At 63.8% G+C, this 56818-nt stretch carries 55 protein-coding genes (1 of these 55 cut by a window edge); 25 read left to right on the forward strand and 30 right to left on the reverse strand.

The window, feature by feature from the left end:
* Window positions 1–197: 197 nt before the first annotated feature.
* From B0E48_RS06825 to B0E48_RS06845, 5 genes are all read right to left on the reverse strand, one after another.
* Window positions 198–1130 carry an RES domain-containing protein gene (locus tag B0E48_RS06825; protein WP_077517253.1) on the reverse strand — a complete coding sequence of 311 codons (933 nt, stop codon included), beginning with the start codon at window positions 1128–1130 and terminating at the stop codon, window positions 198–200.
* Window positions 1123–2817, reverse strand: coding sequence for a urocanate hydratase (gene hutU / locus B0E48_RS06830; protein WP_077517254.1), 1695 nt, complete (start codon window positions 2815–2817; stop codon window positions 1123–1125). The genes B0E48_RS06825 and hutU overlap by 8 nt, the downstream gene beginning before the upstream one ends.
* A 102-nt stretch (window positions 2818–2919) precedes the next feature.
* The gene (locus tag B0E48_RS06835; protein ID WP_139350190.1) at window positions 2920–4584 is read right to left on the reverse strand and encodes a DUF4034 domain-containing protein; all 1665 of its coding nucleotides are present in this window, start codon (window positions 4582–4584) and stop codon (window positions 2920–2922) included.
* A gap of 57 nt (window positions 4585–4641) precedes the next feature.
* The gene (locus B0E48_RS06840) at window positions 4642–6264 is read right to left on the reverse strand and encodes a DUF4034 domain-containing protein (RefSeq protein ID WP_077517255.1); all 1623 of its coding nucleotides are present in this window, start codon (window positions 6262–6264) and stop codon (window positions 4642–4644) included.
* A gap of 82 nt (window positions 6265–6346) precedes the next feature.
* Entirely contained in the window at window positions 6347–7561 is a 1215-nt protein-coding gene (locus B0E48_RS06845) for a GAF domain-containing sensor histidine kinase (RefSeq protein WP_217317863.1), read from the reverse strand.
* Window positions 7562–7708: 147 nt separating this feature from the next.
* Between B0E48_RS06845 and B0E48_RS06850 the strand changes: the two genes are divergently transcribed.
* The 6 genes from B0E48_RS06850 (at window position 7709) to B0E48_RS06875 (ending at window position 14922) form a co-directional block, all read left to right on the forward strand.
* Window positions 7709–9961, forward strand: coding sequence for a S41 family peptidase (locus B0E48_RS06850; RefSeq protein WP_168170305.1), 2253 nt, complete (start codon window positions 7709–7711; stop codon window positions 9959–9961).
* 80 nt (window positions 9962–10041) lie between these two features.
* Window positions 10042–10581: a nuclear transport factor 2 family protein gene (locus B0E48_RS06855; RefSeq protein WP_077517258.1), complete on the forward strand. Its 540-nt coding sequence runs from the start codon at window positions 10042–10044 to the stop codon at window positions 10579–10581.
* Between the two features lie 67 nt (window positions 10582–10648).
* Window positions 10649–12145 carry a DNA-3-methyladenine glycosylase 2 gene (locus tag B0E48_RS06860; RefSeq protein ID WP_077517259.1) on the forward strand — a complete coding sequence of 499 codons (1497 nt, stop codon included), beginning with the start codon at window positions 10649–10651 and terminating at the stop codon, window positions 12143–12145.
* Window positions 12142–12666, forward strand: coding sequence for a methylated-DNA--[protein]-cysteine S-methyltransferase (locus B0E48_RS06865; protein ID WP_077517260.1), 525 nt, complete (start codon window positions 12142–12144; stop codon window positions 12664–12666). The genes B0E48_RS06860 and B0E48_RS06865 overlap by 4 nt, the downstream gene beginning before the upstream one ends.
* Before the next feature lie 269 nt (window positions 12667–12935).
* Complete coding sequence (locus tag B0E48_RS06870) at window positions 12936–13517, forward strand: TetR/AcrR family transcriptional regulator (protein WP_077517261.1); 582 nt, start codon at window positions 12936–12938, stop codon at window positions 13515–13517.
* Window positions 13501–14922 (forward strand): nitrilase-related carbon-nitrogen hydrolase, encoded by a 1422-nt coding sequence (locus B0E48_RS06875; RefSeq protein WP_077517262.1) that lies wholly within the window; start codon window positions 13501–13503, stop codon window positions 14920–14922. Before B0E48_RS06870 ends, B0E48_RS06875 begins: the two co-directional genes overlap by 17 nt.
* Before the next feature lie 24 nt (window positions 14923–14946).
* Here the strand turns inward: B0E48_RS06875 and B0E48_RS06880 are convergent, their stop codons facing one another.
* Window positions 14947–15306: a hypothetical protein gene (locus tag B0E48_RS06880; protein WP_254423887.1), complete on the reverse strand. Its 360-nt coding sequence runs from the start codon at window positions 15304–15306 to the stop codon at window positions 14947–14949.
* 82 nt (window positions 15307–15388) lie between these two features.
* On the opposite strand from B0E48_RS06880, the gene B0E48_RS06885 reads away from it, so the two are divergent.
* On the forward strand, window positions 15389–16672 hold the full coding sequence (locus tag B0E48_RS06885; protein WP_077517264.1) for an ectonucleotide pyrophosphatase/phosphodiesterase: 1284 nt from the start codon (window positions 15389–15391) through the stop codon (window positions 16670–16672).
* A 19-nt stretch (window positions 16673–16691) separates the two neighbouring features.
* Here B0E48_RS06885 and B0E48_RS06890 read toward each other — a convergent pair whose 3' ends face one another.
* From B0E48_RS06890 to B0E48_RS06900, 3 genes are all read right to left on the reverse strand, one after another.
* Window positions 16692–17942, reverse strand: a complete 1251-nt coding sequence (locus B0E48_RS06890; protein ID WP_077517265.1) for an MFS transporter — start codon at window positions 17940–17942, stop codon at window positions 16692–16694.
* Between the two features lie 42 nt (window positions 17943–17984).
* Window positions 17985–18434, reverse strand: a complete 450-nt coding sequence (locus B0E48_RS06895) for a hypothetical protein (RefSeq protein WP_077517266.1) — start codon at window positions 18432–18434, stop codon at window positions 17985–17987.
* Window positions 18435–18728: 294 nt separating this feature from the next.
* A complete protein-coding gene (locus B0E48_RS06900; protein ID WP_077517657.1) occupies window positions 18729–19715 on the reverse strand; it encodes a multidrug resistance efflux transporter family protein in 987 nt (328 codons plus the stop codon).
* Window positions 19716–19877: 162 nt separating this feature from the next.
* Between B0E48_RS06900 and B0E48_RS06905 the strand changes: the two genes are divergently transcribed.
* Window positions 19878–20633: a nuclear transport factor 2 family protein gene (locus tag B0E48_RS06905; RefSeq protein WP_168170306.1), complete on the forward strand. Its 756-nt coding sequence runs from the start codon at window positions 19878–19880 to the stop codon at window positions 20631–20633.
* 9 nt (window positions 20634–20642) lie between these two features.
* On the opposite strand, the gene B0E48_RS06910 is transcribed toward B0E48_RS06905, so the two are convergent.
* Window positions 20643–22013, reverse strand: a complete 1371-nt coding sequence (locus B0E48_RS06910; protein WP_077517270.1) for a HAMP domain-containing sensor histidine kinase — start codon at window positions 22011–22013, stop codon at window positions 20643–20645.
* Window positions 22010–22696, reverse strand: a complete 687-nt coding sequence (locus tag B0E48_RS06915; RefSeq protein ID WP_077517272.1) for a response regulator — start codon at window positions 22694–22696, stop codon at window positions 22010–22012. Before B0E48_RS06915 ends, B0E48_RS06910 begins: the two co-directional genes overlap by 4 nt.
* A gap of 152 nt (window positions 22697–22848) precedes the next feature.
* Here B0E48_RS06915 and B0E48_RS06920 point away from each other — a divergent pair, with 152 nt between their 5' ends.
* Window positions 22849–23343 (forward strand): Spy/CpxP family protein refolding chaperone, encoded by a 495-nt coding sequence (locus B0E48_RS06920; RefSeq protein WP_077517274.1) that lies wholly within the window; start codon window positions 22849–22851, stop codon window positions 23341–23343.
* 109 nt (window positions 23344–23452) lie between these two features.
* Here the strand turns inward: B0E48_RS06920 and B0E48_RS17740 are convergent, their stop codons facing one another.
* The 3 genes from B0E48_RS17740 to B0E48_RS06930 form a co-directional block, all read right to left on the reverse strand.
* The gene (locus B0E48_RS17740) at window positions 23453–23623 is read right to left on the reverse strand and encodes a hypothetical protein (RefSeq protein ID WP_168170307.1); all 171 of its coding nucleotides are present in this window, start codon (window positions 23621–23623) and stop codon (window positions 23453–23455) included.
* Between the two features lie 119 nt (window positions 23624–23742).
* The gene (locus B0E48_RS06925; protein ID WP_077517276.1) at window positions 23743–24147 is read right to left on the reverse strand and encodes a DoxX family protein; all 405 of its coding nucleotides are present in this window, start codon (window positions 24145–24147) and stop codon (window positions 23743–23745) included.
* 120 nt (window positions 24148–24267) lie between these two features.
* Window positions 24268–25638, reverse strand: a complete 1371-nt coding sequence (locus B0E48_RS06930; RefSeq protein ID WP_077517278.1) for a formimidoylglutamate deiminase — start codon at window positions 25636–25638, stop codon at window positions 24268–24270.
* A 91-nt stretch (window positions 25639–25729) separates the two neighbouring features.
* Here B0E48_RS06930 and B0E48_RS06935 point away from each other — a divergent pair, with 91 nt between their 5' ends.
* The 3 genes from B0E48_RS06935 to hutI all read left to right on the forward strand — a co-directional run bounded on the left by B0E48_RS06935 (window position 25730) and on the right by hutI (window position 30148).
* On the forward strand, window positions 25730–27289 hold the full coding sequence (locus B0E48_RS06935) for a bifunctional GNAT family N-acetyltransferase/carbon-nitrogen hydrolase family protein (protein ID WP_077517280.1): 1560 nt from the start codon (window positions 25730–25732) through the stop codon (window positions 27287–27289).
* 125 nt (window positions 27290–27414) lie between these two features.
* Window positions 27415–28893 (forward strand): chloride channel protein, encoded by a 1479-nt coding sequence (locus B0E48_RS06940; protein ID WP_077517282.1) that lies wholly within the window; start codon window positions 27415–27417, stop codon window positions 28891–28893.
* A gap of 25 nt (window positions 28894–28918) precedes the next feature.
* Complete coding sequence (hutI, locus tag B0E48_RS06945) at window positions 28919–30148, forward strand: imidazolonepropionase (protein WP_077517284.1); 1230 nt, start codon at window positions 28919–28921, stop codon at window positions 30146–30148.
* Here hutI and lpxK read toward each other — a convergent pair.
* The 14 genes from lpxK to B0E48_RS18175 form a co-directional block, all read right to left on the reverse strand.
* Window positions 30134–31117 (reverse strand): tetraacyldisaccharide 4'-kinase, encoded by a 984-nt coding sequence (lpxK, locus tag B0E48_RS06950; protein WP_077517286.1) that lies wholly within the window; start codon window positions 31115–31117, stop codon window positions 30134–30136. The two genes, hutI and lpxK, sit on opposite strands and share 15 nt — an antisense overlap.
* 9 nt (window positions 31118–31126) lie before the next feature.
* Complete coding sequence (gene msbA, locus B0E48_RS06955) at window positions 31127–32911, reverse strand: lipid A export permease/ATP-binding protein MsbA (RefSeq protein WP_077517288.1); 1785 nt, start codon at window positions 32909–32911, stop codon at window positions 31127–31129.
* Complete coding sequence (locus B0E48_RS06960) at window positions 32908–33339, reverse strand: biopolymer transporter ExbD (RefSeq protein ID WP_077517290.1); 432 nt, start codon at window positions 33337–33339, stop codon at window positions 32908–32910. The genes msbA and B0E48_RS06960 overlap by 4 nt, the downstream gene beginning before the upstream one ends.
* A gap of 10 nt (window positions 33340–33349) precedes the next feature.
* The gene (locus tag B0E48_RS06965) at window positions 33350–34006 is read right to left on the reverse strand and encodes a MotA/TolQ/ExbB proton channel family protein (protein WP_077517658.1); all 657 of its coding nucleotides are present in this window, start codon (window positions 34004–34006) and stop codon (window positions 33350–33352) included.
* A gap of 132 nt (window positions 34007–34138) precedes the next feature.
* The gene (locus B0E48_RS06970; protein ID WP_077517292.1) at window positions 34139–36448 is read right to left on the reverse strand and encodes a DNA internalization-related competence protein ComEC/Rec2; all 2310 of its coding nucleotides are present in this window, start codon (window positions 36446–36448) and stop codon (window positions 34139–34141) included.
* A gap of 118 nt (window positions 36449–36566) precedes the next feature.
* Window positions 36567–37280, reverse strand: coding sequence for a lipoprotein-releasing ABC transporter ATP-binding protein LolD (lolD, locus tag B0E48_RS06975; protein WP_254423888.1), 714 nt, complete (start codon window positions 37278–37280; stop codon window positions 36567–36569).
* A gap of 7 nt (window positions 37281–37287) precedes the next feature.
* Window positions 37288–38529, reverse strand: coding sequence for a lipoprotein-releasing ABC transporter permease subunit (locus B0E48_RS06980; protein ID WP_077517296.1), 1242 nt, complete (start codon window positions 38527–38529; stop codon window positions 37288–37290).
* 106 nt (window positions 38530–38635) lie between these two features.
* Window positions 38636–39073: a protein YgfX gene (locus tag B0E48_RS06985; protein ID WP_077517298.1), complete on the reverse strand. Its 438-nt coding sequence runs from the start codon at window positions 39071–39073 to the stop codon at window positions 38636–38638.
* Window positions 39045–39293, reverse strand: coding sequence for a succinate dehydrogenase assembly factor 2 (locus B0E48_RS06990; protein ID WP_077517300.1), 249 nt, complete (start codon window positions 39291–39293; stop codon window positions 39045–39047). The genes B0E48_RS06985 and B0E48_RS06990 overlap by 29 nt, the downstream gene beginning before the upstream one ends.
* Before the next feature lie 103 nt (window positions 39294–39396).
* A complete protein-coding gene (locus tag B0E48_RS06995; RefSeq protein WP_077517302.1) occupies window positions 39397–40179 on the reverse strand; it encodes a succinate dehydrogenase iron-sulfur subunit in 783 nt (260 codons plus the stop codon).
* A 22-nt stretch (window positions 40180–40201) separates the two neighbouring features.
* Complete coding sequence (sdhA, locus tag B0E48_RS07000; protein ID WP_077517304.1) at window positions 40202–41989, reverse strand: succinate dehydrogenase flavoprotein subunit; 1788 nt, start codon at window positions 41987–41989, stop codon at window positions 40202–40204.
* Between the two features lie 19 nt (window positions 41990–42008).
* Window positions 42009–42392 carry a succinate dehydrogenase, hydrophobic membrane anchor protein gene (sdhD, locus tag B0E48_RS07005; RefSeq protein WP_139350205.1) on the reverse strand — a complete coding sequence of 128 codons (384 nt, stop codon included), beginning with the start codon at window positions 42390–42392 and terminating at the stop codon, window positions 42009–42011.
* A gap of 17 nt (window positions 42393–42409) precedes the next feature.
* Window positions 42410–42805 carry a succinate dehydrogenase, cytochrome b556 subunit gene (sdhC, locus tag B0E48_RS07010; RefSeq protein ID WP_077440511.1) on the reverse strand — a complete coding sequence of 132 codons (396 nt, stop codon included), beginning with the start codon at window positions 42803–42805 and terminating at the stop codon, window positions 42410–42412.
* Between the two features lie 89 nt (window positions 42806–42894).
* On the reverse strand, window positions 42895–43062 hold the full coding sequence (locus tag B0E48_RS18175) for a DUF1674 domain-containing protein (RefSeq protein WP_077517308.1): 168 nt from the start codon (window positions 43060–43062) through the stop codon (window positions 42895–42897).
* Window positions 43063–43168: 106 nt separating this feature from the next.
* Between B0E48_RS18175 and B0E48_RS07020 the strand changes: the two genes are divergently transcribed.
* Both B0E48_RS07020 and B0E48_RS07025 read left to right on the forward strand, forming a co-directional pair.
* The gene (locus tag B0E48_RS07020) at window positions 43169–43972 is read left to right on the forward strand and encodes a folate-binding protein YgfZ (RefSeq protein ID WP_077517310.1); all 804 of its coding nucleotides are present in this window, start codon (window positions 43169–43171) and stop codon (window positions 43970–43972) included.
* A gap of 491 nt (window positions 43973–44463) precedes the next feature.
* Complete coding sequence (locus B0E48_RS07025; protein ID WP_254423890.1) at window positions 44464–44898, forward strand: cell wall hydrolase; 435 nt, start codon at window positions 44464–44466, stop codon at window positions 44896–44898.
* 101 nt (window positions 44899–44999) lie between these two features.
* Here B0E48_RS07025 and B0E48_RS07030 read toward each other — a convergent pair whose 3' ends face one another.
* Together B0E48_RS07030 and B0E48_RS07035 are read right to left on the reverse strand one after the other, a co-directional pair.
* Complete coding sequence (locus B0E48_RS07030; RefSeq protein WP_077517659.1) at window positions 45000–45485, reverse strand: glycine zipper 2TM domain-containing protein; 486 nt, start codon at window positions 45483–45485, stop codon at window positions 45000–45002.
* 27 nt (window positions 45486–45512) lie between these two features.
* Window positions 45513–46136: a glycine zipper 2TM domain-containing protein gene (locus tag B0E48_RS07035; RefSeq protein ID WP_077517314.1), complete on the reverse strand. Its 624-nt coding sequence runs from the start codon at window positions 46134–46136 to the stop codon at window positions 45513–45515.
* 173 nt (window positions 46137–46309) lie between these two features.
* On the opposite strand from B0E48_RS07035, the gene B0E48_RS07040 reads away from it, so the two are divergent.
* From B0E48_RS07040 to ccmB, 11 genes are all read left to right on the forward strand, one after another.
* Entirely contained in the window at window positions 46310–47113 is an 804-nt protein-coding gene (locus tag B0E48_RS07040; protein ID WP_077517316.1) for a TatD family hydrolase, read from the forward strand.
* Window positions 47114–47176: 63 nt separating this feature from the next.
* Window positions 47177–47701, forward strand: a complete 525-nt coding sequence (locus tag B0E48_RS07045) for a MarR family transcriptional regulator (protein ID WP_077517318.1) — start codon at window positions 47177–47179, stop codon at window positions 47699–47701.
* Window positions 47698–49239 carry an efflux transporter outer membrane subunit gene (locus B0E48_RS07050; protein WP_343124595.1) on the forward strand — a complete coding sequence of 514 codons (1542 nt, stop codon included), beginning with the start codon at window positions 47698–47700 and terminating at the stop codon, window positions 49237–49239. Before B0E48_RS07045 ends, B0E48_RS07050 begins: the two co-directional genes overlap by 4 nt.
* Window positions 49226–50458 carry an HlyD family efflux transporter periplasmic adaptor subunit gene (locus B0E48_RS07055; RefSeq protein ID WP_077517319.1) on the forward strand — a complete coding sequence of 411 codons (1233 nt, stop codon included), beginning with the start codon at window positions 49226–49228 and terminating at the stop codon, window positions 50456–50458. Before B0E48_RS07050 ends, B0E48_RS07055 begins: the two co-directional genes overlap by 14 nt.
* Window positions 50459–50474: 16 nt before the next feature.
* On the forward strand, window positions 50475–52043 hold the full coding sequence (locus B0E48_RS07060; protein ID WP_077517320.1) for a DHA2 family efflux MFS transporter permease subunit: 1569 nt from the start codon (window positions 50475–50477) through the stop codon (window positions 52041–52043).
* Window positions 52044–52136: 93 nt separating this feature from the next.
* Window positions 52137–52637: a polyhydroxyalkanoate synthesis repressor PhaR gene (gene phaR / locus B0E48_RS07065; RefSeq protein ID WP_077517321.1), complete on the forward strand. Its 501-nt coding sequence runs from the start codon at window positions 52137–52139 to the stop codon at window positions 52635–52637.
* A gap of 117 nt (window positions 52638–52754) precedes the next feature.
* Window positions 52755–53531, forward strand: coding sequence for an acetoacetyl-CoA reductase (phbB, locus tag B0E48_RS07070; protein WP_077517323.1), 777 nt, complete (start codon window positions 52755–52757; stop codon window positions 53529–53531).
* 77 nt (window positions 53532–53608) lie between these two features.
* Complete coding sequence (locus B0E48_RS07075) at window positions 53609–55012, forward strand: NAD(P)/FAD-dependent oxidoreductase (protein WP_077517325.1); 1404 nt, start codon at window positions 53609–53611, stop codon at window positions 55010–55012.
* A complete protein-coding gene (locus B0E48_RS07080; RefSeq protein ID WP_077517327.1) occupies window positions 55005–55514 on the forward strand; it encodes a DUF3293 domain-containing protein in 510 nt (169 codons plus the stop codon). The genes B0E48_RS07075 and B0E48_RS07080 overlap by 8 nt, the downstream gene beginning before the upstream one ends.
* A gap of 57 nt (window positions 55515–55571) precedes the next feature.
* The gene (gene ccmA, locus B0E48_RS07085) at window positions 55572–56207 is read left to right on the forward strand and encodes a cytochrome c biogenesis heme-transporting ATPase CcmA (protein WP_077517329.1); all 636 of its coding nucleotides are present in this window, start codon (window positions 55572–55574) and stop codon (window positions 56205–56207) included.
* Window positions 56204–56818, forward strand: partial view of a heme exporter protein CcmB gene (gene ccmB, locus B0E48_RS07090; RefSeq protein ID WP_077517331.1) — the 5' portion only. The gene runs 72 nt beyond the window's last position; the window shows 615 of its 687 coding nt (coding positions 1–615); it begins with the start codon at window positions 56204–56206; its stop codon lies off the right edge, out of view. The genes ccmA and ccmB overlap by 4 nt, the downstream gene beginning before the upstream one ends.

The following is a 56818-nucleotide window of genomic DNA, read 5'->3' on the forward strand; positions in this document are numbered from 1 at the left end:
AGGTAAATCGGCACGGCGGTGCCGGCGACCTGCCTCCACAGACACCTTTTCCCCGTAGCAGGTCCGGTGCTTTCTCATGGCCGTCTGGACGGCCGTTTCTAACTTAATTGATCAGAGCATCCCTAACTCCGCATTATCCCCACTTGTCGGAAAAGCACATTCTGACCTTGAGGTATCACTGTTTTGCTCAACCCGTCCTACGAAGCTGTACCGTCCCAAGTTATTGAGCCATCTTCACCAAATGTAGTGGAGATTGCAATTGTCTGCGTTTTATAAATTCCATAACCAAAATAAGCAGAAATCAGCACCGCCTTGCAAGAAATGGGAATCACTTTTTCCTCATAACATCTACGCGTTAGAGCAATATTCATGCCGCCTCGATTGGCAATGCTCGGATAGTAGAGTGCTTCACTAGATCCCGGGTAATCGACTTCAAGGTCAAGAAATAAACCAGCTACCGCACTGCTAGCTTTATAGTCATTAGCTGTGGCCGCCTTGCGCGAAAACAACTCTGCAAGAAACGCATCTGTAACGAGACAAACGTAATCGGCTTGAGTTTTTGCCCTTGGGATCCAATCTAGAATTTCCCTAACTTGAGAATTCTCTGGTGAAAGAATGGAACTTCGTCCGTATCGCCGAATGTGATCAATCTCGCCAATTAATGTTGTTCTGAACGTCACCCCTGGTCGTGGAGCACACGTCAGCAGATAAACCAAGCTGCCACGTTCTGGTGCTATTTCTCCCAAAACGGTTGCTTCATCAAATGCTGCATAGAAGACAGGGCAACCAGGAACATGGCAGCGTCCGTAGCTAACGACAGATGGCGCTGGTGGGATTGATAGGTCAGCAATATTCGCGAGTAAAGGTGTCGATTTTGGCTGCGCGTATCGACCTACCGGCTTGATGGTTACAGCACGCCCACGAATCATCGGCTTTACCGGCGTGTCTTCGATGACAGGCGCGTGGTGCCCCGCTACTGCGGCAGAAATAAGATGTCTCAGCTTTTCCCATGTGTACCTGGCATACGAATCTGGATGAAGCATATCCATAGCGGCCAACGCTTGCTCCATTGTCAGGTCGCTGTCTGGCAACTCTTTGAAAGAGTTGTAAGTGCTGACGTTATTACTCATACGCAGAACGGCTGGTAGCCTCCATCGGCAACTTCAACCCCTGCTCTTTCGCACAAGCAATCGCATCCTCATACCCCGCATCCGCATGCCGCATCACGCCGGTGCCCGGATCGTTCCACAGCACCCGCGCAATCCGCTTGTCCGCTTCAGCTGTGCCATCGCAGACGATCACGATACCGGAGTGCTGCGAGTAGCCCATGCCTACCCCGCCACCATGATGCAGCGACACCCACGTCGCGCCACCAGCCACATTCAACATCGCGTTGAGCAGCGGCCAGTCGCTGACGGCGTCGCTGCCGTCCTTCATCGCTTCGGTTTCACGGTTCGGTGAAGCGACGGAGCCGGAGTCGAGGTGGTCACGACCGATCACCACCGGCGCCTTCAGCTCGCCGTTGCGTACCATCTCGTTGAACGCGAGGCCGAGCTTGTGGCGCTGGCCGAGGCCGACCCAGCAGATGCGTGCGGGCAGGCCCTGGAAGCTGATGCGCTCCTTGGCCATGTCGAGCCAGTTGTGCAGGTGCTGGTCGTCGGGGATGAGTTCCTTGACCTTGGCGTCGGTCTTGTAGATGTCTTCCGGATCGCCGGACAGCGCGACCCAGCGGAACGGGCCGATGCCGCGGCAGAACAGCGGGCGCACGTAGGCGGGCACGAAGCCGGGGAACGCGAACGCGTTGGCGAGGCCTTCGTCCTTGGCCATCTGGCGGATGTTGTTGCCGTAGTCGAAGGTGGGGATGCCCTGCGCGTGGAACGCGAGCATCGCCTCGACGTGGGTGCGCATGGAGTGCTTGGCGGCATCGCGCGTGCGCTGCGGATCGTTCTTGCGGCGCTCGAACCACTGCTCCAGCGTCCAGCCCTGCGGCAGGTAGCCGTTGACCGGATCGTGCGCGCTGGTCTGGTCGGTGACGGCATCGGGACGCACGCCGCGCTTGACCAGTTCCGGCAGCACGTCGGCCGCATTACCAAGCAATGCGATGGATTTCGCTTCGCCTGCTTTCGTGTATTTCTCGATGCGCGCCAGCGCGTCGTCCAGGTCGGTGGCCTGCTCGTCGACGTAGCGCGTCTTCAGGCGCATGTCGATGCGGCTCTGCTGGCATTCGATATTGAGCGAGCACGCACCGGCCAGCGACGCGGCCAGCGGCTGCGCACCGCCCATGCCGCCGAGGCCGGCGGTGAGGATCCAGCGCCCTTTCAAGTTCCCGTTGTAATGCTGGCGGCCCATCTCGACGAAGGTCTCGTAGGTGCCCTGCACGATGCCCTGCGAGCCGATGTAGATCCACGAGCCGGCCGTCATCTGGCCGTACATCATCAGGCCTTTCTTATCGAGCTCGTTGAAGTGCTCCCAGGTCGCCCACGCCGGCACCAAATTGGAGTTGGCGATCAGCACGCGCGGCGCATCCTTGTGCGTGGGAAACACGCCGACCGGCTTGCCGGACTGCACCAGCAGCGTCTCGTCGTCGTTCAACTCGCGCAGCGATTTCAGGATCGCGTCGAAGCACTCCCAGTTGCGCGCCGCGCGCCCGATGCCGCCGTACACCACCAGCTCGGCCGGGTTCTCCGCCACCTCCGGATCGAGGTTGTTCTGCAACATGCGGAACGGCGCCTCGCTGAGCCAGCTCTTGCAGGAAAGCTCGGTGCCGCGCGGGGCGCGGATGACGCGGGTGGTGTCGATGCGGGTGGGGGCGTTCATGGCGGAGGGCTCCGGTGAGGCAATCACCGGATTATAGCCACGGCAGCACCCGTGCCCGGGAATGACCCGAAGTTCGGGCCAGCACGCCCCGCAAGTCGACGATCAGTGTGGCGGCAACTTGAGCCTCGTGCTGTTCAAGCCGCCAGGACCAGCCTGCTGCTTGAGTGCCTCGCGCATTTCCGACAAGGCTGTCTGGTGGTCGGGATCGTTACCGAACCGTGCGTTGAATTCGTCATACGTATCTTTCAGCCCTGCCCGTGGCTCGGCAACCTGGATCATGGCGCGCAGCACCCATCCATTGGCTTCGTTCGGAAACTTCTGGGTGATCTGGCTGGAGATCTCCCAGGCCTTGTCCCATTCCCGGGTCTTGTAGCCATAGATATTGCCCAGTTCGAGCAGCTGCCAGGAACTGCTGGGGTCGAGTGCGACGGCACGACGCAATGCCTCGATGGCGTGCGGATAATCCTGCAATGCTTCATACGCGAGGGCGCGCGCCCTGAACCCTGCATCGAATTGCGGATCGGTGGCCACGACCTTGTCAGCCTCGGCGAGCGCCCATTGCGGGTAACCCAGATAGGTCAGGCTGAAGGAACGGTTTGCCTGCGCACGTATGGCCAGAGGATTGTAGGGAAGAAACCGCAAGGTCTCCGACAGGTAGACCACGACCATTTCCGGATGGCCGTTGTCAGAAGCCAGATCTCCAGCGCGCCACATGATGGCGGTGGTGGGCAACTGGTCGAAGATCTCGTGATAGTTGGCCAGCTGGATCTTCGGATCACAGTGGCAGTCGCTGGCCTCATAGAACGACGCTTCCGTCGGCAGCAACTTGAGCAGCGGGTTCTCCATGGCATGCGCTTGTGCCTGACTGGCCAGCTGTTCCATCGCTTGCGGCGAACCACCCCAGATCGGTTGACGCGCAAACATCAGATCGCTGTTGATCGCATAGTCGGCGGGCGCGGCGGCAAGTCCCCGCTCGCCGATATTCTCGACGAAGTCCCGGGTACGGCCGATGTTGGCACCGTCGATCCACGCCACGTAAGCCGGTGTGAGTCGGGGTTCCAGCGCAAGAGCCTGCTGCAGATCGTTCTCCGCCAGCGCGAGCAAGCTCGACATCGACTGCAAGTTGGCCGGCGCTGTTTTCTCTGTGTAGTCTTCCCCACGCGCATCCTGCGCCATTTCTGCATAGGCATAGCCGCTGGCTGCATAGGCGAAGGCGCTCTTGGGGGACGCACGCTTCCACGCATCGAGCAATGGTCGCTCGCTGGCCGCGTCATAGTGGAAGTCCTGCAGATAGATCGCATCGAGCAGGCCGTGCGCTTCGGGTTGCGTCAACTGCGCATGCAGAGCGGCAGCGAGGCGATTGTCCAGTTCGGCCGTTTGCCCGTTGCGAATGAGCGCGTTGATTTCGGTCGTCGAAATCATGGGCTGCAGGCGATAACGACAATACGCAACGACAGCGTCATGCGACCAGTGACTGTGCGGTGGATCGGGATAAGCCAGGCAACGCTGCAGCGGATCCTCGATCGACTCTGCCGCTCTGGCTGCAGTCACGAACTGGCGAATTTCATCAGTGGAGTAAGCAGGCTTTGTAATAGGCGCGTGCTGCAGTCTGACGAACAGATTGGCCTTGGCGTCAGTGAGTCGCACCACTTCGGATGCGGGCGCCGCTTGCTGCCGCGGCGTCTGCGCAATGGGTTGTGAGCAGCCAGCCAGAGTCGCGAGCAGCGATACGCCGGCCAGCCGCAGCCATCCTTTCCACGAAGTCATCCCCTACTCCCCTAATCCCCAAGTGCCACGACACTATCAGAGCAGTGCGCGCCTGCACTACTTGCTTTTGGCGGCCAGTACCTGGCTGCCCGAATGGGTCTGCATGATCAGTTCCGTACGCATCCGCGTGGCCTCCTTCGCCAATGCCGGATCGTTGCCAAAGTGCGTCTCGAAATACTCGACGGTGTCCTTCAGCCCAGCCCGTGGCTGCTTCTCCTGGATGGTGGCGCGCAGCCTCCAACCGTACGGACTTTCCGGGTGGATCTTGATCAGCTGGTCGGCAACGTCCCAGCCCTTGTTCCAGTCGTGCGTCCAGTACACGAACATCTCGCCAAGCTGGCCCAGTGACCACATGTCGCTGGGATCGAGCGCCAGCGCAGCGCGAAAATCCTGTTCGGCATGTGCGTAGTCTTCCATCGCTTCATTGGCATAGCCGCGAACCTTGAAAGCACCCTCGTTGCGCGGTGACGCGGCGATCAGCTGGTTGGCCTCGGCGACTGCCCATGCAGCCTCGTCGAATCCGACCAGATCGTAAGCCCGGCGAACCCGCGCATCGTCGAGACCCTGATTGAAGCGCAACGCCTCCGACAGGTAGATCACCGACACTTCCGGATGCTTGCTGCCGGTCGCTGCATTTCCGGCGCTGAGGAGATCGCCGCTGAGAGCAACCTGGTCGAGTGCCGCCGGGTACGCGGCCAACTCAGTTTCCTTGTCGCACTCGCAAGTATCTGCCTGGTAGAAAGGTTGTTCCGACTGCAGCAGCACCAGCAGCGGGTTGCTCTTGGCGTGGAGCTGCGCCTGATCGGCAAGATGTTTCATGGCACCCAGCGAGCCACCCCATCGCGGCTGCTGCAGCCACATCTGCATGCTGTAGATGGAGTAGTTGTCTGGCGCCATGGCAAGCCCGCGCCTGGCGGCATCGAGGCCATAGGTGCGGCCGAGGCTCAGGCCTCCGGCATGAACCATCGCCATGTACGCCGGTGTGATTCGCGGATCCAGTTCAATCGCATGGCGCAGGTCGGCATCGGCCTGGGCCAGCAACTTCTCCATCGCGTCGATATTGTTTTGCGGCGTGTCCGCGATGTACTGCTGGCCACGCGCATCGGCGGCCATCTGTCCATAGGCATAGCCGCTGGCTGCATACGCGTAGGCGCTGTGCGGCGAATCGCGCTTCCACGCGTCCAGGGTGGGCCGGATATCGAACGAGCCGTTGCGGAAATCCTCGTAGAACGTGCGATCGAGCAACCCACGCGACTCCGGCTGCGTCAGCTGGGCCTGCAACGCCTGCGCGAGACGACTGTCGACTTCCGCGGCATGGCCGCTCTGGATCAGGCTCTGCACTTCGGCGAACGAGATCACCGGTTGATAGCGGTAATGGCAATAGGCACTCACCGCATCATGCGACCAGTGACTGCGCGGCGGATCGGGATACGCGAGGCAGCGTTGCAGCGGATCCTTGATCGCCTCGGCCTGCTTGGCGGCGGCGATAAACGTGTTCGCCTCCTCACGGGTGAACAGGTGGCGCTTGGCAGCGTTCAGATGGATGGGCACGGATTGCTGCGCCACCTCGGCACTCATCTGGCGGAATCGGCTCACCCCCGACCAGATGCCCCATGCCCACTCCCCGATACCGAGCAGGATGACGGCCACAATCAGCAGCCAGCGTGGACCTGAACCCATGTCGTGCCTCCCCCAGGCAGATGTGCTGCGACAGTAGCACCGGCCTGATGCCGATGTCAGTCCGGCTCAGCGGCTGGCGCGATCAGCAGGGGACCGGATCTTCATCGCGCGCGCAGCTGCCGGCACCAGGCATCGGCGGGGAGATGGATTGCACCGGCATGCGAAAGACGAACCGCGTGACAGACTCGTTGGACGACACCTGCAGCGTGCCGTGATGTGCCTTGGCGATTTCCGCTGCGATGTACAGGCCCAGACCCAGCCCGGACTGCGAGGCATCGTCGGCAGCATGCGAAAACGGCTGGAACAGGCGCGCAATCTTCCCTGCGGGAATCGGCTTGCCGCCGTTCGTCACAGCCAGTTCAAACGCTTCCTTGTCGCTCTGCGCAGTGACCTGTATCGGTTGCCCGGCATCCCCATGGATCACCGCATTGGTCAGCAGGTTCGCCAGCAGCTGCGCGAGCCGGTGGGCATCGCAGGTGACTGGCCGCCCGATCGCAATCACCACATCCATGGCGCGATCCGCATGCGCCTGCTGCACTTCGGCAATGACGCTTTGCAGTTCCGCAGCGAGATCGTCTTCCTGCCGCAGCTCGGCCGGAATGCCGCCACCAAGCTTGCCACGGGCGAAGTCCAGGACGTTCTTGATCAGCTCGGCCATGCGCGTGGCGCTCTGCTGGATATAGCCGATGGTGCGCTGCGAACTGGCGTCCTGTGCGGTCATCTGCAACAGACCGGCGCCCACCCGGATCGCGGTCAACGGGTTGCGCAGATCGTGCCCGAGCACGGCGATGAACTGCTCGCGCAACTTCGCCGTTTCATGTGCGTCGAGCAGTGCGCTGGTGCTGCGTTCGAGCCGTTCGACGACATCCAGTTCGGCGGCAATCAGCTTGGTGAACAACTGCAGCGTGGTGACCACGTTCGGGTCGTCCAACTTCGCCGGCAGCGGATCGAGCGCGCACAGCGTGCCGAAGAACTCGCCGTCCAGGCGGAAGATCGGTATCGATACATAGCTCTCGAAGCCGTACAGCTTCGGCACCGGGTGCTGGGCGAATTGCGGGTTGGTACTGGCGTGACTGAACACCACCGGCTGATGGTGCTGCCGGATCTCGTTGCAGATCGTGGATTCGAGAACCAGCTCGCCACCCGGCTTCAAGCCGAAGTCGATCAGGTCGTAAACCGCGCAGGCCGTCCATTTCGTCTCGGTAACGCGGGCGATCGCCGCGAAACGCATGCCGGTCGTATGCGCGACCACCTGCAGGATCGTGGGGATCAAGCCGATGCGGGCAATTGCTTCCACATCATCGGCAATCGGACGATATATCGAAATTCCAGCGCGGTCGTCTGTTTGCATCCGCTGGAGCATACCCCTGTACCGGACAAGTCGCTGGAGTACGGAACACGCAGCCGGTTATCCTGCCCCTTCGTTTCAATCGGAATGAAGCCCATGCGAGCCTTCGGACGAGTGGTTGTCGGTAGCCTGCTTGCGTTGCTCGCCTCGACTTGGGCCAGCGCATCCCCCGACACCGCCGATCCCAGTCACAAACAGGTCGCGGCATTCGCCCGACTTTACGGCGTGGTCCGTTATTTCTATCCCGGTGACGCCGCACAAGGCATCGACTGGAACCGATTCGCCGTGGCCGGCGTCACCGACGCACAGCAGGCGCATGGCAGCGCCGGCCTGCAAAGCAAACTGAACGCACTATTCGGGACGCTGGGACCGGGCATCGACATCGTTCCCGATACCGCTGCATTTCCCGCGCTGCCACTCGAGACCACAAAGCGGCCGCTGGTCGCTTGGCGCTACCTGGGTTTTCCGGCGAAGGACACTCCCTATGCTGGTGAGCGAACGTCCCGCAGCGGCGGCGACCGGTTCGTCGGCCTTGCCAACGAGCTGGACGCAAACCCATTACGCGGCAAGACGATCCGCCTGCGCGGCAGCATCAGGGCGTTGAACCAGTCCACCACCACGGGTCTGGGGCTCTGGTTGCGGACCGACCGGAAGGGCAAACCGCCGGGCTTTTTCAGGAATACCGGTGACAGCCAGGTGCATGATCTGGCATGGCATGACTATGTGATCACCGCGCCAGTCGGCACCGACGCATCGATACTCGCGTTCGGATTCACGATGAGTCTGGCAGGCGACGCGAAGGAACCCGCTGCCGCCTTTCGAAACCTGACGCTGGAAGTCAGCGACGAACACGGCGGATGGAAGCCGGTCGCGATTCCCGATCTCCGTTTGGCGCAGAAGCGTTCGCGGCCATGGTTTCTGGTCGGCAGTGCCGCCACGGACAACACGAACCTCTCATGGCAGCAGACCGGCGCTGAGCCGGGTTATCTGGTTCTGCGGCAGCATGGCGCAGCGGTTGAGCGCACGTTGTTCGATGCACCGCCCGTGGCCGGCAAGACGGCAGAGTTCGCGCTCGGCGCCGGTCTGAAGGCACGCGTCGCGTTGACACTGACGGACACGCAGGCACGGCCGTCACCGGATCGCGCCACGGCGCTGCAGGCACTCAAGGCACGCCTCGCCGGCATGCCCGATCCAAAGACCTCCATCGCATCCGGCGCCGCGCGTGAGGCCGACATCGTGGTGGCCTGGAACGTGTTCCGGCACTTCTATCCGTACTGGGACGTGATCCATGTCGACTGGGATCGCGAACTGCCCCGCGCGCTGGCCGAGGCGGACAAGGCGGATTCCAGAGCCGCTCAGAAACGCACGCTGCAACGCCTGCTCGCCCCGCTTGAGGACGCCCACGGCACCGTGTTCGACACGATGGGGAAAAAGCAGGCCAGCCTGCCGATCGCGCTCGAGCCGGTCGAGCATCAATGGGTGGTCGTCGCCACGAGCGTGCCCGACCAGGCCAGGATCGGCGATGTGATCACCTCGATCGATGGGGTAGCCATGCCGCAGGCGAAAGACCAGGCCGAAGCGCTCGCCTCCGGCCAGCCGTCATCGCTTGCCTGGAAGGCGCTGCAAAGCTTGCAGTGGGGGCCGGTAACCGAGGCACACCGCTTTGGCCTGAAGCATGCCGATGGATCGGCCAGTACCGTATCGCTTGCTTATGCCGCGCCTATGACGCCGTCCACGGCTCGACCGGCACCGATCGCCGAACTGAAACCGGGCATCTGGTACGTCGATCTGGCGCGCACCGATATCGCGCTGTTCACGGCAAACCTTGCGCAGCTGGCCAGCGCGCGCACGGTGATCTACGACGTCCGTGGCTACCCGAAGGATTTCCAGGTCAGCAAGACTCTTCCCGCGCACCTGCTCGACCACGCCGAGCACGCGAAGTGGATGCACGTTCCACGTTACGTCGGCCCGTTTGGCGAACTCGCCGGTTATGACGAGGTGGGTTGGGATATCCAGCCGGCATTGCCGCATTTCACGTCTCGCGCGATCTTCCTCGCCGATGGCCGCACGATCAGCCAGGCCGAGGCGGTCATGGGCTATGTGCAGGATGAAAAACTGGGAACGATCGTCGGGGCGACTACGCGCGGAGTGGATGGAAACGTCACTTCGTTCGAGGTCCCGCTCGGGTTCCGGCTGATCTTTACCGGCATGAAGGTGACGCATCACGATGGCGTCAGCCGCTATCACGCGCTCGGCACGGTGCCGGATGTAGCCGTGCAGCCGACAATCGCTGGCGTCCGCGCCGGTCGCGACGAAGTGCTGGAGGCGGCGCTGAAGCTGGCGAAGTGATGTGGCAGCTGCCTTCCAGCACTGGCAGGCAGTCGTCGCGAAGTGGATGCTGGCACCACCAAAGATAAGAGGAGCGGCGCATGTCACGCATATCCTGGTTCGCGATCTTGTTGGCCTGTTCGCCCGGTGCGTTCGCCGCGACGCCGTCGTCCGGCTCGGACAAGGCGGCGTGTGAGGTATGGCAGCGCGAACTGTCGTTTGCACAAAGCGTCGAACGCCATGATGCAGCCGCATTTGCGAACCACCTCCAGGCGGACGCGATCTTCGATGCGAACACGGCCAAGCCGGTACGCGGGCGTGATGCGATCCGGCAACACTGGACGGGGATCATTGCCGGCAAGAGCGTGCATCTGAGCTGGTATCCGCAGCACGTCGTCGTCACGGACGACGGTCGCCTGGCGAATTCCAGTGGTGCGTATCTGTTCGAGGATCCGGCACCGAACGCGAAGCCGCGCTACACGATCGGCAAGTTCTCCACGGTCTGGCGGCGTGGCAACGATGGCCAGTGGCGCGTCGCGTTTGATGGCGGCGACGACGGCAAACCGGCGAGCGATGCCGAAGCAGCTGCGTTCCTCGCTGGGCGACAAACTCGTTGCCCGGCAGGCGCCGACGCAGGCTGATTCACGGTTTGGCATTGATGTCCGAAAACGGCGAGTTCGAGTTCGTGCCCGGTGCTAACCTGCGTGCATGTCAGAACCGTCGATCGCCACCCTACCCGACATCAAGGTCTGTGAACGAGCCCGTCTAAGCCGCGATGCGCGCTTCGACGGACTGTTCTTCACCGCTGTCACCAGCACACGTATCTATTGCCGCCCGGTGTGCCCCGCTCCGTCGCCGAAACCGACGAACATCCGCTATTACGCGAGCGCCGCCGCCGCGGAAGCGGCCGGCTTCCGACCGTGCCTGCGCTGCCGGCCGGAACTCGCCCCCGGCAATGCGGTGTGGCAACGCGGCGAGCATGTAGTAGCGCGTGCGCTGAAGCTGATCGACGCCGGGGTGCTCGCGGACCATTCACTGGAACAGCTGGCGGCACGCGTCGACATCGGTGCGCGGCAGCTGCGACGCTTGTTCGTCGAACATCTCGGCGCACCGCCGATCGATGTACACACGACGCGCCGGCTGCTGTTCGCAAAGCAGTTGCTGACCGAGACCGCGCTGCCGGTGACCGAGGTGGCGCTCGCTTCTGGCTTCGGCAGCCTGCGCCGCTTCAATGCGGCGTTCCTGCAGGCGAACCGCCTCCCGCCGCGCGAACTGCGCCGGCATCCCCGCGCGGTGGTGGGCGAAGCACTCGTATTGCGGCTCGGTTATCGGCCGCCGTACGACTTCGAGACCTTGCTCGCATTCCTGCGCACGCGCTCGCTGCCGGACGTGGAGCTGGTCGATGAGTACAGTTACCTGCGCGTATTCGGCGCTGCCGATGCGCCGGGCTGGCTGCGGCTGAGCGCGTGGCCGAACGGTGAGCATGCACTGAGGTTGGACCTGCACTGCCCGCAACCGGCGCAACTGCTGCCGGTGGTAACGCGGTTGCGGCGCATGTTCGACCTCGATGCGGAGCCGCAGGCGATCGCCGCCACACTCGGTGTTGGCGGCGTATTGAAGCCGCTGCTGCGCAAACGCCCCGGCCTGCGCCTGCCCGGCGGCTGGGACGGTTTCGAGATCGCGGTACGTGCCGTGCTCGGCCAGCAGGTCAGCGTGGCGGCCGCGCGCACGCTGGCGGCACGCATCGTGCAGCGTTATGGCGAACCGCTGGCGGTGCCGCTGTTGCCCGGACTCGAACGGCTGTTTCCCACGCCGGAGCGACTGGCCGAGGCGGATCTGCGCGAAATCGGCGTGACCACCGCACGTGCCGCGACGATCCGCGGCATCGCACAGGCCTTGCTGGATGGCCGTATCGATTTCCGCGCGGAGCAACCGCTGGACGAATTCGTGGCGCGCTGGGTCGCGCTGCCCGGCATCGGCGAATGGACAGCGCATTACATGGCGATGCGCGCGATGAGTCATCCGGATGCCTTCCCCGCCGCCGACCTGATCCTGCGCCGCGTCGCCGCCGGCGATGCGCCCGAACTGAGCACGAGGGCACTCACGGAAATGGCCGAGGCGTGGCGTCCGTGGCGCGCCTACGCCGTGATGCATCTGTGGCGCAGCGCCAGCGATGCCGCGCCGGCGAAACGGAGCAAACCATGACTGCTGAAAAAATCCATTACGACGACATGCTCACGCCAATCGGCACACTGCGGCTGGTTGCCGATGCATCGGGCCTGCGCGAAGTGTGGTTTGAAACCAACCGGCACCCGAAGGCAGCATCGCCGTCGTGGGTGCATTCGCCCAAGGCACTCGCGTTCGCACGCGTACAACTGGAAGAGTATTTTGCCGGCGCACGGCAAGTGTTCGATCTGCCGCTGCATCCGCTCGGTACGCCGTTCCAGCTGGCGGTGTGGAAGGAACTCGAGCGGATTCCCTACGGCGTCACGATCAGCTACGGCGAAGTGGCCCGACGCATCGAGCAGCCCGCTGCCGTACGTGCGGTGGGCGCAGCGAATGGCCGCAACCCGTTGCCGATCATCGTGCCCTGCCACCGCGTGATCGGCAGCAATGGCAGCCTCACCGGCTTCGGTGGCGGCCTGCCGACGAAGCGCTTCCTGCTGGCGATGGAAGAGCGGGTCGCGCGAGGCGATCTGTTTTGTAACTCCACCGCAGCTCGCTGATACCGCCACGCTGCGCGTGGATGCGGTCACACGGCACGTGTCCCTCCCTCACCGTCATTCCGGCGCACCCCACAAAAGGGGCTAGGGCCGGAATCGCACTTGCTTCCTCACTCATCGCTGATAAGTAACCGGCTTGCTGTTGATGAAGCGATTCCGGCCCTTGCCCCTTTTGTGGGGTGCGCCGGAATGACGACTTGGGGTGCACGGCTGCTTGATCTTGCTCGGTCTCGATATTGACGCTGCGAAATTTTCATGTATACACCGTATACATGAAGAAACTCACCACGCCGGAGAAGATCCTCCGCGCCGCCCACAAACTGTTCGATCGTGAAGGTCCCGAGGCCGTCACGATGCGGCGTGTGGCGGAAGCCGTCGGGATCACGCCGATGGCGATCTACCGGCATTTCGCGAATCGCGAGGCGCTGCTCAAGCGGCTTTCCGACGACAGCTTCAATGCAACCGCGAAGCAGTGGCAGACGATTGCGCAGCATCCGGATGTGGAGCAGCGGCTGCTCTCCCTGCTCAAGCCGCAGCTCGACTACGCGCTGGAACATCCGCACCTGTTCGACCATGCGTTTCTTGCACCACGCGACGATGCGCGCCGCTTCCCTGAAGACTTCAAGGCGCGCCGCTCACCGACCATGAATGTCACGGCCGACATCATCAGCGAAGCGATGCAGCAGGGTGCGCTCCGGCAGGACGACCCCTGGGACGTAACGATGACGGCATCGGCGCTTCAGCTCGGCCTCATTGCGCTCTATCGCGCCGGCCGTTTCAGCTATGACGAGGCGGGATTTCGCCAGTTCTATTTCGACTCCATGAGGAGATTGATCGATGGCATCAAGACTTGAGCGTTTCACGCTGCCGGTCTGGCTGGCGGCGATGGCACTGGCCGCGCTGGGCTGGTGGTTCGGCAGCGGTCTGCACCCCCTTTGGTGGCTGACCTGGCTGGCACCGCTGCCGGTGCTATGGCTCGCGCCGCGGGTTCGCGCCCACTGGGCGGCGCTGGCGGCCTTCGTCGCGTATGCGGCTGGTGGGCTCAATCAATGGGACTACCTGCACGGCTACATCGGCCTGCCGCTGGCGACGATCATCTACGCCGTCGGCACGCCTGCCCTCGTGTTCGCCTTGTGCGTGCTGCTGTTCCGGCGACTGTTGTTGCGCGGCAATGCACTCGCGGCGACGTTGGCGCTGTCGGTGGTGTGGGTCGCCGTCGAATACATCAACAGCCTGATCTCGCCGCACGGCACGTTTGGCAGCATCGGCTATACGCAGATGGATGCGCTGCCGGTCATCCAGATCGCCGCGATCGCCGGCATCTGGGGTATCGGGTTCCTCGTATTGTTGTTGCCGGCAGCGATCGCCGTGCAGATCGCACCACAGACATCGAAGCATGGCCGCATGTCAGCGACCATTACCGCCGTGCTGCTGATCGTGGCGGCCATCGGCTACGGCTGCTGGCGGCTGCAGGCGCCAGCCACTACCACGCTGCGCATCGGCCTGGTGTCGCTGGAGAAACCGATCCGTCCCGCATTGCACGATGTCGACGGCCAGACCCTGGAAGCTCGTTATGTGGATGCGATCAATCGCCTCGCGGGTGATGGCGCGAAAGCCGTGCTGATTCCGGAAACCTCCTTCGCCACCGCCGATGCCAGCGTGCCTGCGTTCACACAGCTGGCACAGCAACACGATCTGATCGTGGACGCCGGCATCGATTTCAAGGGTGACCCGCGTGCCGAACGCAACATGGTGATGGTGTTCCAGCCGGACGCCGCCGCGCCGGCCACTTACAGCAAGCATCACCTGATCCCCGGCTTCGAACGTCAGTACACGCCCGGCGACAGCTACACCCTGCTCAACGGCACACCGCGGATCGGGCTGGCGATCTGCAAGGACATGGATTTTCACGACATCGGCCACGCCTATGCCGCGCGCGATGCACAACTGCTGCTGGTGCCAGCGTGGGATTTCAGCATCGATGGCTGGCTGCACAGCCGCATGGCGATCATGCGTGGCGTGGAAAGCGGCTTCGCCATCGCGCGTGCCGCCCGTTCCGGCCGTCTTACCCTGAGTGACGACCGCGGCCGCGTAGTGGCCGAGGCCTCCAGCGAGAAAAACGACGCCGAACTGGTAGGCGATTTGCCGTTGCGCGAGACACGGACGTTGTACTCGCACTGGGGCGACTGGTTTGCGTGGCTGGATCTCGCCGCCTTGATCGTGTTGCTTGGACTGGCGCTGCGCCCCACTCGCCATTGAAGCAGGCGGCGCTGAAGCAGCTGGTCAACCGCCGCTGGTCGGCGCCGGCTGCGGCTGCGGCACGACACGCGGCAGATCGGCAGCGTTCTGCTGGCGATTCAGCAGATCCTGCTGAGTGGCATGGTCGCGATCCTGCTGCGCACGATCGGCCTGATCCATCTGCTGCTGCGCCTGCGGATTGTTCGCCAGTGGGCGCTTCGCGTTGTCCGACACATCCTGGTGCAGTTGCTGCTGTTGCTGGCTCTTCTGCAGCTGGTCGCGCGTCTGCTGCTGTTGCACGGTCTGCTGGTACTGCGCGGAGTTCGCCTGGGCGGGCTGCACCGCACAGGCCGCGCCGAGGGGAAGCAGGGCAAGAACGCCGGTCATCCACAGCGTTTGCGACATGGAGAAGTGCTGAACGACACGTGTAATGGTCATGGCAGTGCGCGATCATGTGGGATGGTGATGGCATCGTAGGACGACACATATGAAAATCCCGTTTCGCGTGCTGCTGTGTGCGCTGGTAGCATTCAGCTCCGGTTGCGCCACGCAGCAACCGGTCAAGCCGCCGTCCGCCGCTACGACCGCCAGCTCGCCGGCCCCGTTGCTGCTGATCTCGATCGATGCCTATCGCTACGACTACATCGACCGCGGCCTCAGCCCCACGCTGGCGATGCTGGCGAAGAACGGTGTACAGGCCGCATCGATGCAGCCGTCATTCCCGTCGCTGACGTTCCCGAACCATTACACCATCGTCACCGGCCTCTACCCGGATCACCATGGCATCGTCAACAACACGATGTTCGACTCCGTACTCGGCAAGTTCTCGATCAGCAACCGCGAAGCAGTCAGTGATGGCCGCTGGTGGGCCGAAGGTACGCCGATCTGGGAGACCGCCGATGCGCATGGCCTGCGCACCGCGACGATGTTCTGGCCCGGTGCCGAGGCGGATATCCGCGGCCATCATCCGGACGAGTGGAAGCCGTACGACGGCAAGGTGACGCCGGATCAGCGGGTGGACCAGGTACTGGCGTGGCTGGACGAGCCGGCCGCTCAGCGCCCCACCTTCCTCACCCTGTATTTCGATGCGGTCGATCACGCCGGCCACAAATACGGACCGGATACTCCGCAGGTAAACGAGGCGCTGCGCGAAACCGATGAAGCGATGACGCGGCTGGTGCTGGGGCTCAAGCAAAGGGGTCTGTTCGACAGGATCAACCTGATCGTGCTGGCCGATCACGGCATGGCCAGCACCCCGCTGCCGAACAGCGTGCTGATCGACCGATTGATCCCGATCGATCAGGTGCAGACAGCGAGCATGGGCATCCTGGCCGGCTTCAATCCGAAGGACGGCAGCGCGAAGGCCATGAGCGACTTCGCCGCGATCGAACATCAGCTCGAACAGCCGCAGCCGCATATGCAGTGCTGGGACAAGACACGGGTACCGGCGCGCCTCCACTACGGCAGCAATCCGCGCGTGCCGCAGTTGTCGTGCCTGGCGAATGTCGGCTGGCGCGTCACCACCACCGATTTCCTCGAAAGCCACAAGGGCGATGTCAGCATCGGCGAACACGGCTACGACAATGCCGATCCGCTGATGCAGGCGCTGTTCGTGGCGCATGGCCCGGCGTTCCGCACTGGCGCAAAGGTTGGCGCGTTTCCGAACGTGGACGTCTATCCGCTGATGGCGCACCTGCTCGATCTGCCGCCGGCCGCGAACGATGGCGACTACGATGCAGTGAAGGACATGCTGAAACCGGCAGTGCGCTGAGCGTTCAACCCATCGCTTCTTACGGCATCGCGCCCTTGCTCATCGGCGTCGGCGGCGTCGCCACGTTAACCAGCGGCGGCAGGCGAAACAGGCGCAGCGCAATCAGCAGACCCGCCAGCACCAACACGCCGACGAACAGCGCCACGCCGTTCCAGCCGTGCGACGCATAGAACAGGCCGCCGCTGGCACCGGCGATGCTCGAGCCCATGTAGTAGCAGAACAGGTACACCGACGAGGCCTGCGCCTTCGCCGTACCGGCGCGCCGCCCGACCCAGCTGCTGACGATGGAATGACCGCCGAAGAAACCGAACGTGACCGCGACGATGCCGAGCATGATCAGCAGCAACGGCTGCATCATCGTCAGCGCCACGCCGACCAGCATCAGTGCGAACGCGGTCCACAGTACCTTGCGTCGCCCAAGCCGGCCGGCCAGATGGCCCATCCACGCCGAGCTGAACGTGCCGACCAGATAGATGCCGAAAATCAGTCCGACCACCGCCTGGCTCAGGCCGTATGGTGGCGCCAGCAGGCGGTAGCCGAGATAGTTGTAGACCGTGACGAACGCACCGAGCAGCAGGAAACCCTCGACGAACAGCCATGGCAGGCCGCGGTCGCGGAACATGCCGGTGAAACGCCCCAGCACCACGCGCCAGCGCAACGGCTGCGCCACGAAATGCCGTGACGGTGGCAACGCGCGCCAGAAGATCAACCCGGCCAGCACACCAATCGCGCCGACCACGCCCACACCGAATCGCCAGCCGAAGAAGTCGGTCAGCACACCAGTGATCAAACGCCCACCCATGCCGCCGACCGCACTGCCGCTGATATACAGACCCATGCCCAGGCCAATCGACTCGACGTCCATCTCCTCGCCAAGATACGTCATCGCCACCGCCGGCAAGCCGCTCAAGGTCAATCCGAGCATGGTGCGCACCACCAGCAACGCGGGCCAGCTCGGCATCATCGCCGTCACCAGCACCAGCAACGCGGATGAAAGCAGCGACGCCACCATCACCGTCTTGCGCCCCCAGGCATCCGACAGTGCGCCGGCAAACAGCATCGCGAAGGCCAGCACGCCGGTGGTCAGCGACAGCGACAACGCGCTGACCGCTGCACTCACGCCGTAGGCATGACTGAACTCCGGCATCAGCGGTTGCACGCAATACAGCAGGCCGAACGTCGCGAAGCCCGCCGCGAACAGCGCGAGGTTGGTACGCCGGAACTCCGGCGTGCCGTGATGGATCGTCGATGTCGTCTCGGGGCTGTTCATCGGAACAGTGTAATCGCCGCACCGTGCCGATGATCCCGCTACTTAGCGAACCCGGCGTGCAAAGAACGCCACGATCAGTCCGAACAGCAGCATCGCCAGCAGGTTTTCGATAAACGACTGCGTGGTGAAATGCGGCTTCGGCCATGCCGCGGAGAGTGGCACGACCACGTATTCCATGACTCCGAACACGACCACGCCATACAGCGCGCCGGCGGTCACCCAGTGTCGCTTGAGCCACGCCATCTGCCCGGCGGCAAACACGAAGATCGCTGCGATCAACAGCGACATCGCCCACTGCAGTCCCAGCCCCAGCAACGAAATCGGCATGCCGCCCTGGAACGCAGGCTTGCCCAGCAGGCCGCTGGCAATCGCGCGCAGGATGATCAGCGGACTGATGCCGTTGATCACCGCAGCGGAACCGATATCGATCGTGCCGGCGACGAAACCGCCGTACAGGATGGCAGTCAACGTGGAGCTGCGCGTCGTGGTCATCAGCAAGTCTCCTGATTGGGCGTGAGCCTGAACGCAACACCCGGGCAAATGGCGCCAGGCAGCGTGATCAGGCGGTGGGGCGATGCCCACATATAATGCTTCACCCCCACATGCCGGCATGTGCCGCCAGTCATGTCCGATCAATACCGTGATTCGAGTATCCGCAACCAGCCGTTGCCGGGTTCCAGCGGAATCGCCTCGCGCGGCTTGAATTCGACCGCTGGCGGGAAGCCCCCGCGATCAATGTCTTGCTGGGGCACACAGCTGTGGTCGTCGGCACATTCTGAAAACTACTCAGGCACTGCGGTCGCTGCGCAAGGCACGCACCACTTCATCATTGCCGGCCGCGCCGCGCCCACTGACCCAACCGAACAACGCGATGCCGACGATAATCGCCAGCGCGCCGAACAGAGCATAGCCGTGCGGCCACACCTCGTCGAGAAACGACACGCCGAGCAAAGTGGCGAACAGCAGTTCGGCTGCCTGCATCGCCTCGACCGCAGCCAGCGCGGTCGGCTCGCGCCGCACCATGTCGGTGGCGCGGAAGAACATCACCGTGGCGATGGTGCCGGACGACAGCGCCACGCCGCCGGCCAGCAACGCTTCGCGCAGGGTCGGCGGCCCGATCGTGCACCAGGCGATGACAGCGAACAGCAGCCACAGCGGCCAGCTGCACAAGGTCATGCCGAATACGCGCTGCACGGCGTTGATATGGCTTTCGCCATGCTCCAGATGCAGCAGCAGCTTGCGGTTGCCAAGCGGGTACGCAAACGCGGACAGCACCACCGCGCCGATTGCCAGCCAGTCACTCGCCTGCAGCCGCCCCTGCGCATGCCCCCACTGCAGTGCGAATACGCCAGCCACGATCAGCGCACCAAGCGCCAGCGTGCGCCACGCCAGTCGTCGCCGTTCGTCGCGATAGATCAGCGGCGCCAGCAGCGGCCCGGCCAGCACGGTGGTCTGGAAACTGCCTGCGATCAGCCACGACGGCCCGCTGCTGGCCGCCCAGGTCAGCGGAATGCCGAACAACACGAAGCCGACGCTGCTCCAGATCAACCACGTGCGCGGATGCCGACGCAGTTCGCGTGGCAATTCACCCAGCCCGCCCTGCAACGGCAACACCACGGCCAGCAGCGGCAATGTGATCAGATAGCGCAGGATCACCGCCCACGCCCAGTGGCCGCCACCGGCGACCAGGCTGCGGTTGAGCACGTAGGTGAGGGTGAAGAACAACGCCGCACACAACGCCAGACCCACAGCAGCAAGCGAAGACGAACGCATGGAAAATCCGGTGGTGGCGGTCACGGCAAGGCCGCAGTGTTGCAAATCAGCCGTTGAATGCGAAGCACCCCGCGCCCCTGCGCGCCTCCGCATGACTTGATGCACATGCTGCAGCCCGGCACCGGATCCAGACTCGCAGCCATCCACCGTGGAGAAACGATCATGCAGAAGTTTCTACTGGCATCGGCGCTGGCATGGCTCGCGATCCTGCAGGCGCCGACGCTGCACGCGACCGAAGCACCGAACGCGCTGCGCAACCAGCTGGTGGCGATCACGCAGGCCTGGGTGGATGCGCTTCCCCTGGGCAGGCAGGACGTATGGCAGCGCACGTTGGCTGATGGTGCGGTGCTGATCGACGAGTTCGGCCGCATCCAGCACAAGCAGGATGCGGTGGCATCGCTGCATCCCCTCCCGTCGGGTTTGTCCGGCAGCATCGAGCTGCGCAATCCGCATGTGCAGCAATACGGCGATGCGGCCCTGCTGCAAGTCGAGTGGTACGAGCGCGAGAGCGTATTCGGGCAACAGCTGGTGGTGCGGTACCAGTCGCTGCTCACCTTCGTGAAGCAGAATGGTGCGTGGAAACTGGTGGGCGCCGAGGACGTGACGATCCCGACCGCGCCGCCGACATTGCAGGTCGACGGACTCATGCTCGGCGACTACAGCGGCAGCTATCGCTACGGGCCTGACCGTGCGTGGACGGTCAGCGTGAAGGATGGTGTGCTTGGCTACGTCACCAAGGCAGGTCGGTCGTTCAACCGGATCGAGCCAATCGCCAGGGATGTGTTCATGGGTACCGACGATGAAAGGAACCTGCTGATCTTCCGCCGCGATGCCGCCGGCCATGTCAGCGAACTGATCGAGCGGCGCAAGTTCAACGACCTGCACCTCAAGCGCGAGGCAGGCAGCGCCAAAGCCTGAGCCAGTGCGTCACTCCATGTCGGCTGACGACGCCAGTGGCAACTTCAGATGCACTTCCAGTCCATCGCGCAGGCCGTTGCTGGCGTAGATGTCGCCGCCATGGACCTGCACCACGCGCTGCACGATCGCCAGGCCCATGCCATGACCATCGGCGCGCGCCGCGTTGCTGCCGCGGAAGAATGGCCGGAACAGGAATTCCAGTTCCGCATCGGGTACGCCCGGGCCGCGGTCGCTGATCGACAATTCGGCGAACTGCGGCCCTTCGCGCACGGCAAGTTCCACGCTGCCACCTTCCGGACTGAACTTGATGGCGTTGGCGATCAGGTTGTCCAGCGCGCGCTCCAGCAACAGCGCACTGCCCAGCACCATGACTGGCTGGCCCGACGCCAGTTGCAAGCTCACCTTGCGCGCGCCGGCCTCCAGCGCGGCCCGGGCAATGCAGTCCTGAATCAGTTCGCGCAGCTCCAGGCGCTCACGGTTCATGCCGGGGATGCCGCCTTCCAGGCGCGACAGCGTCAGCATTTCCCCAGTCATGCGATCGAGCCGACCGATTTCCTGTTCGGCCTGGCGGAAGTACGAATCCGCCTCTGCTGCACTGGTACTGCGCTGGGCAAAATCGAGGATCAGATGCAGCCGTGCCAGCGGCGAGCGCAACTCGTGCGAGAGATCCTGCAGCACGCCACGATCATGTGCCACCAGCGCCTCGATGCGTTCGGCCATGGCATCGAAATCATAGGCGAGTTGCGCGATCTCATCGTGCGCCATGCCACCCTGGCGGCCAACCCGTGCCGAAAGCTCGCCGGCGGCCATGCGCCTGGTTGCGGCGCGCAATGCCTCGACCGGCCTGGCCACGCTGCGCGCAACCCACCAGCCGAGCAAACCGATGCACAGCAGCGACAGCACCAGCTGGATACTCAGCAGGATGGTTTGCCGGGTCTGCGGCCGTAGTCGCGTATGCGTTCGGCTGAAGGCCACCAGTTGCCGGGCGTGGCCATCGTCACCGACGATCTGCTGCACAGCGACGTAGATGCCTGGCCACGGTTGCACCACGATATCCCGATTCCCCTCAAGCCAGCTCGGCAGCGATTTCTCCACCGACGCATGCAGACGGATCGGATACAACGGCAACCCCTTTTCATACAGGGTCGCCTCGATGCCTTCATGACGCTGTTGCCCGGACCAGTCGGCCAGGGCCGCCGCACCGCCGTTTTCATAGGCCTGGTCGGCGCCTTGCGCCAGCGCCACCCAGTTGATTTCCCTGGCCGTGGTGTATTCGATGAAACCCCGCGTCAGCAGCCCACCGAGCAGCAGGACCAACAAGTTGGCCACGCAGAACCAGATCAGCAGGCGCCAGTACAACGAACTTCTGAACGGATTCATGCCGCTGCCACCAGCAGCACATACCCTGCCCCGCGTACCGATTCGATGCGAGGGGATTGCGCCGAAGCCTCCATCAACTTGTGTCGCAGACGGCTCACGTGCACGTCGACGCTGCGGTCGAAGCGCTCCAGCTCGCGACCCAGCGCGATGCGCGTCAACACGGCCTTGTCGACCAGTTCGCCGGCGCGCTGCGCCAGCGCCAGCAACAGCAGGAATTCGGCACCGGTCAGAGACAGTTCTCTCTCTTCGGCATATGCCCGTCGCTCGCCAGGTTCAAGACGCAGGCTGCCCACCTGCAGCGTTCCAGCCGCGATTGGCGCGTTGCGACGCAGCTGCGCCCGCACACGCGCCAGCAATTCGCGCGGCAGGCATGGCTTGGCCAGATAGTCGTCCGCGCCCAGCTCCAGCCCGATCACCCGATCCACCGCTTCACCGCGTGCGGAAAGCATGATGACCGGCAATCGGTACTGCAGCCGCAGCTCGCGAAGGGTATCCAGACCGTCGCGGCCCGGCATCATCACATCGAGGATCAACAGGTCCGGTCGCGTTGTCTGGTTCTGCAGTTGCGCCAATGCCGTTTCGCTGTCGTGGGCGACATCCACGACAAAGCCTTCACGCTGGAGGTATTCAGCCAGCAGGCTGCACAAGGCGCGGTCGTCGTCGACAATCAGAATTCTGGACATGGTGGCCGCTTGGTTTCTACCCATTCAATCCGTGCGAGAGCACTAACTCCACGGTCTTTACCCATCTTTACCCTTCGGCAAAGAACATATACACAGGATGGTCGTCTAATGGGTGCAAGACATCATCCCCCACAACGACAAAGGTACTACCCATGCGCAAGAGCATCTCTCTCGGCCTGATTCTGGCGTCGGCCGTGGCCGTCACCACCTTCGCTGCCACGGCACAGAGCGCCGGCCAGCACGGCGGCTGGCACTCCCACGGACATGGCCAGATGATGGCCCTGAACAAGCTCAACCTGACCGACGCCCAGCGTGCCCAGATCAAGCAGATCGTCTCGGGCAGTTTCACCCAGAACAAGACCCAGCGTCAGGCGCTCGGTCAGCAGCGCAGCGCGTTTGAATCGATGACCCCGGACCAGGTGGGTTACCAGGCAGCCGCGGCCAGCCTCGCGCAGGCGGAAGGCAGTGCCGCACAGGCACGCGTGCAGCAACGCGCCAACATAACTGCACAGATCTATGCCGTGCTGACCGCGCCGCAGAAGGCACAGCTGGCCACCTTCAAGACCCAGCAGCAGGCCCGCAAGCAGCAGTGGCAGCAGTTCAAGGCACAGCATCCGGTGTCCTCGACCTCGTCGACAACCCCGTAATAAATCGTCACATCGGTCAGCGGCAGGGAGTTGCGCCAGCGGCAGGGCTGGCGCAACTTTTTAATTTAACCGGCGCGGCATGGGTCGATCAGACGGATCCGAGCCGCGATCAGCGATAACGCCAGTGGCCACCGATCCAGATATGCGGCGGCCCCCAGTAGCCAGGCACCCAGACACGCGCCGGATAACCGCGGGCTGGCACCACCACGCAGCCGGTGAGTGAGGCGCTGCCAATCAACAGCAGCGCGGAAACAAGCAGGACAGAGATGGCGCGGCGCATGGGGACACTCCTGTTGGGGATGTGTCACCAAAAACGCGCACTCAGTTTCCGCGATGACTCGAACGCCAACCGGCGATGGTTGGCGTTCATCTCGATCACTGCCGCCTGAACAGAAACCGTCAGTTCCAGCGACCGTTGCTGCCGCCCATGCTGAAACGGCCGGCGCCGAGCAGCCCGATGGCAAGTGCGGTACCGAGATACATGCCCTGCAGTTCCAGCGCCCAGCCGCCGGTATCGGCGAGCGAGACCAGCTGGCTCAGATGCACCAGGGCGAGCGCCACGATCATGTTGATCACGATGATCAGCGCGCCGATCCGCGTCCAGAAGCCGAGCAGCAGCATGATCGGTGCCACCACCTCACCGACATAGACCCCGTAAGCCAGGATCGATGGTAGACCCGCCTGGGCCACCACACCAAGCACGTAACCGGGCCCGTGCATCAGCTTGGAAACACCGTGGAACAGGATCAGCACACCGAGTACAACGCGTAGCACCAACTTGCCCAGATCGGCGGAACCTTGCATGGGAACTCTCCTGACGCGATGGAAAAAAACCGTCGACACGACGGTCTGCACTGCCAGCGCAATCTAACCTAGTCGCAGTCGCCAGACATAGGTCCGATGTCTGACATGGATCCTTTCAGATCACACGCCTGCCAGGCGCGCCACGACAACACGGTAGCGCGCCGCTATGCGCTCCTCATCGTGATGATGGAAGTCGCGTACTTGCCAGTGGCTGCCAACCATCACGTCACGCACCAGCGGCGTGTTGCCGGCGAACAGCAAACTGTCGAGCACGGAACAAGTATCACGCGCAGCCAGCAGCGGCGAGTTGTCGTCCAGCACGATCAGGTCGGCACGCGCACCACCGCGCAACTCGCCAACCGGCAAACCCGCAGCCTGTGCGCCGCCGCGCAACGCGGCACGCCACAACGTCTCACCCACGCTGTCGCCTTCATGCCGCGCGGCGATATTGCGGTGGCGTGTCTGCAGGCGCTGACCGTATTCCAGCCAGCGCAGTTCTTCCACCGGCGAGATCGAGATATGCGAATCCGAGCCGATGCCGAGCGTACCTCCAGCATCCTGATATGCGGCCAGCGGAAACAAGCCGTCGCCGAGATTCGCCTCGGTGGTGGGACACAGGCCGGCCACCGCGCCGCTGCGTGCGATCTGCAGGGTCTCTGCCTCAGTCAGATGGGTCGCATGCACCAGGCACCAACGCGAGTCGACGTCGGCGTGATCGAACAGCCACTCCACCGGTCGCGCGCCACGCGTGGCGAGGCAGTCCTGCACTTCGCCGATCTGCTCGGCGATGTGGATGTGGATTGGGCGGGTTTTCGCCATGTCGCTGGCAAGCACTTCGCGCATCGCCTGCTCTGGCACTGCGCGCAATGAATGCAAGGCGATGCCCACGCGCACATCGTCACTCTCATGCCGGCGCAAGGTTTCCAGCAGACGCAGATAGCCGTCCACGGTGTGACCGAAACGGCGTTGCCGAGCGGTGAGCGCGCGACCATCGAAGCCGCCGCTGATGTACAGCACCGGCAGCAGGGTCAGCGCGATGCCGGCTTCGCGCGCCGCCTCGATCAACGCCAGCGACATCGTCTCCAGCTGCGCATACGGCGTGCCGTCCGGCTGGTGATGCAGGTAATGGAATTCGCAGACCTGGGTGTAGCCGGCCTTGAGCATCTCGACGTAGAGCTGGGCGGCGATCGCTTTGAGTTCGTCCGGACCGATGGCGGCGGCGAACGCGTACATGGTCTCGCGCCAGCTCCAGAAACTGTCGTCGACCCTGCCCTTGCGCTCGGCCAGTCCGGCCATCGCACGCTGAAACGCGTGCGAATGCAGGTTCGGCATGCCAGGCAAGATCCATGCGCCCAACGGTTCGGCTGAAGTCACTGCAGGCTCGACCAGACGTCCACCCGCATCCACGCCAAGCATGGCATCGGCGTGCCAGCCGCCGGGTTGCCAGAGCTGGCCGGCCTTGAAGCTGCGGATGGCTGCGCTATCACTCATGAACCTGCTCCCGTTCCGGTGTAGCGCAGTGTAACCGGGCTGATGACATCCTCTTCACTCGGGCCTCCGCCGCCCTATGCATAATCGTCCCATGGCCAAGAAGACGAATGAGCACACTCCCAAGCTGCTGTTGCGCCAGGCGACGCCTGCCGACGTACCGGCCTTGGTGGCACTCACCGGGCGAATTTACACCCTGGAATGGGGCCATTCGGCGGAGATGCTGCGTTCCCAGCAGACGCACTTCCCCGAAGGCCAGTTCGTGGTGGAGTACGAAGGCACACTCGTCGGCTACTGCGCCACGTTCCGCATCGACGAGGCCACCGCACTGGCTCCGCACACATGGATGCAGATCACCGGCGGCGGCATGGGCTCGCGCCACAAGCCTGACGGCGACTGGCTGTACGGCATGGAAGTGGTGGTGCATCCGGATTACCGCGGCATGCGCATCGGCCAGCGGCTGTACCAAGCACGCAAGCGCCTGTGCATCGACCTCAAGCTGCGCGGCATCGTGTTCGGTGGACGCATCCCGGGCCTGGCCAAGAACATGCAGCGCTACGGCAGCGCCGAGGCGTACGTGCAGGCCGTGGTGGAAGGCAAGCGGCGCGATCTCACCCTGAGCTTCCAGCTCAACAACGATTTCGAGACGATTGGGCTGCTGCGCGCCTATGTGCCGTCCGACTACGATTCGCTCGGTTATGCGGTGCACCTGGTATGGCGCAATCCGCGCCTGCTTGATCATCCGGACATGCCGTCGATCCCATCGACCCAGCGCCTGCCCGACTCGGTGCGGGTGGCTTCGGTGCAGTACCAGCAGCGCCGCATCAAGTCGTTCGAGGAATTCGCCACCCAGGTCGAATACTTCACCGACATCGCCGCCGACTACAACGCCGATTTCGTTACCTTCCCCGAACTGATCACGCTGCAACTGCTGTCGATCGAGAACGAGGAGCTCTCGCCATTCGACACGATCCGCAAGCTGAGCCAGTACACGCCACAGGTAAAGGAACTCTTCAGCCATCTGGCGGTGCACTACAACATCAATATCGTCGCCGGCTCGCATCCGACCGAACAGCCGAACGGCGACATCCACAACGTCTGCTATGTGTGCCTGCGCGACGGTTCGATCCACGAGCGCGAGAAGCTGCATCCCACGCCAAGCGAGCGCAACGTGTGGAACATCACCGGCGGCGACAGCGCGGCGACGGTGCTTACCGACTGCGGGCCGATCGGCGTGATGATCTGCTACGACTCCGAGTTCCCGGAAGTCGCCCGCCATCTTACCGACCAGGGCGCGCTGATCCTGTTCGTGCCGTTCTGCACCGACGTGCGCGAGGGTTACTTGCGCGTGCGCTACTGCTCGCAGGCACGGGCGATCGAGAACCAGTGCTACGTGGTGCTGTCCGGCAACGTTGGCAACCTGCCCGGCGTCAACAACTTCGACATCCAGTACGGCCAGAGCTGCATCCTCACCCCCAGCGACTTCCCGTTCGCGCGCGACGGCATCGCTGCCGATTCCACGCCAAACATCGAGACCGTGCTGTTTGCCGACCTGCGGCTGGAAAGCCTGGCCCGCGCGCGCAACGCCGGCGCGGTGCAGAACCTCAAGGATCGCCGCTTCGACCTGTACGAGACGCGCTGGCGGCCACGTTGAGCCAGCGGAGAGCAGCTTCTGTGGGAGCGACTTCAGTCGCAATGCTCTCGGTTGAAAATGTACAGAAGCATCGCGACTGAAGTCGCTCCCACAACTCTGTCGGTGACGTCTGCGATAATCGCACCATGTCCGAGCCACCCGAACCGGTATCGAAGTCGTCGAACCCGCGCCTGCAGGCCTTGCTCGGCCACGAATTCTTTGCGCCACACCAGTGGAAACGTCGCCTCGTCCTGTGGTCCGGCGCAATATTGGTAGCACTGGCAGCCATCCTGTTCGCCAAGGCCAGCACCTGGGCGTATCAGCTGTTCCAGCACATCCTCAGCTATGGCGTGTGGATTCCGCTGATCCTGACCCCGGTCGTGTTCGGATTGCTTGCCTGGGTCACCGAGGGTCGCTTGCGCGCCACCCGCGGCAGCGGTATTCCGCAGGTGATCGGCACCCTGCATATCGAGGACGAGGGCTTTCGCGAGCGCATGCTGTCGCTGCCGATTGCCGCCGGCAAGATGGCACTGACCCTGATTGCGCTGGCCGTAGGTGCCTCGATCGGACGCGAGGGGCCGACCGTGCATGTCGGCGCCGGGCTGTTCCACTGGCTGGGGCGCCGCTTCGGCTTCACCGATCCCAAGGCCGCCTCGCGCTTCATCCTCGCTGGTGGTGCCTGTGGCATCGCTGCCGCCTTCAATACCCCACTGGCCGGCGTGGTGTTCGCGATCGAGGAACTCGCCGGCACCTTCGAGCATCGCTTCAGTGGCCTGCTGCTGACCGCCGTGATCATCGGCGGCGTGGTGTCACTCGGCATCATGGGCAACTATTCCTATTTCGGCAGAGTGCAGGCCGATCTGCCGTTGGGTCATGCCTGGCTGGCGGTGCTGCTCACCGGTGTCATCTGCGGCCTGCTGGGTGGATTGTTTGCGCGACTGATCCTGCTCAGCCGGCACGGACCACTGGCTTACATCGGCCGGCTGCGTTCGCAAGCACCGGTGCTGTTCGCCACCGGCTGCGGACTCGCGTTGGCGCTGATCGGGCTGTACTCGCACAACACGGTCTACGGCACCGGTTACGACCAGGCGCGGGCGTTCGTGCAGGAAGCGGCACTCACTCCGGGCCAGGGTTTCGGCATCGCCAAACTGCTGGCCAATGTGGTGTCGTACTGGGCCGGCATTCCCGGCGGCATCTTCTCGCCCGCGCTGGCCGTCGGTGCCGGCCTCGGCCACAACATCGCCTACTTCCTGCCGAACGTACCGGCCGCATCGGTGGTGCTGCTGGGGATGAGCGCCTATCTGGCCGGTGTCACCGGTGCGCCGCTGACCTCGGCGGTGATCGCGATGGAGCTGACCGACAATCAGGACATGGTGATCCCGATCATGGCCGCCTGCCTGCTCGCCCGCGCGGCGGCGTCGCTTTTCTGCCCCACGCCGGTGTACAAGGATTTCGCCGAGCGCATGGTGCAGGACTTCGAGCGGCAACAGGCCGCGCATGCCGAAAGCACCGAACAGGCCAGACTGGAAGCTGAGGCATTGCAGCACGTCGGCCATACCAGCGCCTTCGACGAACCGGCCGCTCCGCAGGATGACCTGGACGATGAGTCATCCAGCCAGCCATGAACGCAGCCACGGAGTCACCGAAAACATGAGCGAACCACGCTGGGATCGGTTGCTGTTGAATGCCACCTTGGCCACCTTCGATGGCGACGCACCCTATGGCTTGATCGAACAGGGTGCCATCGCGCTGCATCACGGTCGCATCGCGTGGCTCGACCACATGGATGCGCTGCCGGCAGCCCCACACACGCTGGCCCTGTCGGTGGAGTCGCTCGACGGCGCGCTGGTCACACCGGGGCTGATCGACTGCCATACCCATCTGGTGTTCGGCGGTGATCGGGCACGGGAATTCGACCTGCGCCTGAACGGCGCCAGCTACGAGGAGATTGCCCGCGCCGGCGGCGGCATCGTCTCCACCGTCAACGCCACCCGCGCTGCCCGCGAGGAGCCGCTGTTCGCGCAGTCGCTGCCACGCGCACAGGCGTTGCTGGCCGATGGCGTGACCACGCTGGAAATCAAATCCGGCTATGGCCTGGATCTGGACAGCGAACGGCGCATGCTGCGCGTGGCACGACGCATCGGCCGCGAACTGGGCATCAGCGTGCGCACCAGCTTCCTTGGCCTGCATGCGTTGCCGCCGGAGTACAAGGATCGGCGCGACGACTATGTGACCCTGGTCAGTGATGAGCTGCTGCCGACGCTTGCCGCCGAAGGCCTGGTCGACGCGGTCGATGCGTTCTGCGAAAACATCGGCTTCAGCCGCGAGGAAACCCGCCGCGTGTTCGAACGTGCGCGGCAGCTCGGCCTGCCGGTGAAGCTGCATGCCGAACAGCTGTCCGACCTGGACGGTGCCGCGCTGGTCGCCGAGTTCGGCGGACTGTCGGCCGATCATCTGGAACACCTGAGCGAATCCGGCATCGCGGCGATGGCGCACGCCGGCACCGTCGCCGTGCTGTTGCCCGGCGCGTTCTACGCACTGCGCGAAACGAAGCTGCCGCCGATCGCGCTGTTGCGCGAACACCATGTGCCGATCGCGATCGCCACCGACTGCAATCCCGGCACCTCGCCGCTGCTGTCGCTGCGGCTGGCTGCCGGCATGGCCTGCACGCTGTTCCGGCTGACGCCGGAGGAAGCGTTGCGTGGCGTCACCGTCAACGCAGCACGCGCGCTCGGCCTGCACGATCGCGGCACGCTGGCGGTCGGCCAGCGTGCGGACCTGGTGGTCTGGCAGGCGAAGCGCCCCGCCGAGTTGTGCTACTGGATAGGCGGATCGATGGTGCGCGAGGTCTATGTGGGCGGCGAGTCAGTGACGATCTGACGCGTCGATGCGTTGGATCAGTGCATCGACAAAGGCCACCGGCAATTCGGCCTGTACCGGCACCCGCCACCAGTGCGGCTGGGCGAACTGCCGGCATTTCACCGCGTCCTTGTCTGTCATCAGCACCGGCAGGTCCTCCGCAAAAGCCAGATCGGCGGCGGCGAACCGATGATGATCGGCAAACACATGCTCGATGACTTCGACACTCACCGCACGCAGGCTGTCGAAGAAACGCCGTGGGTTGCCGATCGCCGCCACTGCATGCACGCACTGACCGCTGAAACTGGCCAGCGATTGCCGCCGGCCGTCATCCAGCGCCACCGCGTCGCCACCAAGCAGTTGCATCGGGTATTCACCGGTTTCGGCGACACCACCATTGCAGACGCGCAGATCCACGCGCCGCAACCGGCTCAGCGGCTCGCGCAGCGGTCCCGCCGGCAACAGCCGCCGGTTGCCAAAACGGCGCATGCCGTCGATCACGCAGATCTCCACGTCGCGCGCCAGACGGTAATGCTGCAAGCCATCGTCGGCGAGCAGCACATTGCAGCCAGCGTCGAGCAGCAACCGGGCCGCTGCCGGGCGATCCCGACCCACCGCCACCGGTACGCCGCTGGCATGGATCAGGCAGGGTTCGTCACCGACGCGCGCCGGATCCGGTGCGTCGTCCAGCAAGATCGGCTCGCGCTGGCTGCCGCCATAACCGCGACTGACCACGCCAGGACGGTAACCACGGGCGCGCAAGGCTGCGACTACCGCGATGGTCAACGGCGTCTTGCCGGTACCGCCTACGCTGAGGTTGCCGATCACCACGACAGGAACCGGCAGACGCACACTGCGCAGCACGCCGGATCGATACAGCCAGCCACGCAGGCGAATCACGCCGCCATAGAGCACCATCAACGGCCAGGTCCACCACGGAGTGCGGCCACCGCCGTACCAGGCTGATTCGAGCGTATCGATCAGCGCCATCGGTGCTCCTCAGTCGCCAGCCTGTTGATCGGCGTGATCGTGGAACTGCATCCGGTGCAGCGCCGCGTACTGGCCGCCGAGCGCCAAAAGTTCGGCATGCGTGCCGCGCTCGATGATGCGCCCCTGATCCATCACCGCGATCTGATCGGCACCCTCGACCGTGGACAGGCGATGCGCGATCACCAGCGTGGTGCGGTCCTTCATCAAGCGCTGCAGCGCCTGCTGGATCAATCGTTCGGATTCGGTATCGAGCGCACTGGTGGCCTCGTCCAGCACCAGGATCGGTGCGTTCTTCAGGATCGCGCGGGCGATCGCGATGCGCTGGCGCTGGCCACCGGACAGCATGTTGCCGCTCTGGCCAATCTGGGTATGGATGCCTTGTGGCAGGCGTGCAATGAACTCCATCGCGTTGGCGGCCTCGGCGGCCGCGATGACGTCCGCTTCGCTGGCACCGGCCAGCTCGCCGTAGGCGATATTGTTCGCCACGGTATCGTCGAACAGCATCACGCTCTGCCCCACCCAGGCGATCTGCCGGCGCAACGAGGCCAGCGTATAACTCTCGTAATCCTCATCGTCCAGCACGATGCGGCCCGTCGTAGGCGCATAGAAACGCGGCAGCAGACTGACCAGGCTGCTCTTGCCGCTGCCCGAGCGTCCCACCAGCGCAGTCACCGTGCCGGGCGCGCAATGCAGGTCGACGCCACGCAGGGCCTCGAAGTCGTTGCGCGGATACGTCAAGGTGACTGCCGCGAAATGCAGATCGCCGCGCGTGCGTGCCAATTCGTGGCTGCCGTAATCGACCTCCGGCGGCAAGTCGATCACCTCGAACAGATCCTCGGCAGCGGACAGGCCACGCTGGATATTGCCCTGCACGGAGGTCAGGCGCTTGAGCGAAGGCATCATCGAGCCCATTGCCGTGAGCACGGCAAAGAACACGCCCGGCGACATCTCGCTCAAGACCTGCGGACGCGTGCCCAGAAACACCAGTGCGGCCAGGGCCGTCGCGGCCACAATCTGGATCGTGGAACTGGAGGCCGCATTGGTTGCCGCAATTTTCAGATTGAGCCGGCGGGTGTGCCGGGTAATCTCGTCGAAACGCCCAGCCTCGTGCACCTGTCCACCGTAGATACGCACCTCGCGATGCGCACCCACCGATTCTTCCACGGTGCCGGTAACCGAACCCATGCTGCCCTGGATGCGTCGGCTGATCTGCCGATAGCGCCGACTGACCACCGTGGCAACCACGGCGATCGCAGGCACCATGATCAACAGCGACAGCGTGAGGTAGGCGCTGTTGTGCAACATGACCATCAACATGAAGATCACGGTGCAGCCATCGGTCACCGCCACTTTCAAGGCATCAGTCGCCGCCGATGCAACCTGCTCACTCGTATAGGTGATGCGCGAAACCTGTTGACCCGACGGTTCCTTGCCAAAAAAGGCGGCCGGCAGTTTCAAGTAGGCGGCGAAGACATCGTGCTGCATCGTCTGCACCACATGGCGACCGATGTACGAGATGCCGTAGTCGCTCGCGAAGGTGCCGCAGGAGCGCACGATGAAGATGCCCATGATCCAGATCGGCATCCAGAAAATCAGATAGGCGTCCTTCTTGGTAAAAAGATCGTCGATCATCGGCCTCAGCAAGTTGGTAAAAATCGCCAACCCGCCACCGTCCAGGATCATGCCGACCAGCGCAATCAGGCCGATGGCCCAGTATTTTCGCGAGTAGCCGAGCAGGCGCTTGTAGACACGCCAGCTATCGGCATCCCACACCCCGGCTTTCTGGCTGCTCACTGATTCGCGCCTGGCTTGCTCGGCGTGGTGGCGATCGACAGCTTGGTGAAGCCAAGCTGGCCGAGTGCGTCCATCGCGGTCACCACGTACTGATGCGGCGTCATCGCGTCGGCGCGGATCGTCACCTGCCGCTCGCGATCGCTGCCGGCATTGCGCGCAATGGTCTGCTTGAGCGGTTCGATCCCTTCGCCCAGTACCTCGTCGCTGCCCACGTAGTAGCGACCGTCGCGGTCGATCATGATGGTCAGTGCCGGCGCCGTCATGTCGCGATCCTGCGTGCTGGCCTTGGGCAAGGTCACCTGCAGGCGCGAGTGCTGCACGAAGGTGCTGGTCAGCACGAAGAACATCAGCAGGGTCAGCAGCACGTCGATCAACGGAATCACGTTGATCTCGAAATCATCGCCACGGCGGTCGTTGCTGATACGCATCGGTGCGCGCTCAGCCGGCGCTCGGCGCGGCAGGCGCCGATGCTGCTGCCGCGCGGCGCGGACGCGCTGGTACTGCGGCGGCCGACAGGGTCAGGTCGTCGAGCAAGGCCGTCGCCTGCTTTTCCATCTCCACGCAATAGCCGGCCACGCGCGAACGGAAATAGCGATGCAGCACGTAAGCCGGAATCGCCACGGTCAGGCCCGACGCGGTGCAGATCAGGGCCTCGCCGATGCCGCCGGCCATCTTGGCCGGATCGCCGATGCCACCGGCCATCACTTCCATGAACATGCGGATCAGGCCGATCACGGTGCCGAACAGGCCGAGCAGCGGGCCGATCAGCGCGATCGTGCCCAGCGTGTTGAGGTAACGCTCCATCCGGTGGACCACATGCCGACCGGTGTCCTCGATGCGCTCCTTGATCAGCTCGCGTGAGCGGCTGCGCACGGCCAGCGCCGAGGCTAGCAACTCGCCCAGCGGCGAACCATTCGCCAGCGTTTCCAGATGGCGCGGGTCAAGCTGACCCGTACGTGCCCACTCGCGCACCTCGTCACCCAGGCCCGGCGGCAATACCGACTTGCGGCGCAAGGTCCAGCAACGCTCGAGCACGATCGCCAGGGCGACCGCCGAGCAGATCAGGATGGGCACCATCGCCCAGCCGCCAGCCATCAGAATTTCCAGCACTTTCGACCCCGTCGCACGACCTGTCAGGAAGCGCGCATGATAGCAGTCCCGCCCCGCCGTACTGCGGCAGGCGTGGCATTCCCGGCCTCACTCGCGCCACTTGTGGCAAACCATAAGTCACTCCCGCCAGTAACGTGGCTGCTGCCAGCGCCAGCCCGGCTCCCGCTGCGGCGGGGCCTCGGCCGGAAAGGCCAGCGGGATCGCCCCCTCCACCGCGGTATTGAACACCGGCACGCCGGCGTCGGCATAACGAGCGAGTACATCCGGCTTCGGGTGTCCGAAGCGGTTGCGCCAGCCCGCCGAAACGAGTGCCAGCGGCGGCTGCAGCGCAGCGATGAAGGCTGCGCTTGAGGAGGTCTTGCTGCCGTGATGCGGGACCAGCAGTACCGGTCGCATCTCCGGATCGAGCGCGGCGGCCACCTGCGGTTCAACCTTCGAGCTGATATCGCCGGTCAGCAACAGGGAGCCGCCACCGCCCTCGACCAGCAGCACGCAGGAACTGTCATTGTCCCGATCGCCTCCGCCTTCGGTTGGACTCAACACGCGAAAATGGACGCCATCCCATTGCCATGCTTGCCCGGCGACACACTGGCGCATCGGCAACTTCATCCGAGCCATGCGCAACGGCTCACCGGTATAGCGCTGCGCCTGCGGGAACGCGTTCGCGACCGCCTCGGCGCCACCGGCATGATCGTTGTCGCCGTGGCTGATCATCAGCATGTCCAGCCGCGTGATGCCCAGCGCATGAATCGAGGGCAGCACGGCCGCCTCGCCCAGATCAAAACCGGATGGATAGCGCGCGCCGGTGTCGTACACCAGCGCGTGCCCGCGAGTGCGCAAAAGTACCGAGAGCCCCTGCCCCACATCCAGCACCCAGACCTGGAACGCGCCATCGGCTGGCAACTGGCGCGGTGGCCACAGCAGCGGCAGGAACAGCAGCACACCGAACCAGCGCAACGGTATGCCGCGCGGCAGGAACAGCCACAGCGCACCCAGTACCGCCAGCAGCAAGGCCCACGGTTGCACGGTCGGCAGATACCAGTGCGCACCGGGCCAGTACGCCATCTGTTCCAGCAGCCACCACTGCGCGTGCGCCAGTTGCGCGGCCAGCCACAGCACCGGCATGGCCAGCGGCGGACACAGTCCCAGCAGCAACATGCCGCACAACGCGCATGGCACGATCACGAAGCTGACAAGCGGCACCGCGATCAGGTTGGACAACGCGCCCACCAGTGAGGCCTGCCCGAAAAACCACAAGGTCAGCGGCAGCAGCGACACCGTCATCACCATCTGCCCGGCCGACAGCTCATGCAGAAACGCCCGCAAACCGCGCCCGCGCGACTGCAGGCACAGCATCAGGAATGCCACGCCGACGAACGACAGCCAGAATCCCGCCGCCAGCACTGCCAGCGGATCGAACAGCAGGATCGCGATCATCGCCAGCGCCAGCGATTGCGCACCGCTGCTGCCGCGCCGACTGCAGCGTGCCAGTGCCACCACCGCGATCATCAGCAAGGTGCGCACTGTGGGCAGGCCGAAGCCGGCCAGCGCACTGTAGATGCCTGCCACCAGCAACGCGCCAGCTGCCTGCGCCTGCGGGCGCGGCAGCCGCAGTGCCAGCCGCGGGCACAGCACGTAGGCCAGCATCGCCAGCCAGACCCCGAACACCGCCGCCACGCCGACATGGAAGCCGGAAATCGCGATCAGGTGCGAGACCCCGTTCGCACGCGCGACTTCCCAGTCACGCTGTTCCAGCCCGCGCGTATCGCCAACCGAGAACGCTCGCAACAGCGCCGCATCGTGCGGGTCATGCACCCGCGCAACGATGCCGCGGGCGATCGCATCGCGCACACCATCGACGCACCAGTGCGGAGTTGCCAGTCGTGTGTTGCCGGGATCGTCGCGCACATAGCCGGTGGCCACGATGCCACGCTCCAGTGCCGAGCGCTCGCTGTCGGCTACTCCGGGATTGAGCAGACCGCGCGGCCGTTTCAACCGCAACAACAACTGCCAGCGGGTGCATGGTTGCAACAACGGTGCATCGTCATACCAGGACACCGTTACCCGGCCATGCAATGCAATCGGATGGCCATCCAGCGTGGCCAGCTCCACCTGCAACGTGAACCGGCTGGCGTCGCTGCCATCCTGCGGCAGATCAATGATGCTGCCGATCACAGCGATATCCTGACCTTCCAGTGCGCGCGGCAAGCGTGCATCCATCGCCGCGGCTCCATGCCATGCCGCCCAGACGATGCCGAACAGCACGCACGCCAGCCAGCGCCAGCGCGGGCAATGCCACGCCAGCAACAACGCTGCACACCACAGCAGACCCAGACACCAGCGCGGCGGCAGGCTCGGCAGCCACTGCACCAGCAGCACGCCAGCCAGCAGTGCCAATGCTGCCGTGATTGCCACCGCTCGTGCCATGCCGCGCCCCGTTCCATTGTGGATACGGTCGAGCCTAGCGCGGCGCTAGCGACATCAAGGATGAAAAGCATGTAGGCACTCGCCGCATAGGCAGCGAATGCCACGGCATAGCCGACGATCAGGCCTTCGGGCTTTCCTGCAACACGCCGTTATGCAGCACCAGGGTGCGATCCATCCGCGCCGCCAGGCGGGTGTCATGAGTGACCAGGATGAAGCTGGTGCCGATCTCGCGATTGAGTTCCAGCATCAGCGCGTATACCTGTGCGGCATTGCCTTCGTCGAGGTTGCCGGTCGGTTCATCGCCGAGCACGCAGGCCGGCTTGGTCACCAGGGCACGCGCTACTGCGCAACGCTGGCGCTCACCACCGGACAACTCCGACGGCTTGTGATGGGTGCGCGTGCCAAGACCCACCCGTTCCAGCAGGACCATGGCCTGGCGCTGTGCCTCGGCAATCGCAGTGCCGCGGATCAGCAGCGGCATGCACACGTTCTCCAGCGCGGTGAACTCGGGCAGCAAGTGGTGGAACTGGTAGATGAAACCGAGCGAGCGATTGCGCACGCGGCCACGCTCGGCATCGGAGAGCTTCGAGAGTACGCGACCATCGACCTCGACTTCTCCGGTGGTCAGCGTGTCGAGCCCGCCGATGATGTGCAGCAACGTGCTCTTGCCCGAGCCTGAGGCGCCGACGATCGCCATCGTCTCGCCGCGCTTCAGGGTAAAGCTGACGTCGCTGAGCACGTCGGTGCGCAGGCCGCCTTCATCGTAGGTCTTGGCGACATGGCTGGCGCGCAGCACGTTTTCGCCGGATTGATCGGTAGCGGAAGGGTTCATGGCGGTCTTATTCATAGCGCAGCGCCTGCGCCGGCTGCGTGCGCGAAGCGCGCCACGCGGGATAGAGGGTGGCCAGCAGCGAGAAGGCGAAAGTCAGCAATGCGGTCCAGCCCACATCGTGCCAGTCCAGCCGGCTCGGCACCTCGCTGATGTAGTAGACGTCAGGCGACAGGAACGTGACGTGGAAGGTGTGCTCGATCCATTTGATGATGCCCGGCAGCTTCCACGACAGCAGCGAGCCGAGACCCACGCCGAAACCGATTCCGACAAACCCCACCAGCACGCCCTGCACCATGAACGTGCCCATGATGCTGCGCGGCGTGGCGCCGAGCGTGCGCAGGATCGCGATGTCGGCCTGCTTGTCGGTGACCAGCATCATCAGCATCGAGATCAGATTGATCACCGCCACCAGGATGATCAGCGACAGGATCACGAACATCACCATCTTTTCCATCGACAGCGCAGCGAACAGGTTCGCGTTGGTGTCCATCCAGGTCTGCACCCGATACACCTGCCCCAGTTTGTCGGCCAGCTCGCGCGCCACCGGACGGGCGTTGAACATGTCGTCGAGACGCAGGCGGATGCCGGTGGGGCCGCTCAGACCGTTGAGCTTCTCGGCATCGCCCATGTTGACCAACGCCAGACCGGAATCGAACTGCTCCATACCCAGTTCGAACAGACCCACCACGTGGAAACTGCGCATCTTCGGCACGCCACCCATCGGCGTGGCATACATTTGCTGCACGATGACCGTCACCCGGTCACCGACGCTGACACCGAGCGTCATCGCCAGGTCCCGGCCCAGCACGATGTTCCAGCTGCCCGGGGTCAGTTCGCTCAGCGAGCCTTCGACCATATGCTTGTTGATGTCGACGACCTTCGGTTCCTGCGTCGGCTCGATGCCGCGCAGCAGCGCAGCGCTGGAACGACCGGCAGTCAAATACGCCTCGGCTTCCACGTAGGGCGCGGCACCCAGCACATGCGGGTTCGCCTCGGCGACCTGCAACGTACGTGGCCAGTCCTGTACGCTTTCGCCGACACCGGACACGGTGGCATGCGAGATCGCGCCGAGGATGCGCGACTTCATCTGGTAATCGAAACCGTTCATCACCGACATCACCGTGATCAGCGCGATCACGCTGATCGCGATGCACACGATCGATACGGTGGAGATGAACGAGATGAACTGGTTGCGTCGCTTGGCACGCGTGTAGCGCAGGCCGATGAAGAGTTCGAGCGGTCGGAACATGGGCGGGTCGCTTGTGGGGATCGCAGGGCGGGCCGCCCGGACAGGCATTATCAGGTATTCGGTGAGACCGCGCTGGGTTGGCGAAGTTGCCGGCAAGTCGGCCCCATCAGAGCCGCGGCACGGCCTCGCCCGGTTGCACCGTCGCCAGCCGCATGCGCAGACGACGACGGATATCCGCATCGCTGTTGTCCGGTGCCAGCAGCAACACCTGCGTACCCTGCTCCGCGGTCCGCAGGCGCAGCAACACGAAACCACCCAGCACCCGGAACGAAGCCAGGGTGGCTGGCACGTCCTCGTGATCAGCCAGATGCAGTGTCCAGCTGTCGTCGGCACTCCAGCCGGCAGCCGCTACCGGCGAACCTGCCGCCTTGCGGGCGGATTGCCAGGTCGCCAGCAGCACGCCGACGATCAACAGCAATTTCAGCCACAGCGCCAATGCGCACAGCACGACAGCCAGCACCGCCAGGGCAGCGACCACGAGCAACATGCGTCGCAGCAGGCGCGACGGCCGGCATTCAAAGCCGATGGCGGGCGCGGATGTCATCGATGATCACCTGCCAGTCCGTTCGTTCCGGGCGCGCATGACCCATCACCCAGTCCCACAGGTCCGGATCCTGCACATCGAGCAGTTCGTCGAACGCCTGCTGCTGCGCTTCATCGGCGTCGGCAAAGCGTTCATCCAGCCAGCCGCCGAACAGGGCATCCAGTTCGCGGGTGCCGCGACGGCTGCGCCAGCGCAGGCGCTTGAGACGTGCTTCATCCATCACTGACTCGATCGGTATCCATGAGCATCAAGTGTAGCCGCTGTACCAGAACGCGACAGGCCGCACATGGCGGCCTGTCGTTGTCGAACCATGTACAGCTTGATCAGGCCGAACGACGCTCCACCATCAGCTTCTTGATCTCGGCAATCGCCTTGGCCGGGTTCAGACCCTTTGGGCAGGTGCGCGTGCAGTTCATGATGGTGTGGCAGCGATACAGCTTGAACGGATCTTCCAGATCATCCAGCCGTGCGCCGGTGGCCTCGTCACGCGAGTCGACGATCCAGCGGTAGGCCTGCAGCAGGATCGCCGGACCGAGGTACTTGTCGCCGTTCCACCAGTAGCTCGGGCAGCTGGTCGAGCAGCATGCGCACAGGATGCATTCGTACAGGCCGTCGAGCTTCTTGCGCTCTTCCGGCGACTGCAGGCGTTCACGATCCGGTGCCGGGCTCTGCGTACGCAGCCATGGCTTGATCGAAGCGAACTGCGCGTAGAAATGGGTCAGGTCAGGCACCAGATCCTTCACCACCTGCATGTGCGGCAGCGGATAGATCTTCACGTCGCCCGACGCACATTCCGAGATCGCCCGGGTGCATGCCAACGTGTTGGTGCCGTCGATGTTCATCGCGCACGAACCGCAGATGCCTTCGCGACAGGAACGGCGCAGCGTCAGCGTGGAATCGATCTCGTTCTTGATCTTCAGCAATGCGTCCAGAACCATCGGGCCGCACGCGGCCAGATCGACCTCATACGTATCGATACGCGGGTTCTGGCCATCGTCCGGCGACCAACGATAGATGCGGAAGGTACGCGGATTCTTTGCGCCCTTCGCCGGATAGTGCTTGCCCGGCTGGATCTTGGAATTCTTGGGTAGCGTGAACTCGGCCACGGTTGCCTCTCCAGTCGAAAACTTAGTAAACGCGCTTCTTCGGCGGCACAACCTCAACCTCGTCGGTCAAGGTGTACATGTGTACCGGACGGAAGTCGAAGCTGCTCTTGCCGGCCTCGTCCACCTTGACCAGCGTGTGCTTCATCCACTCAGCGTCGTTGCGATCGGGGAAGTCCTCGCGCGCATGACCGCCTCGGCTTTCCGGACGCTGCAGGGCCGAGTGCATGGTGGCAACGGCCTGATCCAGCAAGTTGGCCAACTCCAGCGTCTCGATCAGATCGGAGTTCCACACCATCGAGCGATCGCTGACGCGGACATCCTTGAACGATTCGCGCACCGCGGAAATCTTCTCGGAACCTTCCTTCAGCGTGGTACCGGTACGGAACACCGCTGCATCGCTCTGCATGATGCGCTGCATCTCCAGCCGGATCTGCGCGGTCGGCTTGCTGCCATTCGCGTTGCGCAGCGCGTCGAACCGGGCCAGCGCCTTGTCCAGCACGTTGGTCGGCAGATCCCGGTGTGCGGTTTCCGGCTTGATCAACTCGGCGCAGCGATGCGCCACCGCACGACCGAACACCACCAGGTCGAGCAGCGAGTTGGAACCGAGGCGATTCGCGCCGTGCACCGACACGCATGCTGCCTCGCCGATCGCGAACAGGCCCGGCACGATCGCATCGACATCGTCACCCTTCTTCTGCACGACTTCGCCGTGGTAGTTGGTCGGGATGCCACCCATGTTGTAGTGCACAGTCGGGATGACCGGGATCGGCTCCTTGGTCACGTCCACACCGGCGAAGATGCGCGCCGACTCGGCGATGCCCGGCAGGCGTTCGTGGATCACCTCGGGACCAAGATGCATCAGGTTGATGAAGATGTGGTCCTTGTGCTCGCCGACACCGCGGCCTTCGCGGATCTCCATCGTCATCGCGCGGCTGACCACGTCGCGCGATGCCAGATCCTTCGCGTTCGGCGCATAGCGCTCCATGAAGCGCTCACCCTCGGAGTTGGTGAGATAACCACCCTCGCCACGCACGCCTTCGGTGATCAGGCAACCCGCGCCGTAGATGCCGGTCGGATGGAACTGCACGAACTCCATGTCCTGCAGCGCGAGGCCCGCGCGCAGCACCATGCCGCCACCGTCACCGGTGCAGGTATGCGCCGAGGTGGCGCTGAAGTAGGCACGACCGTAACCGCCGGTCGCCATCACCACCGCGTGACCGCGGAAGAAATGCAGGGTGCCCTCGTTCATGTCGAGCGCGAGCACGCCGCGGCAAACGCCTGCTTCGTCAAAGATCAGGTCGATCGCGAAGTATTCGATGAAGAACGTGGCGTCATGCGCCAGCGCCTGCTGGTACAGCGTGTGCAGGATCGCGTGGCCGGTACGGTCGGCCGCGGCGCAGGTGCGTTGCGCAGTGCCCTTGCCGTAATGCGTGGTCATGCCGCCGAACGGGCGCTGGTAGATCTTGCCTTCGTCGGTGCGCGAGAACGGCACGCCGTAATGCTCCAGCTCGATGATCGAGGGAATTGCCTCGCGGCACATGTACTCGATCGCGTCCTGGTCGCCGAGCCAGTCGGAACCCTTCACGGTGTCGTAGAAGTGGAAGCGCCAGTCGTCCTCGCCCATGTTGCCGAGCGCAGCCGAGATGCCGCCCTGCGCCGCCACGGTGTGCGAACGGGTCGGAAACACCTTGGTGATGCAGGCCGCCTTGAGGCCCTTCTCGGCCAGGCCGAAGGTGGCGCGCAGGCCGGCGCCGCCGGCGCCAACCACGATCACGTCATACAGATGTTGCTGGATCTTGTAGCTTTCCATGAACTCTCGGCCTCGCGTCTTATGGGGTCAGCGCAATGCGCAGCACGGCCAGCACGCATGCCAGCGCGCCCAGCACCGCGAGGAACTTGATCGCCACCAGCAGGACGACTTCCTTCCAGCGGGTATGCACGTAATCCTCGATCACCACCTGCAGGCCGAGCACGGCATGCCAGAACATGGTGAGCACGAACGCGATCAGCAGCAGCGCGTTCCATGGTTTCGCCACTGCCGCATGCGCCGTGGCGTAGTCGGCGTGCAGCAGGCACAGCACAGTGGCAACGAACCACACACCAAGCAACACCAGCGCCGCGGCGGTTACCCGCTGGGTCCACCAGTGACCTACGCCAGACTGCGACGAACCCAGCCCGAGGGCCGTCTTCAGCGGATTGCGCCGGTCTTTCATGACGGTGTCCTTCGTGCTCATGCCGCACCTCCGGCCATCAATACATAAGCCCACACCAGCACGGTAAGCACGATGCTGCCAGCCACCGACAGCCAGCTGGAGCGCACGAACTGGGGAATCGCATAACCGGCACCGGCATCCTGGATCAGGTGACGGATGCCGTTGCACAGGTGATAGAACAGCGCCCAGCTCCAGCCGAACAGCAACACCATGCCGACCGGACTGCCGATGATGCTCTTGAACTGGTTGAAGCTGTCTTCACCCGCCGCCAGATGCAATAAGCCGCCAACCACCAGCACGCTGCCGACGGCAAGGGCGATGCCCGTGGCTCGGTGCACGATGGAAGTCATCATCTGCACTTGCCGCTTGTAGATCTGGAGGTGCGGTGAGAGCGGTCGTTGCGTATCTGCCATGGCGGCTATCCTGTGTGGAATCGCTGATGTCCGTGCCGCACCGTCTATTGAGACTCTCCACACGCGACGACGATCGCCGCGGTGATCGCTCAGAAGTCGATGCAGCGTCCGTTCTTTTCCCAGTCGCCGTAACGGGTGGGATCAGGAGCCGGTTGCTCCACCGCAAGCTTGTCCTGCACCGGCCTGACGGGCACGGCAACTGGTTCCGTCGGAACGGAAGCAGATTGGGATTCGGCTGGGGAAGAGGTATCGGACATGGTTTTTGTTAGCCGGGAAAGGTTAATACTTGCGGCAATACAGCACAACCTCGGCCAGCCCCTGCCACTTGTGCTTGAGCCCTGTCGCCCCAACCCTTGCTGGCTTATGCCGACACCTTATCCTGCGGAAACCCTGTTGATCGAAGGCACCGACGCGATCGCGTTTGCGCAGGCCCAGTTCAGCAGCCAGGTCAACTCCCTCTCAAGCAGCCAATGGCAGTTCAGCGCATGGCTCGATCCGCAAGGTCGTGTACGCGCGCTGTTTCATCTGGCCCGACTTGCCGATGATCGGCTGCTGCTGCTGCTGCGTGGCGGCAGCGCGACAGCCATGGTCGATGCACTGCGACGTTTCATGTTCCGCTCGAAGCTCACGCTGACGGCATTGTCACCACGCGCGCTGACCACCGGTCCCGCGCAACCGATGCATGCAGTTCACGAAGATGCGGAAACACTTTCGCTCGGTTGCGGTACGCACAGCATGCGGATCACAAACGCGGATCAAGGCGACGACGCGTGGCGCCTGCCGCAACTGCACGCAGGCTGGCCATGGCTGCCCGTGCAGAGATTGAACGAACTGCTGCCACCGGCATTGTCGCTGCACCGCCTGCAGGCCGTCGCCATCGACAAGGGTTGCTATCCGGGCCAGGAAATTGTTGCGCGATTGCACTATCGCGGTGGCAACAAGCGACACCTGCATGGCGTCATCCTGTCGCAGGCAGCGAACGCCGGTGAAGTGTTGCGTCGTGATGAACGTGACATCGGTTGTCTGCTCAATGTCATCAGCAACGACAACAGCATCGAAGCTCTTGCCTTACTGAACGATGACGTTGTTGCACAGGCCAACGACGGACGTCTGAATGCATTCGACGACCATGGGTCGATTCGTCTCGTAACCACATGGCCAGAATGAATATTGCTTAGTGAATATTGCCAGATGCTGACAACAAAATTCATCATGGCACTTGCCAATTGAAGATGAGCATCAGTTAAACTCCACCTCCCCGGCACTTGCCAGCGGATTGATCCGCCACTAGAGTCCGCCGACTGAATATCGCGACATCCGAAACACGGGGTGTCGAAGTACGCGACGAACCGGATGTATCCGAATCGGCGCGACCCGGCAGCCATACCGCCGGATGGCATACCGCCTCGCATCAACGAGTGCGGAGAAGTTGCAGGCAACACGGCCCACACGGCACGCGCATCGCCAAGGCAGCACTCAATCCAGATCGGCACAGACTCCGCCGCTCTTACCGCCACAATCCCGTGGCAAAGCGTCCAGCCACAAGTTTCGGCTGCGGCGATCAATCCAGGTGGAACGGCCTGCCAGCCCGTCCACCGCAATGGCGCACAAAACCTTGCAATCCGGTTTTGCGCGTACAGCACGTTGGAGGCAGAAACATGAAACTTTCCATGCTGTTATGGCTGACATCCCTGATGCCCCAGCCAGTTGCTGACCACGCCTGCCTCGCCACCACCGTTTATCTGGAGGCCCGCAGCGAACCGACCATCGGCCAGCTCGCCGTCGCTGAAGTCGCTCTGCGGCGCCGCGATCGGGGCCAGTGGGGCGACACCGTATGCAAGGTAGTGACCGCACCGCATCAGTTTGCAACCACGACCACGTCAGGCTCGTTCGAGATCGACAATCTGGAATCCTTCAGCAAGGCATGGGCCATTGCCGGACGATCGCTCACAAACTGGCAGTTGCCGCTGGCGCAGCGCCACATGTTCGTGCCGCACGCTGATCACTTCGCAACGATCGCGATCAGCCCCGCCTGGTCGCACAACCGGCCCAGTGTCACGATCGGCGAACATGCATTTTATGCGGTGAACTGAACAAGCCCGGTCACTGAATCGCACCAAAGAAAAAGGCCATCATGTGATGGCCTTTTCTATTTTGGACGTCCATACACATGGACGTCTGTTTCATAAATACATCAGTGCGCGTAGACCAGTCCGTCACGCACCTCAACGTAGTCGCCATTGCGCACACCCGGATTGGGGCGCTGAGTCACCGTGGCATACTGGCCATTATCCAGCCGCACGACGATGCGCCATCCGTTGCCGTTGCCGTCGCTGCGCTGGCCGACCTGGTTGCCGATGGCGCCACCGGCTACCGCGCCGACCACCGTGGTAGCCGTGCGGCCATCACCCTTGCCGATCGTGCTGCCGAGCACACCGCCAGCCACCGCACCGATGATGGTGCCGAGCGTACTGTTGTTGTTGCCGTTGTTGATGTAGATCGGCTGCACATCCTGCACCACGCCACAGACCTGGCAACGAACGTTGCGATTGCCGTAGCCCCCCTGCGGCTGACCCTGGTAGCCGTAGCCGCTGTTGTAAGGCTGGGTAACGCAGCCAGCCAGCACAAGGCTGCTCGTCACCGCGGCGGCCAGGACAAACTTGCGTGTCAATGCATTCATGATCGCTTCCTTCTTCAATGGACCAGCTCAGCGAGCGTCGGATACAGCCGTCACACCTTCCTGCACCTGCACCCTGTCGCCCGGATCGTGATCCATGCGTACCGTACGGGTAACTCCGTTGTAAATGTAACGCACGTCGTAACCGATGATCCGGTTGCTGGCGTTGTCCATGGTATTGCACTGGCGTTCCACCGACGTGGTTACCTGGGGATGCTGGCGACTCGCCTCAATGCGATTGCCGGCATAGCCGCCACCGACGGCACCCGCCACAGTAGCCAGTGTATTGCCCTTGCCGCCGCCCACCATGTGACCCAGCAAGCCACCGGCAACGGCGCCGATCGCGGTACCGGCAATCCGGTGTTGGTCTTTCGGCGGCGCCGTATGCGTCACCGTCTGATCGCGGCAGACCTGGCGCGGATTGTTCACTGCCTGGTGCACCGGATCGACACTGACGACCTTGGCATACTTCACGCCATTGCCCGCATCTGTGCTGGCACTCGTATCGCCAGGCGCATCCGGCAACGCCGCAACACCACTGGCTGTGGCGCCATTGGAAGTACCGGCATCCGCATTGCGGTTACAGGCACCCAGACTCATCGCGAGTGCCGCGGCGATACCGACATTGAGTACATTGACCATCAACCTGCTCATTACCAACCTCTCCTGTTTTTTTGTGCTGCAGTAATGACGATGCGGCACGCATGGTCGCAATTACCTGCGCACACATTGAACCGCTATCCAACTGAATCAGAGCTAGCTCGACCTCGTTACATTATCTTCACGTCGAAGCCGCAGAACTCTCGGCCACTGCACGGATAGGCATCATGCCCAAGCTTGTCGACAGCCATGTCCATCTCGACGACGTCGCGTTCGCCACCGATCGCGACGCTGTGATCGCACGAGCACACGCTGCCGGCGTTGATACGATGATCGTGCCGGCGGTGGATGCAGGCAGCTGGCCACGGATCAAGACATTGTGTGCGGGGCAGCACGGACTGTTTCCGGCGTTCGGTCTGCATCCGATGTTCCTGCAGCAGCATGCGCCCGAGCATGTCGACGCGTTGTCAGGATGGCTTGATGACAACCAGGCGGTGGCAGTCGGCGAAATCGGCCTGGATTTCCATAGGGAAGAACTCGACCGCGATCTCCAGCGAGACTACTTTGCCAGCCAGTTGCAGCTGGCGACCCAGCGGAGACTGCCGGTGATCGTGCATGCACGCGGCGCGCTGGAGGAAGTGACCCTCACCCTGCGCCGCACCGGGGGGCTGAGCGGCGTCGTGCACAGCTTCTCCGGCAGCGAACAGCAGGCGCGCCAGCTGTGGGATCTGGGATTTCACCTCGGCATCGGTGGCCCGGTGACTTACGAACGCGCGCAACGCCTGCGCCGCATCGTGGCGCAGATGCCGATCGAGTTCCTGCTGCTGGAGAGCGACGCACCGGATCAGCCGGATGCCACACATCGCGGCCAGCGCAACGAGCCGGCACGCGTCGTCGAGGTCTTGCGATGTGTGGCCGCGTTGCGCGGCGAAACGGAAGCGCACGTCGCCGATGCCATCACGACCAATGCCAGGCGCCTGTTCGGTCTGGATCGGCAGGAATTCCAGCAGACCGGGCTCACCCTGGACTGACACTTGCGGATGACGGCGCACTCTTGCTACATTTATTTCACCAGTGAAATATGATTTGGTGAAATGGCCAAGCTGACAAGCTGCATCGCGCAGATGGATGAAGGCATCGAACGGGTGAGCCAGATCATTCCGCAGATGCCAGCCGTCGAGGCGCGACTGTGCCGATTGATGCTGATGGTGGGCAGCAGTCTCGAGGAAGAACTTGAGTTCAAGCTGAAGCCGCATAAACTCAACCACAGCGACTTCCTCACCCTGATGATCCTGTACAGCCGCCCGGACGGCAGTTCCACGCCGGGCGAACTGTGCGAGTTCGCCACCCAGGGCGCCACCAACATGACGCGCATCGCCAATGCGCTGGTCAAGCGTGGCCTGATCACGCGTGGCGCCAGCGCAGAGGACCGACGCCGGGTGCTGATCCGCATCACGCCGGCAGGTAAACGCTTCGTGCAGAAGATGCTGCCGCCGATGTTTCCCCGCGTCGGCGCGATGTTTGCCGACTTCACTGAAACCGACAAACGCAACCTGAACCGCTTGCTGCGCAAGCTTGCCCATAATCTCGATCAGCTGGACCCGGACGGCCAGCCATGAAGGCCAAAAAAATGAAGGCCAATGAAATGAAGAAAGTCCTGACGAAACATTTTCCATTTCACCACGCTGCCATGGCTGCAGCATTGACCGTGCTGATGGTCGGCTGCGCCATACCGACCAGGCTGAGTCACCCGACCTTGCGCGATGATGTGCCACTCGCCGGCTTGCAGGCCCCTGCCCGCGACGGCTGGCCGGACGCCGAATGGTGGCGCGCCTACGGCGATCCACAACTCGACCAGCTGATCGCGATCGCCATGCAGCACTCGCCGGATCTGGAGCAGGCACGCAGCCGCGTGGTCAATGCCGAGCAATCGGTGCGGCTCGCTGCGGCCCAGGCCGGTCTGAACGTCAATGGCAGCGCGCAATTCGAGCGTCAGCGCCTCAGCGAGAACGGCATCATCAGCCTGCTGCCGAAAACCATCGGCATCGACCCCTGGTACAACCAGAGCGATCTCGGCCTGCAGGCGAAATACACCTTCGACTGGTGGGGCAAGAAGCGCTCGAGCATCGAAGCGGCGCTCGATCAGGCGCATGCCGCCGAGGCACAACGCAGCGCCGCCGCACTGACGATCCAGAACGCCGTGGCCGATACCTATTTCGGCTGGCAGGGTGATCAGGCACGCCTGGCACTCTCCACCAAGCTGGTCAGCGCGCAGGAGCGATTCGTGCGCATCGCCGAGTTGCGCGTGACGCAGGGCGTGGATCTCGCCGATACCGCGCAGCAGGCCAAAGCCCAACTCGCAGCGGCGCGAGAGATGCATGTCGCCCTGCAGGGTTCGGCCGCCATCCGCAAGGTGGCACTGGCCTCCCTGCTCGGTATCGCGCCGGCGGATCTGCCTGCGTTGCAAACACGACCGCTGCCCGAAGTGGACAGCCGAATTCCCGCCAACGCGCGGCTCGATCTGGTTGCGCGCCGGCCCGACATTGCGGCCAGCCGCTGGCAGGTCGAGGCAGCACTGAAGCAGACTGCGGTGGCGCGCGCCCAGTTCTTCCCGGACATCGGCATCAGCGCGATGGCCGGACTGTCCAGCATCGACCTGGGCAAGCTGCTTGAAGCCGGTAGCCGTACCTTTGCATTGACTCCCGCGCTGCATCTGCCGATCTTCGAAGGCGGTCAGCTGAAGGCCAATTACGGCGTCAGCAAGGCCCAGCTGGCAGCCGCCGTAGCCGAATACAACAGCACCGTGGTCAATGCGGCGCACGACGTGGCCACCCAGGCACTCACTGCGCAACAGATCGCCGCACGACGCAAGGAACAGTCCGCGCAGATCACCGCCAACGAACGCCTGCTCGCCACCGCGCAGGCACGCGCCCATCAGGGTGTGCGCGACGCCCGCGAGGGTATCGCTGCCTCGGCACAGCTGCTGCAGCAAGAGGACGATGCCGCCAGCCTGCAGGCCCAGGCCGTTTCCACGGACCTGGCCTTGATCAAGGCGCTCGGCGGCGGCTATCACGCCACCGGCGAAATCGGCGACGCCAGCCCGACCTCCCCTTCCCCTGCAAATCCGTCCGGAGACGACGCCCATGAGCGCCACTGAGTCCGACAAGAGCCTCGACAAGACCGCTGACGACAACGACAGCGGGATGGCGGCGAAGAATCCGGCCAAGCGCCGCAAGACCCTGTTGATCATGCTGCTGGCGTTCGCGCTGATCGGCGTGATCTGGTTCCTGTTGTGGAAGCTGGTGTTTTCCACACGCGAAACCACCGACAACGCCTATGTGGGCGGCAATCAGGTGGCGATCTCGGCACAGGTGCCGGGTACCGTGGTGGCGATTCTGGCCGACGATACCCAGCACGTCGAAGCCGGCCAGATCCTGGTCAGGCTGGACAGCACCGACGCCAGCGTGCGCCTGAGCCAGGCACGCAGTGCGCTGGCACAGGCCGTGCGCCAGGTACGCCAGCAGACCGATTCCGCCAGCGGCAGCGACGCCGCGGTTGCCGCACGCCAGATCGACCTGAAGAAGGCCGAAGCCGATCTCAAGCGGCGCCTGCCGCTGATCGCCGAACAGGCCGAGGCGCCGGAGACCATCCAGCACCTGCGTGACGGTGTCGATCAGGCGCGTGCCGCCTTGACCTCCGCCCAGGCCCAGGCATCGGCCGAACATGCCTCGATCGAAGGCACTGACATCGCCAACAATCCCGCCGTTCTGCAGGCGCGGGCGAACTTCCGCGCCGCCTGGGTGGCGGCGCAACGCAATACGATCTACGCGCCTGTTTCGGGTTATGTGGCACAACGCAGCGTGCAGCTGGGCAACAGCGTGCAGGCCGGCCAGCAGCTGATGACCGTGCTGCCGCTGCACGACCTGTGGATCGACGCGAACTTCAAGGAAAGTCAGCTGCGCCACATCCGTATCGGCCAGCCCGCGAAGATCGAGGCTGATCTGTACGGCAGCAGCGTCGAATACCACGGCAAGGTGATCGGCCTGGGCGCCGGCACGGGCAGCGTGTTCTCGCTGCTGCCTGCGCAGAACGCCACCGGCAACTGGATCAAGGTGGTGCAACGCGTGCCCGTGCGCATCGCACTGGACAACCAGGAACTCGACAAGCATCCGCTACGCATCGGCCTGTCCAGCGACGTCACGATCAACATCACCGACGATCGGGGCGCGGTGCTGGCACCACAGAGCGAACATCCGGCCGTAGCCGAAACCACGGTCTACGACCAGATGGCCAGCAAGGCCGATGCCGAAGCCGATCAGGTGATCCAGGCCAACCTGAATTCCTCCGGCAGCACCGGCGGCAACCGCTTGAACTGAGACTGAGTCCGCTCCCATGGCTGCCATCTCTTCCGACGCCGCACCCGCCGATGCCGCTCCGCTGAAGCCACTGCAGGGCGGCATGCTGGCCCTGATGACGATCGCCGTCGCGTTCAGCACCTTCATGGAAGTGCTGGACATGACCATCGTCAACGTGGCCGTGCCGCATATCGCAGGCAGTCTGGCGGTAAGCCCAAGCGAGGGCACCTGGGCGATCAGTTCGTATTCGATGGCCAGCGCGATCATGCAGCCGCTGACCGGCTGGATCGCCAAGCGCTTCGGTGAAGTACGCACCTTCGTCTTCTCGGTGATGCTGTTTGTGGTGTTCTCGATGCTGTGCGGCCTGGCCACCAGCATGCCGATGCTGGTGGTGGCCCGCCTGCTGCAGGGTGCCGGCTCCGGTCCGATGGTGGCGCTGGCGTTGTCCTTGCTGCTGGCCAACTACCCCAAGAGCAAGCAGGGCATCGCGCTGGCGCTGTGGGCGATGACCGTGGTGATTGCGCCGGTGCTGGGACCGATCCTGGGCGGCTGGATCACCGACAATTTCACCTGGCCGTGGATTTTCTACATCAACCTGCCGGTTGGTATCGGTGCCGCGGTGACCACCTGGTTCCTGCTGCGCAAGCGTGAATCAAAGACGGTGAAGGCACCGATCGATGTGATCGGCCTGGTGCTGCTGGTGGCGGGCATCGGCTGCATGCAGTTCATGCTGGACAACGGCAACGACCACGACTGGTTCGCCTCGCCGATGATCCTCAGCCTGGGACTGATCGCCGTGGTGAGCCTGTGCTTCCTGGTTGCATGGGAGCTCAATGCAAAGCATCCGGTGATCGATCTCACGCTGTTCAAGCAGCGCAATTTCACCATCGGCGTCAGCGCCATGTCATTCGGCATGTTGGCGTTCTTCGCGATCAACGTGGTGTCGCCGCTGTGGCTGCAGACTACTCTGGGCTTCACGGCCAGCTGGTCGGGACTCACCAGCGCCTGGGTCGGTGTGCTCGCCTTCGTGCTGTCGCCGGTGGTCGGCAGCATGCTGGGCAAGTTCGACCTGCGCGCGATGATCACGATGGCTTTCGTGATACTTGCGGGCACCTCGTTCTGGCTGTCCACCTACGACAGTGGCGCTTCCTACGGCAGCATGGTGTGGCCGCGACTGGTGATGGGCCTGGGCATTCCGCTGTTCTTCATCCCGCTGAACCAGATCTACCTGTCCGGCCTGCCGGCAGACCAGATTGCCAGCGCCTCGGGTCTGGCCAACTTCTTCCGCACGCTCGGCTCCAGCGTCTCCACGGCCCTGACCGTGACGCTGTGGCAGCACCGCACCGAATTCCATCACGCTTCGCTGACCGAGAACATCACCGCCGCCTCGCCCGCAGCGACCGGATTCCTGCAGCAATTGAAAAGTGCCGGACTGGCTGGCCAGCGCGGCCTGACTGTGGTCGATCAGCTGATCAGCCGGGAAGCCGCCACGCTGGCGGTCAACGATGTGTTCTGGCTGTGCTCGGTCATCTTCATCCTGATGATTCCGCTGCTGTGGTTCGCCAAGCCACCGTTCGGCAGTGCCGGTGGTCCGGGAGGACATTGACCGAATGCTGCAGATTGTTGCAGTGATTGGGCTGCAGCATGAATGCCCGGCGACGACTGGTGCGGCGCAATATCTTCTGCTAGCGTTCGCCGCATGGCACAAACTAAACGCACCATCAAGAAGTACCCGAACCGGCGTCTCTACGACACGGAAATCTCCAGCTACATCACGCTCGAGGAAGTCCGTCAGCTGGTGCTGGACAACGAGGATTTCGAAGTCCGCGATGCCAAGTCCGGTGAGGAGCTGACCCGTTCGGTCCTGCTGCAGATCATCTCCGAGCACGAGGACAAGGGGCAGCCGATGCTGTCGCCGCAGTTGCTCAGCCAGATCATCCGTTTCTACGGCGATTCGCTGCAGGGTTTCATGGGACCCTATCTGGAGCGCAGCCTGCAGGTGTTCCTGGACCAGCAGACCCAGTTCCGCAGTCAGCTCAACAGCCTGATGGGGCAAACCCCGTGGAACACGCTGAATGATCTGACCGAGCGCAACATGGCGGCATTCCAGGCGATGCAGCGGGGGCTGATCGACACCGCCGCCAAGGTGATCCCGACGCCAGCTGCCAGCGGCCGTAGCAGCAGCAAGAAGTCCGGCTGATTCCAGCCCCACGACGGCGCGTCTGACGCGCCGTTTGATTGTTGCATCCCGGGTCGAGCGCTGCAGCACAGCATGTGTTGCCTTGCCGCATGATCGAAACCAAGGGGACAAAAACCCATGAGCGAAGCTGCTCTCCCGAAGTCAGCTCTCACAAAGCGTGTGGCAGTGGTTACCGGCGGCATCGGCGGACTCGGCACGGCGATCTGCCACCAGTTGGCCCAAGCCGGCTGCAAGGTGATCGCGGTGGATCTGGCCGCACGCGATGAGCGCGTCGCAGCATTTCGCCAGGAACTTGCTGCTTTCAACGGTGCAATCACTTTCGCGGCCGCCGACGTCAGCAACTTCGACGACTGCCAGCAGTTGACCGCGCGCATCGAGCGGGAACATGGCAGCGTCGACGTGCTGGTCAACGCCGCCGGCATCACCCGCGACGCCAGCCTGCGCAAGATGTCGCCGCAGCAATGGCACGAGCTGATGCGGGTGAATCTCGACGGCGTGTTCAACATGTGCCGCAACGTCGTCGACGGCATGACCACGCGTGGCTTCGGCCGCATCGTCAACATCAGTTCGGTGAACGGACAGACCGGCCAGTTCGGCCAGACCAACTACTCCGCCGCCAAGGCCGGCGTGCACGGCTTCAGCATGGCGCTGGCGCGCGAGACCGCGCGCAAGGGCGTCACGGTGAATACCGTATCACCGGGCTATTGCGATACGCCGATGGTCGCCGCCGTGTCCGCCGAGATCCGCGAACAGATCATTGCCGACATCCCGGTCGGCCGCCTCGGCGCACCGAACGACATCGCCCGCGCGGTGAACTTCCTCGCCGCCGACGACGCCGGCTACATCACCGGCGTCAACCTGCCAGTCAACGGCGGCTATTTCATGAGCTTCTGAGCGATCCCGGCACTGCCGGGATTGCAGTTGCGTGCTGCTTGCGGAACAGTGGGTGGATTCCCTCCAAGGATCGCAGCATGGCGCAGCAAACCATCACCCTCATCGGCGGCGGCCTGGTCGGCGCGCTGCTGGCGCAGCAGCTGGCGCAGCGCGGTTTTGCCGTCGAGGTCTACGAGAAGCGTCCCGATCCCCGCCTGGCTGGATTTCTCGGTGGCCGTTCGATCAACCTGGCGCTGGCCGAACGCGGCCTGCAGGCGTTGCGCACGGCGGGCCTTGCCGACGACGTGCTGCAGCGCGCAGTGATGATGCGCGGTCGCATGGTGCACACCCGCGATGGTGACACTGGCCTGCAGCGCTACGGCGTCGACGACAGCGAAGTGATCTGGTCGGTCTCGCGCGGTGCGCTGAACATGCTGCTGCTGGATGCCGCCGAGACGGCTGGCGTGCAGTTTCATTTCGGCCAGTCGCTGGTACATGCCGACTTCGAGCACCAGCGCATCCGGCTGGCCGATGCATCAGGCGTGGAACGAGACTTTTCGGTCGGCATGCTGATCGGTGCCGATGGCGCCGGCTCCGCGATGCGTGAGGCGATGAATGCGCACAGTCCGCTGGGCGAGCGCATCGAGTCGCTTGGCCACGGCTACAAGGAGTTGGAGATTCCGCCGGCCGGTGAACTGCCTGCCACCGTGCTGCAGCATAGCGGCGGCCACGATCAGTTCGCGCTGGAGCCGCACGCGCTGCATATCTGGCCGCGTGGCGGCTACATGTGCATCGCGCTACCGAATACCGAAGGCAGCTTCACCGTCACCCTGTTCCTGCCGGCCCAGGGCGCGGCGCCGAGTTTCGCTACCCTGCCCAATGCAGCGGCAGCCGCCGCATTCTTCAGCGAACAGTTTCCGGGTCTGCTGACGCTGATCCCACGCTTCAGCGAAGATTTTGACAGCCACCCGGTCGGCACCCTGTCCACGCTGTATCTGGATCGCTGGCATCTGGACGGTCGCGCCTTGCTGATCGGCGACGCCGCCCACGCGATCGTGCCGTTCCACGGCCAGGGCATGAACTGTGGTTTCGAGGACACCGTGGTACTGGCGAACCTGCTGGCCGCTGCGCCGAACGACAGTGCCGAGGTGTTCGCCGAATTCCAGCGTGTACGCCAACCCAACGCGAATGCGATCGCCGCGATGGCGCTGGAAAACTACGTCGAGATGCGCGACTCGGTCGCCGACCCGCACTATCTGGCCAAGCGCGAACTGGGCGCGCTGCTGGCCACGCGCGCGCCTGAGCACTACATGGCACGCTATCGGATGGTCACCTTCACCCATCTGCCCTACGCCTACGCACTCGAACGCGGTGAGGCGCAGGACGCGCTGCTGGAGCAATTGCTGCACGGATCGACCCGCGCAACGGACGTTGATCTCGACGCTGCGGTAAATCTGCTCAGGACCAGCCTGCCACCGTTGCCGCCGCTGCGGCATGGATAAGGCGCTGCTCGACGAGTTCCGCACCACCGACTACCTCGTCTGCCTCGACGAAGTGGAGGTCGCTCCAGCGCATTCGACAATCGCTCCCGGCATTGCTCTACCTCCGACATCCCTGCCGTCGCCTGCGCCCGCGACACTGGCCCATCCATGGGCGACGTGGGCCAGCATTCGCATCGACCAGTCGCTGCCGGAGTCACTCCAGACCCTGGTCGGCGCCCGCTCATGGGGGTTCATCACGGCATGGAATCCCCGCTCGGAAAGGCGCGTGGCTGAGGACAACCTCACCGCGCAACGCGAGCTGCTGACCGCGTTGCGCTCATGGCCGGAAGCGGTGATCTATCCCGCGATCGGGATCGGTACCAACGGCTGGAGCGAACCCAGCCTGTTCATCATCGGTCTGGATACTGCCGCACTGGATGCGCTTGGTCAGCGCCACGAGCAGAACGCTTATGTGCACGGCCACGGCAACGCAACGGCCAGCCTGCGCCTGTTGCGCTCCTGAGCCAGCGGCAGCGCGCCGCATGGACAAGCACCATGGGCATTGCGGACAATCGAGGCAATGACCGCCGCCCACACCGCTGTGCCCCTGCTCGAAGCACGGGGCTTGAGTTTCCTTCGCCAGGACGAACCGGTGTTCGCGCCGCTGGATTTCCACCTGCATGCAGGGGAGCTGGCCTTGGTCGAAGGCGACAACGGTAGCGGCAAGACCACCTTGCTGCGCATCCTCGCCGGCCTGCTGTATGTCGGCGAAGGCGAGTTGCGCTGGCGCGGCGAACCGCTGCAGCGCGCCACCTGCGTTGGCGAGATCCTGTTCCTCGGCCATCAGCTCGGCCTCAAGGCCGATCTCAGTCCACGCGAGAACCTGCAGATCGCTGCTGGCCTGTTCGGTTGCCGCGACGGTGTCAGCGTGGCGATGGTGCTGGATCAGATCGGCCTGCGCGGCTACGAGGACGAACCGGTGCGCCGACTGTCCGCCGGCCAGAAGAAGCGCGCCGCGCTCGCGCGACTGCTGTTGCTGCCAGCCACGCTGTGGCTGCTCGACGAGCCCTACGCCAACCTCGACCGCATCGGCATCGCCCTGGTCAATCAACTGCTGGAAACGCACACCGCTGCCGGTGGTGCTGCGCTGGTCACCAGCCACGGCGCGGTGAGTTTCCATGGCGGCGAACCGCGGCATATCCGGATGCACGCATGAACCGTCCGGGCCTTGCCACCGCCTGCGTCGCGATGCTGCGGCGCGACCTCACCCTGGCCTGGCGTCGGCGCGGCGATATCGCGATGCCGGTGCTGTACGCGTTGATCGTGACAATGCTGTTCCCGTTTGCGCTGGGGCCGGAGGACACCCTGCTGCAGCGGATCGCCGGCGGCGTGGTGCTGGTCACCGTGCTGCTGGCGATGCTGCTGGCGCTGGATGCGATGTTCTCCAGCGATATCGAGGACGGCTCGCTGGAACAACTGGTGCTGGCGCCGCAGCCGCTGGCGCTGATGCTGGGCATGAAGATCCTCGCCCACTGGCTGACCACCGCGCTGCCGCTGATCGTGATCGCGCCCTTGCTGGCCGCGATGCTGCACCTGCCCGGCGCGGTGATTCCTGTGCTGCTGCTGGCGTTGCTGCTGGCCACGCCACTGCTCAGTCTGCTGGGCGCCGTGCTGGTGGCGCTGACGGCCGGCACCCGGCGCTCTGGTATGCTGTTGGCCTTGATGTTGCTGCCTTTGTGCGTGCCGGCCATGATCTTTGCCGCCGGCGCCGTGGCGGCCGCCCAACAGGGACTGCCGTGGCTCGCGCCGATCGCCTGGCTCGGTGCT

The sequence above is a fragment of the Rhodanobacter sp. C03 genome (genome assembly GCF_002001175.1).
In the GTDB taxonomy this organism is placed as follows: domain Bacteria; phylum Pseudomonadota; class Gammaproteobacteria; order Xanthomonadales; family Rhodanobacteraceae; genus Rhodanobacter.

Bases quoted from the DNA above. Each gene is read 5' to 3' on its own strand.
- B0E48_RS06835 (WP_139350190.1), bottom strand. From the start codon at position 4,584: ATGACTTCGTGGAAAGGATGGCTGCGGCTGGCCGGCGTATCGCTGCTC.
- hutI (WP_077517284.1), top strand. From the start codon at position 28,919: ATGAGCGAACCACGCTGGGATCGGTTGCTGTTGAATGCCACCTTGGCC.
- B0E48_RS06985 (WP_077517298.1), bottom strand. From the start codon at position 39,073: ATGACATCCGCGCCCGCCATCGGCTTTGAATGCCGGCCGTCGCGCCTG.
- B0E48_RS07080 (WP_077517327.1), top strand. From the start codon at position 55,005: ATGGATAAGGCGCTGCTCGACGAGTTCCGCACCACCGACTACCTCGTC.
- B0E48_RS06865 (WP_077517260.1), top strand. From the start codon at position 12,142: ATGACTGCTGAAAAAATCCATTACGACGACATGCTCACGCCAATCGGC.
- phaR (WP_077517321.1), top strand. From the start codon at position 52,137: ATGGCACAAACTAAACGCACCATCAAGAAGTACCCGAACCGGCGTCTC.
- B0E48_RS07050 (WP_343124595.1), top strand. From the start codon at position 47,698: ATGAAGGCCAAAAAAATGAAGGCCAATGAAATGAAGAAAGTCCTGACG.
- B0E48_RS06925 (WP_077517276.1), bottom strand. From the start codon at position 24,147: ATGCAAGGTTCCGCCGATCTGGGCAAGTTGGTGCTACGCGTTGTACTC.
- B0E48_RS06965 (WP_077517658.1), bottom strand. From the start codon at position 34,006: ATGGCTGGCGGCTGGGCGATGGTGCCCATCCTGATCTGCTCGGCGGTC.
- B0E48_RS07055 (WP_077517319.1), top strand. From the start codon at position 49,226: ATGAGCGCCACTGAGTCCGACAAGAGCCTCGACAAGACCGCTGACGAC.
- sdhA (WP_077517304.1), bottom strand. From the start codon at position 41,989: ATGGAAAGCTACAAGATCCAGCAACATCTGTATGACGTGATCGTGGTT.
- B0E48_RS06900 (WP_077517657.1), bottom strand. From the start codon at position 19,715: ATGCGTTCGTCTTCGCTTGCTGCTGTGGGTCTGGCGTTGTGTGCGGCG.
- ccmA (WP_077517329.1), top strand. From the start codon at position 55,572: ATGACCGCCGCCCACACCGCTGTGCCCCTGCTCGAAGCACGGGGCTTG.
- phbB (WP_077517323.1), top strand. From the start codon at position 52,755: ATGAGCGAAGCTGCTCTCCCGAAGTCAGCTCTCACAAAGCGTGTGGCA.
- B0E48_RS06920 (WP_077517274.1), top strand. From the start codon at position 22,849: ATGCGCAAGAGCATCTCTCTCGGCCTGATTCTGGCGTCGGCCGTGGCC.
- B0E48_RS06885 (WP_077517264.1), top strand. From the start codon at position 15,389: ATGAAAATCCCGTTTCGCGTGCTGCTGTGTGCGCTGGTAGCATTCAGC.
- B0E48_RS06930 (WP_077517278.1), bottom strand. From the start codon at position 25,638: ATGAGTGATAGCGCAGCCATCCGCAGCTTCAAGGCCGGCCAGCTCTGG.
- sdhD (WP_139350205.1), bottom strand. From the start codon at position 42,392: ATGAAAGACCGGCGCAATCCGCTGAAGACGGCCCTCGGGCTGGGTTCG.
- B0E48_RS07075 (WP_077517325.1), top strand. From the start codon at position 53,609: ATGGCGCAGCAAACCATCACCCTCATCGGCGGCGGCCTGGTCGGCGCG.
- B0E48_RS18175 (WP_077517308.1), bottom strand. From the start codon at position 43,062: ATGTCCGATACCTCTTCCCCAGCCGAATCCCAATCTGCTTCCGTTCCG.
- B0E48_RS06905 (WP_168170306.1), top strand. From the start codon at position 19,878: ATGCAGAAGTTTCTACTGGCATCGGCGCTGGCATGGCTCGCGATCCTG.
- B0E48_RS07040 (WP_077517316.1), top strand. From the start codon at position 46,310: ATGCCCAAGCTTGTCGACAGCCATGTCCATCTCGACGACGTCGCGTTC.
- B0E48_RS06990 (WP_077517300.1), bottom strand. From the start codon at position 39,293: ATGGATGAAGCACGTCTCAAGCGCCTGCGCTGGCGCAGCCGTCGCGGC.
- B0E48_RS06890 (WP_077517265.1), bottom strand. From the start codon at position 17,942: ATGAACAGCCCCGAGACGACATCGACGATCCATCACGGCACGCCGGAG.
- B0E48_RS06850 (WP_168170305.1), top strand. From the start codon at position 7,709: ATGCGAGCCTTCGGACGAGTGGTTGTCGGTAGCCTGCTTGCGTTGCTC.
- B0E48_RS06855 (WP_077517258.1), top strand. From the start codon at position 10,042: ATGTCACGCATATCCTGGTTCGCGATCTTGTTGGCCTGTTCGCCCGGT.
- B0E48_RS07060 (WP_077517320.1), top strand. From the start codon at position 50,475: ATGGCTGCCATCTCTTCCGACGCCGCACCCGCCGATGCCGCTCCGCTG.
- B0E48_RS07035 (WP_077517314.1), bottom strand. From the start codon at position 46,136: ATGAGCAGGTTGATGGTCAATGTACTCAATGTCGGTATCGCCGCGGCA.
- B0E48_RS06860 (WP_077517259.1), top strand. From the start codon at position 10,649: ATGTCAGAACCGTCGATCGCCACCCTACCCGACATCAAGGTCTGTGAA.
- B0E48_RS06825 (WP_077517253.1), bottom strand. From the start codon at position 1,130: ATGAGTAATAACGTCAGCACTTACAACTCTTTCAAAGAGTTGCCAGAC.
- B0E48_RS06980 (WP_077517296.1), bottom strand. From the start codon at position 38,529: ATGTTCCGACCGCTCGAACTCTTCATCGGCCTGCGCTACACGCGTGCC.
- B0E48_RS06940 (WP_077517282.1), top strand. From the start codon at position 27,415: ATGTCCGAGCCACCCGAACCGGTATCGAAGTCGTCGAACCCGCGCCTG.
- B0E48_RS06870 (WP_077517261.1), top strand. From the start codon at position 12,936: ATGAAGAAACTCACCACGCCGGAGAAGATCCTCCGCGCCGCCCACAAA.
- B0E48_RS06915 (WP_077517272.1), bottom strand. From the start codon at position 22,696: ATGTCCAGAATTCTGATTGTCGACGACGACCGCGCCTTGTGCAGCCTG.
- B0E48_RS06840 (WP_077517255.1), bottom strand. From the start codon at position 6,264: ATGGGTTCAGGTCCACGCTGGCTGCTGATTGTGGCCGTCATCCTGCTC.
- lpxK (WP_077517286.1), bottom strand. From the start codon at position 31,117: ATGGCGCTGATCGATACGCTCGAATCAGCCTGGTACGGCGGTGGCCGC.
- B0E48_RS06895 (WP_077517266.1), bottom strand. From the start codon at position 18,434: ATGACCACGACGCGCAGCTCCACGTTGACTGCCATCCTGTACGGCGGT.
- B0E48_RS06960 (WP_077517290.1), bottom strand. From the start codon at position 33,339: ATGCGTATCAGCAACGACCGCCGTGGCGATGATTTCGAGATCAACGTG.
- B0E48_RS07030 (WP_077517659.1), bottom strand. From the start codon at position 45,485: ATGAATGCATTGACACGCAAGTTTGTCCTGGCCGCCGCGGTGACGAGC.
- B0E48_RS06970 (WP_077517292.1), bottom strand. From the start codon at position 36,448: ATGGCACGAGCGGTGGCAATCACGGCAGCATTGGCACTGCTGGCTGGC.
- lolD (WP_254423888.1), bottom strand. From the start codon at position 37,280: ATGAACCCTTCCGCTACCGATCAATCCGGCGAAAACGTGCTGCGCGCC.
- B0E48_RS17740 (WP_168170307.1), bottom strand. From the start codon at position 23,623: ATGCGCCGCGCCATCTCTGTCCTGCTTGTTTCCGCGCTGCTGTTGATT.
- B0E48_RS06880 (WP_254423887.1), bottom strand. From the start codon at position 15,306: ATGTCGCAAACGCTGTGGATGACCGGCGTTCTTGCCCTGCTTCCCCTC.
- B0E48_RS07045 (WP_077517318.1), top strand. From the start codon at position 47,177: ATGGCCAAGCTGACAAGCTGCATCGCGCAGATGGATGAAGGCATCGAA.
- B0E48_RS06875 (WP_077517262.1), top strand. From the start codon at position 13,501: ATGGCATCAAGACTTGAGCGTTTCACGCTGCCGGTCTGGCTGGCGGCG.
- sdhC (WP_077440511.1), bottom strand. From the start codon at position 42,805: ATGGCAGATACGCAACGACCGCTCTCACCGCACCTCCAGATCTACAAG.
- B0E48_RS06910 (WP_077517270.1), bottom strand. From the start codon at position 22,013: ATGAATCCGTTCAGAAGTTCGTTGTACTGGCGCCTGCTGATCTGGTTC.
- hutU (WP_077517254.1), bottom strand. From the start codon at position 2,817: ATGAACGCCCCCACCCGCATCGACACCACCCGCGTCATCCGCGCCCCG.
- B0E48_RS07025 (WP_254423890.1), top strand. From the start codon at position 44,464: ATGAAACTTTCCATGCTGTTATGGCTGACATCCCTGATGCCCCAGCCA.
- B0E48_RS06935 (WP_077517280.1), top strand. From the start codon at position 25,730: ATGGCCAAGAAGACGAATGAGCACACTCCCAAGCTGCTGTTGCGCCAG.
- B0E48_RS07020 (WP_077517310.1), top strand. From the start codon at position 43,169: ATGCCGACACCTTATCCTGCGGAAACCCTGTTGATCGAAGGCACCGAC.